This is a genomic window from Pedobacter sp., from assembly GCF_040513095.1.
In the GTDB taxonomy this organism is placed as follows: domain Bacteria; phylum Bacteroidota; class Bacteroidia; order Sphingobacteriales; family Sphingobacteriaceae; genus Pedobacter.
Genome location: NZ_JBEVDX010000014.1, coordinates 1 through 57,671, shown reverse-complemented (window position 1 = coordinate 57,671; position 57,671 = coordinate 1). Strand labels below are relative to the sequence as shown.

Genomic DNA, 57,671 nt, shown 5'->3' with positions numbered 1-57,671 from the left:
AAAAATAGTACAAAATTTTGTGAGATTTTCTGGACTGATCAGATAAACTTTTGAGAATTATGTTGCAATTGTATGTATTTGTATCTGAAACTCCAAGTAAAATTTAAAAATGTTAGAAATATTTTACTTAAGTTTTGTTAAACCAGCTTTTAGAAAGCTGTCGAAATTTTGGCATATTTGCGCATAATCTCAGCCCAAATGAATAAAAAGCAACTATTTGAACAGATAAAATCTAAAAAATCATTTTTGTGTGTAGGTCTTGACCCGGTACTGGAAAATATTCCTCCACATCTTTTAGATCTTGAAGATCCTATTTTTGAGTTCAATAAACAAATTATCGATGCGACAGCTGACCTCTGTGTTGCCTATAAACCAAACACTGCTTTTTATGAATCGAGGGGTCTGAAGGGCTGGGAGAGTTTACTGAAAACCTGGGCGCATATCCCGAAGGAAATTTTCAGCATAGCAGATGCGAAGAGGGGAGATATAGGAAATACCTCAGCTATGTATGCAGATGCTTTTTTTAACCAGGAGAAGTCGGGCATGAGTTTCGACTCTATTACCGTGGCTCCTTATATGGGCAAAGATTCTGTCAGCCCCTTTTTAAAATATGAAGACAAATGGGTAATCCTGCTGGCAGCAACTTCAAATGAAGGCCATCACGACTTTCAGCTGCTCGAAACACCCGAAGGTAAACTTTATGAAGAAGTGATCAAAGTGTCTTCTGTCTGGGCGGACAGCGAACGCATGATGTATGTTGTTGGTGCCACAAGAGGATCTGAATTTGCAAATATCAGGCGTTTGGCACCGGATAGTTTCCTGCTTGTACCTGGTGTTGGTGCACAGGGTGGAAGTCTGGCCGATGTATGTGAATTTGGCTTGAATGACCATTGCGGATTACTTGTCAACTCCGCCAGGGGGATTATCTACGCCAGCAATGGAAAAGATTTTGCAGAGAAAGCCAGGGAAGAAGCATTGAAATTACAAGTGGAGATGCAGCAGATACTGGAAAAGGCTAACCTGGTGTAAAAAATTAATTAACAGGAAATATTGTCTTAGAATTAAGTTTGCTTCATGCGGCTTAATGAAGACTTTTTACATTATATCTGGCAGTACCGGTTGCTGACCAGGCTCGATCTGTATTGCACTGATGGGGCAAAGCTGGAAATTATTGATACCGGATCTCCCAATACCCATGCCGGGCCTGATTTCAGTTCAGCGCGGCTCAGGATTGCTGGAACGTTATGGGCAGGGAATGTAGAGATCCATGTGAAAGCCTCTGAATGGCTATTGCACCATCACCAGCAAGACCGTTTATATGATACTGTGATCCTCCATGTGGTTTATGAGGATGACGCTGTAATCTGCCGTACGGATGGCAGCCTGATTCCCGTACTTTTACTTAAAGACCTTATTCCGGATGATATGTTGCAGCGGTACCGTTCGCTGCTGGATGGCAGGAGTTTTTTTCCCTGCGCTGGTCAGATTAGTCAGGCAGATCCTGCGATCATCAGGAAAGTCCTTGATACCATGGCTGCTGAGAGACTGGCGGAGAAATCGGCTGAACTGGAAGTACTGATGGTAAAGAACAAGTACAACTGGAATGAAACCTTTCATCAGCTGCTCATCAGGAACTTTGGCTTTAAGGTAAACACTATTCCCTTTGAGCTGCTGGCTGCGGAATTACCAGCTACGCTTTTGGGCAGGCACAGGAATCAGGCGCTGCAGATCGAAGCCCTTTTGTTTGGACAGGCAGGTTTTCTGGAGGGTGATTTTGTAGACAGCTATCCGCGCCAGCTACAGGCTGAGTATGTTTTCCTCAGAAAAAAGTATCAGCTTGTGCCTCTGGATCCATCGCTGTGGAAATTTCTCAGAATGCATCCGCAGAATTTCCCTGTCCTGAGGATTGCACAGCTGGCGGGCATGTTAACAGGAAATACCCCGGCCATCCCGGATATTCTTGCTGCCGGAAAGCTCCCTTCCCTGATCAGTTTATTTACACCGGTTTCCGTTCATCCCTACTGGAAAGACCATTCTCACTTTGATAAAATTTGTAAGCCAATGGAGCTGCGGCTGGGCAGGAAATCGGTCGACATCTTGATTATCAATGTTGTATGCGTGATTTTATATCATTACGGCGGATATTTCGGTATTCCGGAGATCCGGCAGCGGTCGGTCAGTTTTCTGAAAAGTATACCAGCTGAGGACAATGGCGTGGTCAGGAAATATAAAGCCGCGGGGCTAAAATTAAAAAGTGCGAGTGATTCACAGGCTATCCTGCAACTGCATAAAAACTATTGCGCAACTAAGAAGTGTTTGAATTGTGCTGTTGGAATAGATATTGTTACTAAACGGGATAGTATTTAGGGAATGGTTTTTGCTTTTATATAATATAATCTCTAAATTGATCAATAATTGATACCCCTGAAAAATATAAAGACAAACATCATGTTCCAGAGCATCGTCACCTATTTTGAGAAACAGAGTTTTGGGGTATGTACTTATATCGCAGAGCGTTTTAATATGTCGATCAGCAAGATCAGGCTTTTCTTTATCTATTCTTCTTTCCTGGCAGTCGGTTTTCCAATTGTGTTTTATGTGATGGCGGCGCTTATTCTGGATGTGCGGCATTATATCAAAAGGATCAGACTCCGGATTTGGGATATGTAAATACAAATACTGCTGCTTTCAGGATATATTCTTCCTCTGCTTTTAGAATAACGTGACACATACAACTATATATTTTATATTTGTTGTTTAATACTAGTTTATACAAAATGTCGGTAAGGGGAAACCAATTTAAATCTAATTCATTCAAAAACGAATACGGAGACAAGCCAGGTTCAAGAGCATCGGCAAAACCACAAAGAGAGCTGTTTGACAGAATGCCTTCACTGAACTTTCAGAATGAGCGCGTCCTCAAGATAGCGGGTTTGTTTTTTCTGATCCTTTCGATCTACTTTCTGGTGGCCTTTACTTCCTACCTGTTTACCTGGCAGGAAGATTACAGCTATGTTATTGATGCCAACGGCGGATGGGGCAACCTCTTTAAGACTATTGAGGAACTGCAGCAGCACAATATCCCTATCGTGGTGCAGAACTGGCTGGGTAAGTTTGGTGCCTTGCTGTCTCACCAGTTTATTTATGAATGGTTTGGGGTATCTTCTTTTGTTTTTGTATTTATCTTTTTTGTCATCGGCTACCGCCTGCTGTTTAAGGTCAAAATCTTCGCCCTGGAAAAAACCCTGGGCTACAGCTTATTTTTCCTGCTCTTTTTATCCCTGACGTTTGGATTTTTCCATTCGTTCTTTTCTGATGCGCCGCATTACCTGGAAGGTGAAGTGGGCTATTGGAGCAACAGGCTTTTGGTTGCCCAGATTGGGATCACCGGAGTAGGGGGGCTGCTCGCCTTTTTAGGGCTGACTATTTTAATTATTGCCTATAACATTGATTTTAAATTTCCTGAACGTAAACAGCGCCAGGAAGATGATGAAGAACTGGATGTTGCCGAGGTTGGTAACCACTTCCCTGCCGCGGCCGAAGCTGTTGCAGAACGCTTTGCTGAACAACGTGCCGAAAGGGAAGATGAGAGCGCAATAGCGAATAACGTAGTGAGGGGCCATTCTGCCTTAGCTGAAAATGTACAGCTGGAAAAAAATCCCGGAGAAGTAGAATTTACGCTGAACGACCGTCTGGCTGGGCAGCGTAAAAAGACACAGCAGAATATCGTGTTAACGCCGAGCCGTTTTGAAAATGCGCCTCTCGAAGAGGAAGATGTGGTACCGCCAGCTCCACCAGTGTTGAACATCATGAACAATGCGCCGATCATCCTTTCGCCGGTTGTTGAACCGCTTTCGGAGATTATCTATGAAGATGTGAAGCCTGAGCCACAACTCACCATCGAGAAAACTGATGAGGAGAAGAAATCTGAAGAACTGGTAGAGCAGTTTGGCAATTATGATCCTACACTGGATCTGGCCAGTTATAAATATCCGACCATCGACCTGCTTGAAGATCATGGTTCCAATAAGATCTCTGTCAATGCAGACGAACTGGAAGCCAATAAAAATAAGATCGTTGAAACGCTCAACCATTACAATATTGAGATTGATAAGATCAAGGCAACAATTGGTCCTACAGTAACGCTCTACGAGATCATTCCTGCCCCGGGCGTAAGGATCTCGAAGATCAAGAACCTGGAAGATGATATCGCTCTGAGCTTAGCGGCCCTTGGGATCCGGATTATTGCGCCGATGCCGGGAAAAGGTACCATCGGTATCGAGGTGCCAAATATGCATCCGGAAATGGTTTCTATGCGCAGCATCCTGGCTACAGAGAAATTCCAGAAAACGGATATGGACCTCCCGATTGCTTTAGGTAAGACCATCTCTAACGAGGTTTACATTGCCGACCTGGCTAAGATGCCCCATTTACTTGTTGCCGGTGCAACCGGACAGGGTAAGTCAGTTGGTATCAACGCAATCCTGGTATCACTGCTGTACAAGAAACATCCTTCACAACTCAAGTTTGTGCTGGTAGACCCAAAAAAGGTAGAGCTTACACTTTTCAACAAAATTGAACGTCATTTCCTGGCAAAACTGCCGGGAGAGGCCGATGCGATTATTACAGATACCAAGAAAGTAATTCATACCCTGAATTCGCTCTGTATCGAGATGGATCAGCGTTATGATCTTTTGAAGGATGCACAGGTAAGGAACCTGAGAGAATACAACGAAAAGTTTATCAAAAGGAAACTGAACCCGAATAATTCACACCGCTTCCTGCCTTATATTGTGTTAGTAGTGGATGAGTTTGCCGATCTGATGATGACCGCCGGTAAAGAAGTAGAAACTCCGATCGCCCGCCTTGCCCAGCTGGCACGTGCGGTAGGTATCCATCTTGTGCTGGCAACTCAGCGTCCTTCAGTAAATATTATTACAGGTACGATCAAGGCCAACTTCCCGGCCCGGCTTGCCTTCAGGGTATTGTCTAAGATCGATTCCAGGACGATTCTCGACAGTGGCGGTGCAGACCAGTTAATTGGTCGCGGGGATATGTTATTGTCTACAGGCAACGATCTGATCAGGTTACAGTGTGCTTTTGTGGATACACCCGAAGTTGACCGTATCTCTGAGTTCATTGGTAACCAGCGCGGTTATCCGGAAGCTTACCAGTTACCGGAATACCTTGATGAAGCTGCTGAATCTGCCAAGGCTGATTTCGATCCTGATGACAGGGACTCTATGTTTGAAGATGCTGCACGCCTGATCGTTATGCACCAGCAGGGATCTACATCCCTCATCCAGCGTAAGCTGAAATTAGGATATAACAGGGCAGGAAGGATCATTGACCAGCTTGAAGCTGCTGGTGTAGTTGGACCGTTTGAAGGCAGTAAGGCCAGAGAAGTATTGCTGCCTGATGATTATGCTTTGGAACAATTCTTGACTAATCTGAAGAAATAACAGCCAAATGAAGAAGATCTTATTGTTGCTGCTCTTATCCGGAACGTATATTTCCGGCTATAGCCAGACCGATGCAAAAGCAAAAACTATATTAGCTGAAGCCAGTAAAAAGTATAAAGCTTATGACGTAGTAAAGGCAACGTTTGTCTTTACGATGGAAAATCCTCAGAACAAACAAAAGGATACCCAACAGGGCACTTTGACCGTGCAGTCTGCTGCCAACAAGTATAAGGTAGTAATGACCGATCAGGATATGATCAGTGACGGGAAAAGCCAGTGGACCTATCTTAAGAAGGATAAGGAAGTACAGGTTTCTGCGGTTGATAACAGTGGTGATGCACTGAACCCTGCGGGCATATTTACCTTGTATGAAAAAGGCTTCAAATACCTTTATACCGGGGAGAAAAAGGATGGTGCAAAGACTTATCAGATGATAGATCTTTCTCCTGTAGATTCGAAGAAATCTTATTTTAAGATCAGGCTGGGAATTGACAAATCTGCCCATCAGATTGCCAATGTGGTGATCTTTGATAAAAACGGCAACAAGTATACCTATATAGTAAAGAGTTTTGTGCCCAATGTAAAGGTTCCGGCAGGTACCTTTGGCTTTGATGCCAAGAAATACCCTGGGGTTGAAGTAGTTGATCTGCGCTGATAAAATTATTATTTATAAAAAAGGGTTGAGGCAAATTGTCTTAACCCTTTTTTTGTTAATTTTGGAATTATGACCTTAACTTTCGCATTTTGAAAATCACATTTCTGGGTACCGGTACATCACAGGGGATTCCTGTGATCACCTGCGGATGTGAAGTTTGCCAGTCGGACGATGCCAGAGATAAGCGCCTGCGAGTTTCTGTTTTACTTGAAACTGCCGACAAGACTATTGTGATTGACAGTGGCCCTGATTTCAGGTACCAGATGCTAAGGGCAAAGGTGAAGGATCTGGATGCGATTGTTTACACACATGAACATAAGGACCATGTAGCAGGGCTGGATGACATCAGGCCTTTCAACTATTTACTTAAGAAAAATATTGATATCTATGCTACTTTGCGTGTGCAGGAAGCATTAAAAAAGGAGTTCTCCTATATTTTTGCTGAGAAGGTTTATCCGGGTGTTCCGCAGATCAACATGCATACGGTTACAGGTGAACCTTTCTCTATCGGCAATACTGAGTTCATCCCGCTTGATATTATGCATTACAAGCTGCCTATTCTGGGTTACAGGATCAATGATTTTACTTATATCACTGATGCCAAGACTATCACTCAGGCTTCGGTTGATAAGATCAGGGGCACAAAGATTTTGGTAGTGAATGCTTTGCAGAAGGAAGAACACATCTCTCATTTTACTTTGGAGGAAGCGATTTCCTTTGCTGAAGATATCGGAGCAGAAATGACTTATTTTACGCATATGAGCCATAATCTGGGCAAACATGCTGATATCGAGGTAGAACTGCCTTCAAATATCAGGCTTGCTTATGACGGCTTACAAATTGAGTTGTAGTTTTTTCAAATTAGTGGTAAAACTATTGTGAATAAATATATATTTGCAGCACAGAATCATACCCGGGTGGCGAAATTGGTAGACGCGCCAGCTTGAGGGGCTGGTGCTGGCAACGGCGTGGCAGTTCGAATCTGCTCTCGGGTACTGAGTTAAAAGTAAGCCCTGTAAGTTAAAACCTTACAGGGTTTTATTTTTGTCTGAATATGTTCTTACATATACTTAATCACTCATTGAAAATACTCTAAATTTTTACGTTGGTCAGTAGTTAAAAATTGTGGCGGGTGGAGGCTTTGGGTACCGCTTGCTTACAATTCATATGCTGAGGTTAGGGATGTTCTGAGGTGAGGATCGATGATATTATACTGGAATATGATTTTTAAACATATGTTAAAGCAATGGCATCAGAAATTAAATTGTTACTAGATGCCATAGTTCGCTTGGTGGCAGCTTCCGGTCTTCAAGAATGTAGCACTGCAGATTGTTATTAATTTCCTCGCGCGCTCTTTTATCAGCATATACTAAATTATGATAAAGCAACTTGTAGCATTTATTAAGGTGTACATCCGATGTGATGCGGCCGAATTGAAGTTCGCTGTTGAACTCTCGTGGTGGGAAGTAGCTGCCATATTGGTGATTATTGGTCTCGTAATCTATTTGATATGCAGGTAGAGGGAACGCGTATGGCCTTGGAGACGCTAATAAGGGAGCGGGGTGTGTATAAGCGTTTGGGAGTTGAGAGAAGTACTGTTGCTACGTGGAAGATCTATCTCCGGGAAGGGAAAAGCATATCACTGGACAAATAGAGGAAATGTTGGTCAAGGCCGGGGCAACTGTTTCTCAGGAAAAGGTATGGGATATTGTTAAACCGAAACAATTATATTTGGCTATGGATCAAAATGAAGAAAAGCCTCATTATCGTGTTGGCAATCCATTAAGCTATAAAGTGGCGAGTTGCAGTTGCCATAGATCTTTAAATGCCTGGTGGATCATTAATTTTTGCGGGAGCGACCCTATAACTTTGTTCTTATAGTAAAACCGATCTTCATAAAGTTTGAAATGCTTCAAATGAAAAAGATTGCGCTGCTTTAATTCCTTAATCATAACTTTTCGTTAAAAATGTTCATACCTCAGTTTTTGTGTAAATAAGCATGTCGAATTTTAAAATAACAAAAATGGTAATGTAACAAGACCTTTATTTTATGAAAAAATCAAGCAGGTCCTTTTGAACTTGCGGTGTGTTCTCCTGCACTATCCAATGTCCGGAATCTTTGATTACCGATTCCTCTACATGATCAGCCACTAATCTTGTATGCGTTGCCAGAAATGGCCCAGCAAAATGATCTGAGCCCATTGCCAATACCGGCATAGGTAGTTTATGTTTGGCAAATTCAACATTGTCCTTTGCATCTTCATCAAAATAACCAAACCAGTGAAACGCGCCGGTAGTGGCTTCAGGTACGGAGTATGCGCGGATAAATTCTGCGGTCTCTGCTTTAGTAAAGGCATTTTTCTGAAATCCTACCGTTGGCCAGAAATCAGTGAAGAATAAACCCACTTTGCCGGAAACGAGATCTCCCGAATGGGGCTGTGCGAAAAAGCCAAACCACCAGGCCTGTGCCTTAACCTGACTCCATACGGGCTCAATTCCTGGTAGCAAAGCATCCATTAAGGCTAATTTCTTTACGTCGCCAGGAAATTGCGCAGCATAGCAATAAGCTACCATTAAGCCGATATCATGACCGGCGAGGTTAACATGGCTGTAGCCTAACTTTTTCATCAGTTCATGCATATCCACAGCCATATTTTTTTTATCATAGCCATCCTTAGTCTTTCCTGATTCACCAACTCCGCGCATATCTGGTGCGATGACAGTAAAATGCTTGGATAGCTCAGGTAGCAACCTGTTCCACATGTACCAGTTTTGGCCAAATCCATGTACCAGTAGCAATGGCTCCCCCTTTCCCCCGATGACATAATGGATTTTTACACCATTTACAATGGCATATTGATGTTTAAAATTCGATGGGGGATTGGCGGGAACTGCTGCCATTGCAGAATCAGTGAATATTAAAAGCAGATAAATAATAATCAGCGGTTTAATCTTTGAGATTGTTTTCATGGTAATATAATTTAGATTGTATTTCCAGGTTATCATGGGTTGCAAAAGCCCATGTTTAGGCAACTAGTCAGTCGACGGCTCAAAATATTTTGTGCTCTGGCATCTAAAGAATAGGAGAGGGTATTGATAATAATGTAACAGATTGATTATTAGTGACTATGTAGCTAATTTACTAATCATATTATAACTTTACAATTTTTTTTTGGCTTATTAACCTCAATCTTTAAAAATGATTATTAAATGCGAGTTGATTCCTATTCTCCAAAAATAACCATATTTAGCGAATATATTCCCCAAATATAGCTATATTTGGGGAATAGGAATTCTTATGATAGGTAGGTCTCTTCAAAATATTCTGGAAAAAAAGGTAGATTATAAGAAAGCAATTGTTGTTTTAGGACCACGTCAGGTCGGTAAAACAACATTGATTACTAAGATCGCTGCTTCACTGAATGATGATTATTTATACATCAATGGTGATGATCCAGCTGTCCGGTTAGCCTGGAATAATCCCACACAAGCTTTTATCAATAATTATCTTGGAAACTATAAAGTAGTTGTATTTGATGAAGCACAACGTCTGGAAAATATTGGTCTTACAGCTAAAATGATCGTTGATGCCAAAAAGGATGTTCAGCTTTTCATCTCTGGATCATCCTCTCTGGAAATTGCCAGTAAAATTAATGAACCCCTGACCGGCCGCAAATGGGAGTACAGATTGTACCCGCTGTCCTGGAATGAACTTAAAGTGCAATTGTCCTTTGCCAAAGTTCATGACCGGCTTGAAGAATTTCTGATCACAGGAATGTATCCTGATGTAATTAATAATCCTGAGAATGCTATAGAAACACTCAATAATCTTGCAGGTAGTTATCTGTATAAAGATATATTGGAAACTGGAAATATCCGGCGCCCGGACGCATTATTAAAATTGCTGCAGGCACTTGCATGGCAGGTAGGGCATGAGGTTTCTTATAATGAATTATCAAAGACCGTGGGGGTAGATAAGGCAACAATCAGCACTTACATTGATTTACTTGAAAAATCCTTCGTTATCTTCCGTTTGAATCCCTTTGCAAGAAATCTGAGAAACGAGATCAGCTCATCCCGTAAAATTTTTTTTTACGACAATGGGATCAGGAATAGTGTAATCAATAATTTCGCTCCTCTATCCCAGCGAAACGATATTGGTGCCCTGTGGGAAAACTTTATCATAAGCGAGCGCAAAAAGAATCTTGCCTATACAGGTTTTTATGGTAACACCTATTTTTGGCGCAACGTAAGCAAAGCAGAAATTGACTATCTGGAGGAACAGGACAATGAGATATCTGCGTTCGAGATCAAATGGAATGCAAAAGTTAAAGTGAAATTTCCGGATAACTTTATTCAAACCTATGCACCGCGCTCTGCTCAGGTTATAAATAGTGATAATTACTGGGAGTTCCTGAGTTGATAAATCAAACACTGCTTTTATAAAAAATATTAAATCCCTTTTAATGACCAAAAATGTACCCTCTCAAAGGTCTGCTGCCCTTGACTACCTCAGATTCTTCGCTGTTGTATACGTCTTTTTTAACCACTATGCGGCAACATTTAATTTCGTTTATCACATTGTACCGGCAAATGACAAATACCTGTGGTTCTCAAAATATGGGAGTGTTGCTGTTGTAATTCTGTACATGGTAAGTGGTTACGTAGTTACGCTGACATCTGTAAACAGGGGTATAAAAGATTTTGTGATCAGCAGGATTGCAAGGCTTTATCCGTTGTTCTGGATCAGCTGTATTGTTGCTTATATAATGCCCCGTTTATTTTACACCAACCACAGCTATCTTGCAGAGGCTTCCCTTAAAACATTAGTTGTCAATTTTACTATGATTCCATACCTGCTGGGCTCGCCAATGATTAATCCGGTGTTCCATACACTGATGGTTGAAATTGTCTTTTACGCTTTAATAGGTGTCGTTATCGCTCTAAAACTATGGAACAGGATATTAACTCTGTTATTCTTTGTTATTTTATTATGCCTCTACGGAGTATTTCAGCCCGGAATGCAGCCATATCTGGTTTTTCTACCCCTGTCGGCAGGTATGTTGTTTTACATGATCAATGCAAATCACCCGGGTAAAATAAAAGTATACGCGCTTCTGGCATTAAACTTCTTTTGTGCAATAATGACTTCAAAAGCCCAGACTGATGACTTGAATACCATTTACAAGGGTGCTTCGATTTCAGCCCCATATGTGTATCCACTAATCATTACTGCCGTATACGCTGTTTTTTTATTGATCAGCACGGGGCTGATACATATTGCTGCAAAACGGTTTTCTCTGATGCTGGCTACGCTCACTTACCCACTTTATCTTTTTCACATTTATTTTATGTGTTTTTACTGGTATTTCAGAAATAATATTCAACCAGATGTGCTATTGTTTGGAATATTAATGATCAGTCTTCTATCCTCATGGCTAATAAATATCGTAGTTGAAAAACCATTGTCTACACTGGCAAATCAAGTGCTGTACACGCTTTCCGGGTTATTTAAACGAAATAGAGCGAATCCGGCAATTTAAACGGAAAAGCCCGTTATAAGCACAGAAAATACTACTTTTGTTCCCTCATACTACCATATGATCAAATCGTTTGCCCATAAAGTTCATAAATTCAGTACCAATCTAAACATTACAAGAATTATTAGTTTAATCTGGGATGCGTCCAAAGAATGGACCGTCATCTCCATATTTTTCATCATTCTGGAAAGTGGGCTGTTTTTTTCTTCACTATATCTACTCAAAGCACTGATAGATACCATTTCAAAACATGGTATTCAGGATCTTAAAAATGAGCCTGAAGTGATCAGGTTTGTCATTTTTGCCACCTTATCCGCTGTATGTTATGCCTCGGTAAAATCCTTATCTGCCTACATCATCGAAAAACAGTCGGGCAAAGTGTCTGAATATATGGATGATAAAATTCACAGGAGTGCAATTGCTCTTGATCTTTCATTTTATGAGAGCCCTGAATACTTTGATATCCTGAAAAGGGCCAGGGACATGGGAAGCGACAGGCCCAATCTGATAGTATTTACGATGGTAGATATTGCCAAAAATGTATTAAGCCTGATTCTTATTGCTTCTATGCTGGTAGCAATTGACTGGCGCCTGTTCCCAATCCTTGCTCTTTTTGTGATCCCTACCCTGTGGGTCCGTATCAGCTTTGCGGACAGCCAGAATGCATTGCGTCTTACCCAAACTGCCCTCGAAAGAAAATCTACCTACTTGAGTACTTTGCTTACCTCAGATATTCATGCCAAGGAAATAAGAAGTTTTGGCCTGGGTCATCACATTCGCGAGACCTATGTAGCAATCAGGTTAAGGCTGTTGGAAGGAAGATTAAAGCTCAGTAAGGAACGTACCTACAGAGAAGTGCTTACTGCTACTATTGCTACATTGGGATTCTTTTCCTGCATCGCATATATTGCTATAGGGAGCATCCATGGAATTACCAGTGTTGGTGATATCACCTTGTTCCTTGTGGCACTGCCTCAGGCTTTCAATATAATGCAAAGTCTTTCATCAGGAATTTCTACCCTGTACCAGAATAATATTTTTGTGAAAAGCGTCTTTGAACTTTTTGATCTGGAAAGCAGTCTCACTGAAATTCCTGAGCCGAAGCCAATTCCTCAGGATCAGCAAATCGATCTGGAACTTAAAAACGTAAGTTTCATTTATCCGCATGCCGAGAAAAATACCCTAACTGATATCAGTATTAAAATGCCGGCAGGTAAAATCATTGCAGTTGTAGGAAGTAACGGTGCGGGCAAATCAACGCTGATCAAACTGCTCTGCAGATTATATGACCCGACTTCCGGACAGATTACCCTCAACAACACTGATATCAGGACCTTCAGCAGTTTTGAATATCAGAAACAAATTTGTGCAGTTTTCCAGGACTTTGGGAAATACAATGTCAGTGTAGCCGATAACATCCGGTTTGGGGATATACACCAGCAACGCTCACATGCAGAAGTGATCGAAGCAGCAAAAAACTCCGGCGCCGATCTTTTTATCGACAATTTTCCTGAAGGCTACGACAGCATCATGGGCCGTATCTTTGAAGACGGACATGAGGTGAGCATCGGACAGTGGCAAAAACTTGCTATTGCCCGGGCCTTCTTTAGTAAATCCAGGTTTGTGGTTCTTGATGAAGCTACAAGTGCTTTGGATGCCACAGCTGAAAAGGAACTCTTTGACTCATTCAGGGAGAGAATTGGAAACCGTGCTGCGCTGATCATCAGTCACAGGCAGTCGGCTGTTAAACATGCAGACTATATCTACATGCTATCCTCCGGAAGAATATCAGAATCGGGAACACATGAGGAACTGCTCAGTTTACAGGGCGAGTATTACCATCTATTCAATAACAATTCAACAACAGAATAATCAATGCGTAAAATAGTTATCGTAAGTTCTTGTACCGAAGATTGGGGCGGCAGTGAAGAATTATGGGGCAGAAGTATTCCCCCATTGCAGGCAGCAGGCTTTAGCATTTCCGTTGTAAAATACTGGATCAACAGACAGCATCCGGAATTTGTAAAACTGGCAGCAAGAAATGTGGGTTTGATCGAGATCTTCCCTAAGCGGTCTATACCAAGACGGGTAGTCGGTAAAGTAAGCAAAATAGCAAATCAAACTGCGCTGGCACTAAAGCTAATTGAGCCACAGGGGGAGGATTTTAGTAACTATATCAAAATCATGAAGGGGGAAGCCCCGGAACTGGTCATCATTTCGCAGGGAATTAACTTCGATGGCCTGAAAATGGCTTATCAGTGTTTACTGTTGAAAATACCATATGTGGTTATCTCACAGAAGGCAGTGGATTTCTACTGGCCGCATAAAGATGACCGTGCCTTTATGCTTGAAGCCCTGCAAAAGGCAGAAAAAAATTACTTTGTTTCGCACCATAACCACAGGTTAACTGAAGAACAGTTTGGTAAAAAACTACCGAATGGCCAGGTGATCTTTAACCCGATGAAGCTCTCCGGCAATATCGTACCCTATCCCAAATCTACTGCAGTCTATAAAATAGCCTGTTTGGGAAGATTGTTTTTGCTGGATAAGGGACAGGACGTGCTGATCAGAATTCTGTCTGAACAGAAATGGCGTGATCGTCCGATCCTTATTTCATTCATTGGAAAAGGAACAGACGAGGCCGGACTAAAGGATATGGCTGCCTTATTAAATGTTACCAACGTTGAGTTCCGCGGCCAGATCGATGATATCGAGAATATGTGGAAAGACTATCATGCTTTGGTATTGCCTTCAAGAAGTGAAGGCTTGCCCTTATCGATGGTAGAAGCGATGTCTGCAGGCCGCCCCGTAATCATATCAAATGCTGGCGGCAATACAGAGCTGGTAGAAGAAGGCGTAACCGGATTTATTGGCTATCCCAATGAAGAGTCCTTTGCGGAGGCAATGGAAAGAGCCTGGGAACGCCGTGAAGAGTGGGAGCAACTTGGGAAGAACGCTGCGGCATTTGTCGCGGCTAACGTACCTGAGTCGCCCGAAACCGACTTTGCCAATCTGATTTTAGCCTTGATGAAAAGATAACCGGAAAATGAGCATTTTGGAGACAGCGATAGAACAAAGTATCTTAAGGGGGGTGAATTACCTTCACCAGCATCAGTTCCCGAACGGAGAATTTTGTTGTTACATCGGTCATGAAGACAGCATGAAGGATACTATTCCGGATGCAAATATTTTTCCAACATCGCTCATCAGCTATTCATTACTGAATCTGGCCCGGCTGCCCAAAGTAGATGCGATGTTGCAGCTTACAGGATCGTTTCTCCAGTATCAGTCCATGCGGGGGGGCGTATGGAACAATTTTACTATGGCTCACCAGTATTTCAAAATATGTCCCGCGTGCGTAGACAATACTGCATGTGCCTCCATTGTCCTTAAAGGAATCAACAGGGAATTTCAGCATAACAAAGAAATACTGCTTTTTAACCGCAACAGTAAAAAACTGTTCTATACCTGGTTTACATTCAGGCCCAATTCAGTGTGGAACAAAGACTACTGGCTCCTGTTGTTAAGGGAATTCAGGCATCCCCTGAGTACGTTACTTTTCTGGACACAGAACGAAGCAGACAAAAATGATATTGACGGAGCCGTAAATGCCAACGTCCTTTTTTACCTGGGACTGAACGACGAAACTTCTCCTATAGTTGATTTGATGATAAAAATTATTGCTGATCATCAGGAAGACAACTGTGACAAATGGTACCGGAATCCTTTTACAATTTATTACTTTTTCTCCCGTAATCTGCATGCCGGTATTGCAGCTCTTGAACCTATCAGAGCACCTATCATACAGCGCATCCTGGATAAAGTAAAGGACAACGGCTCAATAGGGGAAAGCATACTTGACACTGCATTAGCCATCATATCTTTAATTAAGCTTGATTACCGCTCAGCTGTGATTTCCAACGCCGTAAATTACCTCATCGGCGAACAGGCAGAATATGGGGAATGGGCAAGATGGGCATTATACTATGGGGGACCAAAAAAGCTGCAGTGTTACGGCTCTGAAGAAGTTACTACCGCCTTTTGTCTGGAAGCCCTGGCACTTTACCAAATACAAAGTCATGAAGGTATTTAATATCATAAGATCACAGGAATGGTGGGCCCACAAGCTGCCTCCGCTGCTGGCGATCGGTTATGCTACCGCGCTGATGTCAACCCAGCCACTGTATAAAGTGGCTTTGTGGCTGGTCTTTCTGTTAAGCTCACTGGTTGTAGGTGCAATTTATGTAAGTGTGATCAATGATATAACAGATCTTGAAGAAGATATTGCCAGCGGCAAATCAAACAGGATACAGCAGATACCTCCAAAATTCAGGTGGATAATACCTGCAGCATGCGTATTGCTGGGCATTGGCTTTGGATATTTCATCTATCCCGATCTGCTGTCATGCCTGTTATACCTGCTTTCCTGGATCGTATTCAGCCTCTATTCTATTGAACCGGTACGGTTAAAGAACAGGGGGATTCTGGGCGTTCTGGCAGATGGCTGCGGATCACATGTGTTCACCAGTTTGTTAATGGTATCCAGCGTAAGTTATGTTACAAAGCAGCCGATCAATTGGATCTGGTTCTGTTCCGCAGGGATCTGGGCATTATGTTATGGCCTCAGAGGTATCTTATGGCATCAGTTTGCAGACAGGGAAAATGATATTAAAGTAAACCTGAACACCTATGCAAGTAAAGTGGCACCACAGGATTTCAAAAATAAAGGGATTTTGCTGGTAGCATTAGAGATAATATCACTCACAGTAATGTTATACGAGATCGATCTGGCAGCGCCTGTAATTGCACTGGTACTTTATTTTATCCTTGTATACATCCGCTATGACAGGTATAAAAACCAGCTGATCATTGTCATGAAAACTGATGACAGGCCTTTTCAGATCCTGATGGCAGATTACTATCAAATGTTATTTCCTATATCATTATTAGTATTTGCTGTTTCGCTGAATACAGTGAATTTAATCATTCTTGCCATCCATGTTTTATTATTTCCGTATGTATTATGGCTGGCACTTTATGATTATGTGATTTATGCCGCAGCTATATTTTTTAAAAGATTCCGGATGTCCGGTAATAACAATAATAACAATAATATATAGTGGTATGAATCTTGATTACAAGCTTAGCCACCGATTTAATGTAATTTTAGAAGGCATCTGATGATGCTCTTTTACAATAAGAAAAAAAATTAATGGACGTCCAAAAATTAGTTACTATAATCATTCCAACTTTTAACAGAGCAACTAAACTTCCGGATGCAATAGAGAGTGCATTAAACCAGACCTATAAAAACATACAACTGATTGTTGTAGATGATGGGTCCGTTGATCACACCGCAGATCTGGTTAAACAATATCCTTCAGTAGAGTATCACTTCAAGAAAAATGGTGGACAGGCATCAGCCAGAAATGAAGGACTGAAACATGCGAAGGGAACAATCATAGCCTCATTGGATTCGGATGATGTATGGTATCCGGATTTTCTGAAGAACTCTGTAGAAAAACTGGAAAGTGACGAACTGGATTTTGTATTTGCCAACTGGGACCAGGACAGCAAAGGTGGTAAAACATGGGATTTCTTAAATAATGACCCCTTTCTTCAGCCTTATATGGCTAAGGAAAAAAACGGCTGGATTGATTTGACTTCAGCAGAAGTAAGACATCTTTATATCCGGTCATGCCCATCTCCATCTTCCTCTTTAGTGATCAGAAGATCATCTATCATAGATGGCTGGGATGAAGATATGAACATTGGTGACGACTGGTGCATGTATTTGCACACTATCCTGACCAAACCATGTAAAGTCTCTTTTACCCTGAACAAGCTTTGGCACAAAAGGCTCGATGATATCAATATTTTTGACGGACGTAAGTGGAGCGAGGTCATAGAATTTCTCTACATCGCAGATGCAAAAACCAAGCTGATTAAATTTAAAGACCTCTTAACCTTGGAGGAGCGAAAAATTCTGGAAGAGAGATATATGGCTGGCCTTGTTGAATCTGCAAAGCACAACCTGATCCGCGAATTCAGAATTGGAAATTCAGTAAAACTCCTGATGAGATCTTTTGCAGTCAATATTCCCTTCACCCTGAAAGAGATCCCAAAAGTATTCTTTAAGGGGCTTCAGGGTAAAATCATGACTCAGCAGGAAGTTTAGAAAAAATTAAAAGGCAGCTTTTCTTTTCTGCAAAGTTTTCATAAAACTTAGATAAGATCGTAGATGAATCACAGATACATATCCTGTATCTATGTTGATCCATAAACCAAATATTTTATCGCTGCCGATGAGGTTGTTTGTCCTGTTTCTTTTGTTCCTTGCCAGGGTTGTTCATACTGATGCGCAATCACTGAGAGCTGTTAGTTTAAGATGTGAACAGCAGCTCAATCCTGCAGGTATTGAAACCATCAGTCCCCGCCTAAGCTGGCAGTTGGTGTCTGATCGCCGCAGCACACTTCAAACCGCATACCGCATACTCGTTGCTGATGATCCGGAATTATTAAAAGCCAATACCGGGAACATCTGGGATTCTAAAAAGTTGAGTTCCTCAGCCTCTATACAAGTCGCCTATAAAGGAAAGACCCTGCTGGCTGCAAAAACCTATTACTGGAAAATCATGCTGTGGGATAACCATGCGAAGGCATCAGCCTGGAGTAATGTGCAGCAGTGGCAAATGGGTTTGCTTACAAGGGCCGACTGGAAAAAAGCAAGCTGGATTGGCTATCAGGTGATGCCCGACTCTGCGAGGATACTACCCTCGGATTTGGGAAAGCGGGATAAGCCCGGTGGAACAATGAATGACGTGCTGCCGCTGCTGAGGAAAGAAATTACTGTCAGTAAAAAGATTAAAAGTGCCACGCTGTTTATTTCCGGACTGGGCCATTTTGAACTCAGCATCAACGGTAAAAAGATCGGAGATCATTTTCTTGATCCCGGCTGGACTAATTATGAAAAACAGGCATTATATGTTCCATTTGATGTGACTTCCGCATTAAAAAATGGTAAAAATGCTATTGGAGTAATGCTGGGGAACGGGTTTTACTATATACCCAAACAGAAAAAGAGATATAAAAAACTCCTTGTACAATACGGATATCCTAAAATGATCTGCCGTTTGATAGTCAACTATACAGATGGCAGTTCTGAAGATATAGTAAGCGACGAAAAATGGAAAGCCACAGCAGGGCCTGTCAGCTTCTCAAGTATTTATGGAGGTGAAGATTATGATGCCGGTAAAGAGCAAAAAGACTGGGATAAACCATCGTTTAATGATGATCTCTGGATTAAATCTTCAAAAACCAGCGGGCCGGTAATGCTCAATGCCCAGAAAGCCGACCCGATAAAAATATTCGATAACTTTAAACCGAAGAAGATTACCAGAATAAATACCGCTAGCTGGCTATACGACCTCGGACAGAATGCTTCAGGAATAGTTAGGATCTCTGTTAAAGGTAAGAAAGGCGATACGCTGAGAATTACTCCTGCAGAACTGATCAATTCCGATGGTACAGCCAATCAGAAAGCTTCTGGAAAGCCATTTTACTTTACATATATCCTTAAAGGAGAAGGAACAGAAACCTGGCAGCCCCGGTTTAGCTATTACGGGTTCAGGTACCTCCAGATTGATGGTGCTGTTCCTGGCGAAGAGCCAGGCACATCTGCCCCTGCAGAAAATTTACCCATCCTTACTGAAGTAACAGGACTGCATATCAGAAATGCTGCAGAGGAAGCCGGTACGTTCAATAGTTCCAGTGAGCTTTTAAACCGCACAGCAAAGCTGATTGACTGGGGGGTAAAAAGTAATATGATGAGCGTGTTTACCGATTGCCCACACAGGGAGAAACTGGGCTGGCTGGAACAGCTGCATCTGATGGGCAGTTCCCTGCGCTATACTTATCAGGTACAGAACCTGCTGAATAAATCAGTGCAGGATATGGAATTGTCACAAACCAGCACCGGCCTGGTGCCCGAAATCTCGCCGGAATATACGGTGTTTACCTGGGGAGGGGATATGTTTAGAGATTCGCCTGAGTGGGGAAGCAGCAGCATCATCCTGCCCTGGTATTTATATGAATGGTACGGCGATCGGGAGGTACTGGCCAGGGCTTACCCGATGATGAAAAAATACGCCGCCTACCTGAAAACCAGGGCAAAGTACAATATTTTGAGTCAGGGTTTGGGCGACTGGTATGATCTGGGACCGAAACCGCCCGGAGTTTCACAGTTAACCACCATTGGGGTAACTGCTACAGCAATCTATTATTACGACCTGAATATTCTTAGTGAAACTGCCCTGATGCTGGGAAAAACAGCAGATGCAGCCGGATATAAAAAACTTGCTGAGGAGGTGAAGCTTGCCTTTAACCGGAGGTTTTTTAACAGCAAAACAAACAATTATGCAACAGGAAGCCAGACTGCCAACGCAATGGCTATTTACATGAAACTTGTATCGCCGGAACGTAAATCCGCAGTTCTTGCTAACATCATCTCTGACATCAGAAATAACAAAAATAACCTTACTTCGGGAGATATAGGGTACCGTTATTTGCTAAGGGTACTGGAAGACGAAGGCCGTTCTGATCTGATATATGAAATGAACAGCAATCCCGAAGTGCCGGGCTATGGATACCAGCTGGCACAGGGAGCAACCGCTTTAACCGAATCCTGGCAGGCACTGCCCTCAGTATCCAACAATCACCTGATGCTCGGGCATTTAATGGAATGGTTCTACAGCGGATTGGGTGGAATCAGGCAGGAGCAGAAATCGGTGGCCTTTAAAGAGATAAAGATACATCCTGAGATCATAAAAGGGCTTAGCCATGCAGAAACAAGTTACAATTCACCATATGGCCGCATTGCAACTTCCTGGAAAAAAGACGCTGATAAATTTGATCTTGAGGTGGAAATACCAGCGAATACCAGAGCTGTGATCTATATACCAGCTATCAAGGGACAGCAAATTACAGAAGGTGGCAAAGCTGTTCAGCCTGGCTCCGCCCGGTATGAAAAAGGACGAACATTGATCAGAACAGGATCAGGAAAATATCATTTTACCGTACAATAATTATTCGCACATGCCCATTTATAAAGCAATTCAAATATCGATCATCACTTTGTTTTATTATACAGCCATCCAGGCACAATCAGCTGTTATAAAGGAAAAACAACTGAGCCAGGAAAAAATGCAGCAGCTGTATGATGAAATTAAAACACCTTTTAAATACGGACTGGCAGTGGTTCCGGTAGCAGATGATAAGAAACTGGATTGCCCAAGTGTATTCCGCAAAGGGAATAAATGGTATATGAGCTACATTGTGTTTGATGGTAAAGGTTATGAAACCTGGCTGGCAGAAAGTGATGACCTGCTCAGCTGGAAAACCAAAGGAAAGCTACTATCTTTTTCCGCTGATACTATCCGCTGGGATGCAAACCAGAAAGCCGGATATATTGCTCTGCAGAATCCCGAATGGGGAGGCAGCTATGCCTGGGAAAAGTACCAGGGCAAATATTGGATGTCATATTTCGGCGGCAATACCAAAGGTTATGAGGCGGGAGATCTCTCAATCGGCATTGCAAATACGAAAAATGACCCGGCAACTCCGCATGAGTGGAACAGAATAGATCAACCCGTGCTGACTGCCAAAGACAAGGATGTAAGGTGGTGGGAAAACCGTAAACTATTTAAAAGCACTGTCATACGCGACCCAAAGAAATTAACAGGACATGAATTTGTGATGTACTACAATGCCAACGGCGATTCAGCAAAGAATAATATCAAAACACGCTGGTATGAAAGGATAGGTATGGCAGTATCAGATGATATGCTGAACTGGAAAAGGTTTCATACAGAACCTGTAGTTCATCATCCCGCAGGAATCACAGGGGATGCCGTTATTCAGAAAATGGGAGATACGTATGTAATGTTTTATTTCGGAGCCTTCTGGACGGACCGTAAAGGAGGTTTTAACAGGTTTGCGGCCTCGAAAGACCTGGTAAACTGGACAGACTGGAATGGAGAAAATCTGATTGAATCATCCAGACCCTACGACGAAGTTTTTGCACATAAATCATTTGTAGTTAAGTACAGGGGGATAGTTTATCATTACTATTGCGCAGTAAATAAAGCGGGACAAAGAGGAATTGCTTTGGCGACTTCTAAAGACCTGGGTGCAAGTGAGCTGAATTTTGTTACAGCAGAAAGGAAGAGCAATGCGCAATAAACTCATATGGCTGTTCATATTGGTGGCAGGCCTGCAGCTGAGATCTGGCGCGCAGGGGCCAAATGCCGATCAATATAATCAGAGGTTGGAAATGGATTTCAATCAGGGCTGGAAATTCTTTTTAGGCGATGCTGAGGGGGCGTCTGTTCCTTATTTTAAGGATAAGGACTGGGATAAAGTGAACCTGCCGCAGGATTGGAGCATTGAAGGGAATTTTAGTGCAGAACATCCTGCCGGAAATGACGGCGGGGCTTTGCCTGGAGGAACAGGCTGGTACCGCAAGACTTTTCATCTGTCAAAGAATCTGAAAAACCAGCAGATCTATATTGATTTTGGAGGGGTTTACCGGAATAGCCAGGTCTGGATAAACGGGCATCTGCTGGGTATAAGGCCAAATGGGTATATCTCGTTCAGATATGATCTGACGAAGTTTGTAAATTTTGGGAACAGGGCAAATGTGATCACTGTGAAAGCTGATAACTCCCGGCAGCCAAACTCAAGATGGTACTCAGGTTCGGGTATTTACCGTAATGTACGATTGGTCACTACTGGAGATATAGCCGTTGATCATTGGGGAACTTTTGTAACCACACCATCAGTAACTGCAGAACAGGCAACTGTCAGTCAGGTAACAATGATTAAAAATCAGACAGGCAAACTGAAGCAGGCAGAGATTGAGTTAACGCTGTATGATCAGTCAGGACAGCAGGTTGGAAAAGTTCGGTCTAAGCAAGCATTGAAAGATTCAGTCACCAAACTGGCGCAAAGTTTTAAGGTGCTACAGCCCCGGTTATGGTCTCCCGGAAAACCCTATTTGTATACGCTGGTCACCCGTATTTCTGAAGGAAAGAAACTGCTGGATGAATACCGTACTACTGTTGGTATCCGGTATTTCTCATTTGATAGCAAACTGGGTTTCTCTTTAAACGGGCAGCATATGAAGATACTGGGCGTATGTATGCATCACGATCTGGGTGCGCTGGGTGCGGCCATCAACCGCCGTGCAATGCAGAGGCAGCTGGAAATTCTGAAAGATATGGGCTGCAATGCCATTCGTTTTTCACACAATCCTCCGGCAGCAGAGTTACTGAACCTCTGTGATCAGATGGGTTTTCTGGTCATGGACGAAGCATTTGATATGTGGAAAAAGAAGAAGAGCAAGTATGATTATTCCCTGGATTTTGAGCAATGGCATAAAAAAGATCTGGAAGATATGCTGAAAAGGGACAGAAACCATCCCTCGGTAATCTTATGGAGTATAGGCAATGAGATAAGGGAACAATTTGACCCTTCAGGTACCCGAATCACGAAGGAACTTACCGCAATTGTAAAAGCGCTTGATCAAACCAGGCCTGTGATTTCGGCACTGACCGAAACTGACAGCAGCAAGAATTTTATAGCGAAAGCAAATTCCCTGGATGTACTGGGCTTCAATTATAAATTTGAAGATTATGACAAGCTTCCGCTAAACTTTCCGGGACAGAAATTTATCGCTTCAGAGACTACTTCTGCTTTGGAAAGCAGGGGAGTATACCAGTCGTCAGATACGCTGAGGTTCTGGCCTGCGAGCGGAAAACAAAAGTATGTGCTGAACGGGAATGCCGACTGGACTACATCAGCCTATGACAACACAGCGGCCTACTGGGGAACCAGTCATGAAAGGGCCTGGAAAGAAGTTAAAAAACGGGACTTTATAGCAGGTTTGTTTGTATGGACGGGCTTCGACTATCTCGGCGAACCGGTTCCCTATCCTTACCCGGCAAGGAGTTCCTATTTCGGGATTATAGATCTGGCGGGATTTCCAAAAGATGTGTACTACATGTACCAGAGCGAATGGACAGATAAACCAGTTCTGCACGTTTTTCCGCATTGGAACTGGCAGGCAGGTGCAACAGTAGATGTATGGGCATATTACAGCCAGGCAGATGAAGTGGAACTTTTCCTCAATGGCAGATCACTGGGCATAAGGAAAAAAGAAAACGATTTACATGTATCCTGGAAAGTAAAATATGAACCGGGAACATTGAAAGCGATATCCCGTAAAGCTGGGAAGGAAGTGCTCAGTTCAGAAATACATACTGCAGCTGAAGCAGCAAAAATTGTCATTGAAGCGGATAGAAGTTCGCTGAAAGCGGATGGAAAAGATCTGTCCTTTCTGACTGTAAAAGTCACCGATAAAGACGGGAATTTGGTTCCTGACGCTGATCAGCTGATCACGTTTACTGTAGAAGGCCAGGGGACGCTGGCTGGGCTGGATAATGGTTATCAGGCAAATTTATCTTCCTTTAAAGCAGCTCAGATAAAGGTTTTTAAGGGTAAATGTATGGCCGTACTGCAGTCTGCTGAGCATGCGGGATATATTTATGTAAAAGCAAGGGCAGCAGGACTTGCTGAAACCGTGTACAGACTAAGCTGCCGCTAAGAATCACAGAAAATGAGAAAATATAGGCATTCAGTATCTGCAATAATCCTGATCATCGTTTTGATCTGGATGCCGCTGTGCCTGTCTGCGCAGAAAGCCAATGCTCTGCAAACAGCAAAACCCTGGGTTTTCTGGTACTGGATGCAGGCAAGTGTATCAAAAGAAGGCATTCGGGCAGACCTGGAAGCGATGAAGGCTGCAGGTATCGGCGGAGCCTATCTCATGCCCATAAAAGGTGCAACCCAGCCCCCGGTGTATACGCCTGTTGTAGAACAGTTGACGCCGCTATGGTGGGAAATGATGAAATATGCTTTTCAGGAAGCTGCAAGGTTAGGATTAGAGATTGGCATGCATGTGAGCGATGGTTTTGCGCTGGCAGGTGGCCCCTGGATTACACCCCAGCTTTCCATGCAGAAGGTAGTCTCCAGCCAGATAACAGTCAGAGGGGCTGCAGGAAGTGCGGAAAGTATCCGGCTTCCACAGCCTGAAAGTAAAGCAAACTTCTATAAAGACATTGCAGTATACGCTTACCCGGCACAACCCGGGGCTGAGAATTTCAATAAAGCTATAGAACCAAAGGTCACAACCAGCCTGAAAGACAAAACCATGGAAGCTCAGGCGCTGCCGGGAGCAGTTGACAGGACTGATGCCCAAGCAGGCAAGGGTGCTGTTGCAGCATTCAAAACTGATCAGCCCTGCTGGATTTTATACGAATTTAAACAGCCATTTACCTGCAGAAGCATCATCGTCAGAACCGGTGGCAACAATTACCAGGCACACAGGTTAATTCTCGAAGTTAGTGATGATGGGAAGACCTTCAAATCAGTTACGCGCCTCCGCCCGCCCCGTCATGGCTGGCAGGATACAGATGCTGATGTAACGCATGCCATCGCTCCGGTAACAGCAAAATTCTTCAGGTTTAGCTATGATCCTGCAGGTTCGGAGCCGGGTGCTGAAGACCTTGATGCAGCCAAGTGGAAGCCTTCACTTAAATTAACCGGACTGGAACTTTCCCCGGAAGCAAAGATCAATCAATATGAAAGTAAGAACGGGGAAGTTTGGAGGATTAGCGAACGGAGTACTAACGATCAGCTGCCTGCCGAAGTTTGTGTTCCTACAGCACAAATTGTTGACCTCAGTAAAAAACTTAGTCCAGACGGTGTTTTAAAATGGAAAGTTCCTTCCGGCAAATGGACAATTATCAGAATGGGGCATACCACAACAGGGCATACAAATGCTACAGGTGGGGCTGGCGCAGGACTAGAAGTAGATAAATTCAATAAGGAAGCGATTAAATTGCAGTTTAACTCCTGGTACGGGGAAGCCATCAGGCAGGCCGGACCAGAACTGGCCGGACAGGTACTGCGCGTTTTTCATGTGGATAGCTGGGAATGCGGCAGCCAGAACTGGTCGGACATTATCCCTGCAGAATTCAAAAGACGCAGGGGATACGACCTGATGCCCTGGCTGCCCCTGATGGCAGGTATCCCACTGGAAAGTGCCGGAAAATCTGAAGCGGTGCTCTATGATATCAGAAAAACTATTGCAGAGCTGGTAACAGATACATTTTACCAGACCCTTGCTGATCTCGCTAAAGAAAAAGGTGTGTTATTTACCGCCGAAAGTGTTGCACCAACTATGGTTAGTGACGGCCTCAGCCACTTTAAGAAAGTTGATGTCCCGATGGGAGAGTTCTGGCTGAACAGTCCTACCCACGATAAACCAAACGATATGCTTGATGCAGTTTCAGGGGCACACATCTATGGCAAAAATATCATCCAGGCAGAAGCTTTTACAACAGTGAGAATGGCATGGAATGAACATCCGGGGATGTTAAAAACTTTGCAGGACAGGAATTACGCTCTTGGCATCAATAAACTGGTTTATCATGTGTTTACGCATAACCCCTGGATAGACCGCAAACCGGGAATGACGCTTGATGGAGTAGGACTTTACTTTCAGCGCGACCAAACCTGGTGGAAACCCGGAAGAGCCTGGGTAGACTACGCGACAAGAACCCAGCTCTGGCTGCAAAAGGGAACTCCGGTTACTGATATTGCTGTGTTTACAGGTGAAGAATACCCGAGAAGAGCCCTTTTACCCGAGCGGCTGGTAAAAACTTTACCAGGGCTAATCGGCCTGGAGGCAGTTAAAAAGGAGGAAAAGCGACTGGCAAATACAGGACAGCCTTTAACAGAATCACCCGCGGGCGTTCGTCATTCCGCAAATATCACTGATCCGCAGGATTGGACAGATCCGCTGAATGGTTATGCATATGACTCCTTCAATCCGGATGTGCTGATGGATGCTACCGTTAAAGAAGGGAGAGTTGTGTTCCCTTCAGGCGCAAATTATGGTTTGCTGGTGTTTCCTGCAGATAACCCTATGGACCCAAATGGGAAGAATTTGTCCAATGCGGTAAGGGCTAAGGTTGCAAGTCTGAAAAGAGCGGGTGCACATATTTACGTGGCGGCTGATGAAGGTGTTTTCAAAGACAGCTCTTTTGAAAAACTGGGTATCTCAGCAGATGTACTGGCGAAAGATTCTGCTGCCAATGCTGCCCGGAAGATTGCCTGGAACCACCGCAGAAGTGATGAGGAAGATATTTATTTCATCTCTAATCAGGAAGACCGGCAGCGAACCTTAAACCTGTCTTTCCGTGTGAAAGACAAAATCCCTTTTTTATACGATGCAGTTACTGACCGTACTATGGAAGTCAATGAAATGGTCAGCAGTGGAAACAGAACTGTTATTCCCTTGCGGCTTGAACCCAATGCTGCTGTTTTTGTGATATTTAGAAATATGCAGGACGGTTCTAACGATAAGTTAATGTCAAACAGAAAGAGGAACTGGCCTGAGTTTAGCACATTGAAGAACCTTAATGGCCCATGGAAAGTAACATTTGATCCTGCTTTTGGAGGCCCCGGAAAAGAAGTCAAATTTTTTGAGCTGACAGATTGGTCAAAAAATACAGATTCACTCATCCGTTACTACTCGGGTACAGCAGTTTACAGACAGACAATTCAGCTCTCTGATAAACCAGCTGCAAAGCTGTGGCTTAATCTGGGAAAGGTAGCAAACCTGGCAACTGTGAAAGTAAACGGAAAATCTGCCGGGACTTTATGGACGCCGCCTTTCAGGCTGGAAATCACTGACCTGCTCAAAAAAGGTAGTAATGTTATTGAAATTGAAGTCACTAATACCTGGGCCAACCGCTTAATCGGCGATCAGCGCCTGCCGGAAACTAAACGTATTACACAAACTACAGCACCGTATCGTCTTTCTGAAACACCTTTACAGGAATCTGGTTTGTTGGGGCCGCTGCAGTTGATGATTGAAAAATAGCTGAATTCCGCACAGCATTATTTGTGTCAAATTTTAGCTGAAATCCTCAAAAGAGACAAATAATTTACAATATTTTGAGAACACGTGCAATTGTATGATGTTATGACTGGTAACTAAAATTACTAAATATCAACATTATGGCAAATACAAATGCACCAGTCTGGTTCATTACCGGATGTTCAACCGGATTTGGCAGAGAGATCGCCAGATTAATTTTGGACAGAGGCTGGAATGCTGTGGTCACGGCAAGAAAATCAGACCAGATTAAGGATATAGCTGAGGGATATGAAGATACAGCATTGGTACTGTCCCTGGACGTAACCAAACAGGATCAGATCGCATCAGCAGTGAAAGCTGCTGAAGAAAAATTTGGAAAGATAGACGTGCTTGTAAATAATGCAGGTTACGGATATTTCAGCAGCATTGAGGAAGGCGAGCAGGATAAAATCAGGGCACAGTTTGAAACCAACTTCTTTGGACTGGTGAATGTGATCCAGGCTGTTCTGCCCGGCATGAGGGATAAAAAGCATGGTCATATCATCAATTTTTCCTCTATCGGAGGCATAAGGGCATTTACTTCAACAGGTTATTATCATGCCACCAAGTTCGCTGTCGAAGGATTGTCAGAATCATTGTCGCAGGAAGTTGGCCCGCTGGGGATCAAAGTGCTGCTGGTTGAACCAGGTCCCTTTAGAACAGATTGGGCTGGACGTTCAACCGCCCGTACAGAAACTCAGATTGCAGATTACGAACCAACTGTTGGCCTGAGAATGAACGCGAGTAAGAATTCCAGCGGTAAACAGCAGGGAGACCCTGTAAGGGGAGCAGAGGCAATCATCACAGCTGTGGAGTCAGAAAACCACCAGCTTCGCTTGTTGCTTGGTGAGCCCGCTTACAATATGGCTATGGAAAAAGTAAACATCCTGAAGGAGAATTTTGAGAGCCTGAAAGACCTTGCACTGAGTGCCGATTATCCATTGGCTGAAAGATAATACTTGACGAACTGACTGTTAAAGCGGGAGATTTAAGTATCTTCCGCTGTTTTGATTCTAAATCTATTGTTAATGCCCTCATTGCAGGAAATTCACTACGTCTTTGCGCCTGCTTTCCGGGATTACCTTTAAAACTTCCAATTTGCCATTGCGCAATACAGCCTCAATGGTGGTTTGATAAGGTGCCCGCAGTTTAAAATGGGTATCCCATTCTTTTGGCCAGGCCGGAAAAAGCATAATCTTTCTGCCCTCGGTTTGCATGAGCATTTCCTGCATGCCGATCATGCCGGATCCGCCCCAGTTGTGATCAGGTACCCAGTCGAAGCCCGGCCCCCAAAAGGACGGGAACCTTCGGCCGGAATCTTTCATCTTTAACAGAATGAGCCTTTTCGCTTCCTGCGTAAGGCCTAGGCGCGCTGCAAAAATATTATCCTGTTTCCAGCCGATATGACTTCTGAACTTGACTGCATCAGTATCATACAGATAAGTATTACGCGCAGTATCCAGGCCAGGTTTGCCTACTCCGTAAATCCCCCATGGAAATACGGGGTAAAGCTGAGGACTTTCTGTATTGTTCACTCTTTCCCAATGTACCGCAGGGGCGATAGTAGCATGTCCTGCAAAATCCCGAAAGGCCAAAGGAGGGATGCTGCGGAGCATGGCTGACCAACGCTTTTTCTTTTCGCCGTTCATTGCAGAGTCCGGTAATTCCAGTAATTGCGTAAGCACAGTTTTTAATCCTGCAACCGTAGAACTGGCATTGTAGGCCATTTTGTACGTCTCAGCACCAGAACCCGGATACAATACCAGATGGCCATCAGCATCTAAGAATTTGCTGCCCCTCTGCCGGGCAAGATACTGGTAGTGCGCGTCAAAAAAACCAAGGCAGTTTTCGATCAAAGGAAGGTAAGCTGCTATATCTTTATTTGCGTACCGCTGGGTTTCGAGGATCATCATACAAAATTCCAGCGCAGTATCCCATTCATATTCCAGCCAGGCATTATACTCCATGCCTTTGTCATATCCTTCCGGCCGCTTCCATCCATATTCCGCAGGATTGGGCAATCCAAAGTTTTCCATTTGCTCTGTAAATGCTGCGCCTTCATGCTTCCAGTAAAACCGCGTTCTGCGGCGGGCATTATTTAAAGTGTTCAGGTAAAAATCAAACTGTGCTTTCATTATATCAGTATCCCCGCTTTTGAGCATGGGCCAGTAAACCAGTCGCTGATTCTGTGCAGTGTGCGTGCCACCGCCCCAATTGCGAAAATCGGGCGTAAAATGATAACTGGAGTCGACTCCTAAAGGGTCATATGTAAATAAACCACCGTTGAATTTTGTAGGCAGCTTGCCATACGCATTGCAGCCCAGCATATACCGGAAAAGCTGGTAATTTCTGGCAATCTGCCATTCCGGAGAATTTGGTTTTGCATCAATGAAAATATAACTTCTGTTCCAGTAGTCGTTCCACCATCTGCTCGATTTCGCTGCAGCATTGGAAGAGAAAGAAAGCCTGCGGCCTTTCACCGGAATGCCGGTAAGCGACTTTTCTGCCGAATCCAACTGATCCCGCCATGCTTTTACCCTTGCGGTCTGAGCCGTATGTAAAACGATTTGCATAGCGAAGCTTTTGGCAGCGCGCACAGACTTCAAAGCCCATCCACGATAGCCAGTATTCAGGTACTTCCCATCATAGGTGCCAGATGGCATGAGTCCAGAACCTTGCATCAATCCCCCAAAAGTGAGATTCTTCAATGGATTGTCTAATGAATCTTTGATACTTTCCAGCCCCTGCTGTTTTACCGTAGCGTCAAATACAGTAGTTTCTTTATTTCGGTGATAGAACAGAATACTGTTTCCCTCGAAAGAGATCTCGTCCCTGAATGTTTTTACTTCGCCCTGCGGTGCCCATTTCCAGGAGTTACTGTTATTCTCTTTTCCGCTGATTGCCAGGTCAGAGCTTCGCCAGTTTTCATAAGCAAAAGTAGCATTGATGGCTTTGCTGCTTTGCAATTCTACCTGTATTACGGGCTGAAAGACATCTGCCCAGATTCTGATTTCAGCTGATAAATCTCCTTTTGCACCCTTGATGCTGATATAACCATCTTTTAAAATCAGTTCCTGTCTGAAAGTTTTTCCTTCAAAAGGATTGGGGCTTAAAGAAACCCTGACTCTCCCTAGTTTCAACAGGGCATTGTTCTCATCAAATGTGCCACTACGGGCAATGTAGAAAAGCAGTTCTCCTTTCTCTACCCAAACGTTTAAACCGATGTCGCCACCCCCGCAGGGCATCGACTCCGCGGAATTGCTGCTTTGAGACGTCCAGACCGGGTTATAATCACTGATGGTTTGTTTATCCGTTACCTGAGCAGTGGCCTTTGCCGATGACCCAACCTTCTGGCCCCTGGCTGTTAAACCAAAGGACAGCAAAAAGAATAAGATCCAGACTGAAATGCGCATTCCCGCTACCAGTTATCAGTTCTGAAAGAAGAAGCAGGCAAGCCTTCGGTATTATAAAGTGATCCCACTACAAAATCCCTGAACGCATACCGCACCGCTACCGGGTTCGCAACTCCAGCTGCAGAAACCACTACGCTTTCTGCTTTAATCAGCGCTTTAGCGGGATGGAAAACCTTATCTGCACCGGCAATTTCAAATTGGGTCAGTTCCTTTCCAAAGGTAGTCAGTCCGTTTTCTGCATGTGCAAATTTAACGGTAATGCTGGTGCCAGTGGTTTCGGCCGACTGATATGCGGGACTTTCTGATCCGAAGCCTTTCAGTCCATAAGTATTCGCCAGGGCGAGCAATGCAAGCCTCTTACCCCCGGCTTCCTTATTCATAGGGTGGATACTTTTCTCTTCTCCGATATCCATCAGGACAGCCATAGCCGATCCCGGAATTTGGGCAACAGAACGCCGCTGCACCTCCCGCAGGTAAGCAGAATTGTATTTTCCCCCTTCCAGATTGGGTGGCAGCTGTTTATAGTTGTACGGTGCAATCTGCGCATAGTAAAACGGGAAATCATTCTTCCACTCTGTGCGCCATTCCTTTACAAGTGCCGGAAACAGTTTCTCATACAGATCCGGATCTTCATAGTTGGATTCTCCCTGGTAAAAGATAGCTCCCCGTACACCATAGCCAACAACGGGATGGATCATACCATTGTATAACGTTGTGGGTGTCCTGCTGGCCAGCTTAATAGTATCCTTTTCGGCTGGTATTTTAATAGTTGGAAACTGCTCTTTAAGTGTGGCTGCGGACATCCAGGCCTGGGCGGATGAACCGCCATAACTGACATTGACCAATCCTACAGGGATATCGAGCATCTCCCGCAGGAGCTTCCCGAAGATATAACCGGTCGCACTGAAGGAGGCCACCGCCTCAGGCCCGGCAAGCTTCCAGGATGAAGGTTTACTGTTTTCCTGTTCTGTAGTGATGCTTGAACGGGGTACCGTGTACAAACGGATATATGGATCAGCAGATTTCAGGATCAGCTCGTTTGAACCTGTGATGGGCTGTCCCTTAAATCCTTTCAGGGGCATTTCCATATTGGACTGGCCTGTACAAAGCCATACTTCGCCGATCAGGATATTTTTTAAGACCAGGGTTTTACCATTGCTGACCGTAATTTCATAATTCTGTTTGGCAGCAGCAGGGGTGTTGATTTTAATGCTCCATTTTCCCTGCTGGCTGGTGATGCCTGTATAAGTTTTATGGTTCCATGAAGTGCCGATGGTTATTTTCTGCCCGGCTTTATCCCAGCCCCAGATATTTACCGTTTCCTTTTGCTGCAACAACATATTGTCTGTAAAGATGGACGCAAGTTTAGTCTGTGCTCCGGCACTACCGGTAAAGATTAACGAAAGAAGTATAATCGGGAAAATACGGATCTTCATCTTGTTCATGTGCGCTATTTATAATTGGTTGAATAATGTATGAATTTAACAAAGCTGTTATAGCATCCGAAGTTTTTGACAACATTGTATATGATTTTGTGAAAATACTATAAATGAATGGCTGATAATGACAGGATATTTGATTTCGCCTCCTTATGCCAGATATTGTATGAACAGATTACTCAGCCCGATCCTGCTATTTTTTATTTTATGCACTTCAGGTATAACTATTGGAGCGACAGATCCGTTAAAGAGCGTCTCAATTATTTATCCTGCTACCGCCCATCCCAGAATAAAATATGGAATCAATCAGCTGGTAACCGCCTTGCGAAGAACTAATTATACAGTCACATTACAAGCCGGTCCCTCTCAAAAGGCTGCGGCAATAAAAAATACTTCCCTAAGGGCAACAAAATCCCTCAGCATTATTATCGGTAAATCATCAGATGGTATAATCAAAGCAACTGATGCACCCGCAAATCTGCATAAAGAGGGATTTTCTATCACTGCAACCGGAGGAAAAATGATTATTTCAGGAATGGATGATTCCGGCGTATTATATGGCTGCCTTGAACTCGCATCGCAGGTAAAAGAAACCGGTAAATTACCAGAGCAAATTAATCTTAAAGATCAGCCTGAAATGGTTTTGAGGGGCACCGCGATCGGCCTCCAGAAATCCGATTACCTGCCGGGGCGGGATGTATATGAATATCCCTACACCGAAAGCACTTTCCCCTGGTTTTATGACAAAAAACTATGGCTGGAATACCTGGATATGCTGGCAGAAAACAGGTACAACTCTCTGTATCTCTGGAACGGCCATCCGTTTTCTTCGCTTGTAAGGCTAAAAGATTATCCCTATGCAGTAGAAGTTGATGATGCTACTTTCAAAAAGAATGAGGAGATGTACAGGTTTCTGACTGAAGAAGCCGACAAAAGGGGAATCTGGGTAATCCAGATGTTTTATAATATTATCATTCCCAAGCCTTTCGCAGAAAAGCATCATTTGAAAACACAGGACAGAAACCGGCCGATCATTCCCCTGATTGCCGATTATACACGGAAATCCATCGCTGCTTTCGTAGAAAAATATCCTAATGTAGGTTTGCTCGTTGCACTTGGCGAGGCAATGGAGGGAGTGGGACAGGATGATGTGGACTGGTTCACTCAAACGATCATTCCCGGTGTAAAGGATGGCTTGAAAGCATTGGGCAGGACTGATGAACCTCCGATTGTGCTGAGGGCACATGATACTGATGCCCCCAGAGTGATGAAAAGCGCGTTGCCATTGTATAAAAACCTGTATACCGAGGCCAAATTTAATGGCGAAGCACTTACTACCTATACTCCCCGCGGCAGCTGGGCAGAATTGCACCGTAAATTAAGCGCTATAGGCACTGTACATATTGAAAACGTACATATCCTGGCCAACCTTGAGCCTTTCCGTTATGGATCGGCCGACTTTATCCAGAAATCTGTACAGGCAATGCATAGTGTCTACCATGCAAACGGCCTGCATTTATATCCCCAGGCTTCGTACTGGGACTGGCCATATGCTGCTGATAGAAACAAAGACCGCCTGCTGGAGATGGAGCGCGACTGGCTCTGGTACAAGGAATGGGCAAGGTACGCCTGGAAAGCCGACCGGAACAGGACAGAGGAAATCAACTACTGGAGCAGACAGATCGGCGATAAGTTCGGCATGCAGCCCGAACATGGAAAAGAAATGCTGAAAGCATACGAAGAGTCTGGTGAGATTTCTCCGAAACTCCTGAGAAGGTACGGGATTACAGACGGTAACAGGCAAACTCTTACACTGGGAATGCTGATGACACAACTGATCAATCCTTTCCGCTACGGCTTGTTTACACTGTTATATGAATCTGAAGCGCCAGAAGGCGAAATGATCATTGAATATGCAGAGAAGGACTGGAAAAAAGAAAAACATACAGGGGAGACACCCGTACAAGTGGCAACTGAGGTAGTAGAACACGGTAACCAGGCGGTAAAAGCCATTGAAATGGCGGCAGCCTTTGCTACGAAAGAGCAGGAAGAATTTGAGCGTGTACGCAACGACATGTACTGCTATAAAGAAATGGCAGAGTTTTACGCAGAGAAAGTGAAAGCTGCATTGCTGATTTTAAGGTATAAGTATTCAGGGCAAGTGAGCGACCTGGATCAGGCATTGCCTTTACTGGAAAGTAGTGTGAAACACTATGCAAAACTGACAGAGCTGACAAAAAACTCTTACCTGTATGCAAACAGCATGCAAACCAAACAACGCAAGATCCCAATGCGGGGAGTGGATAAGACCTTTATTCACTGGAAGGAGATGCTGCCGGTATATGAAAAAGAACTTGCCAGTTTCAAAAAACATATTGATTCGCTGCGTGCGCCCGGTAACCAGCAGATCGTAGCAGCAAGGCCGTTTAAAAATGCAGAGGTAAAAATACTAAACCCAGTTGGCGGTACTTATGTTATTCAAAATGGAAGTACTGTTTTTGCAGATACTGCTGCAACAATTACAGCCTATGCTCCGGAATTAAAAGGTTTAAAAGGAGTAATGCTCAATAAGGCAGATCAGCTGCAAAAAGGTACCGTATTGCAATTTAAAACTTCGGCTCCGGTAAAGGTGCTGGTTGCTTTTTTTAATCAGAAAGGTGCTGCTTATCTTGCTCCGCCCGAACTGGAAACAGATGCCTCGGCCAATAATTACGGGCAGGCAGAAGCAAAGTTGTCCAACGCTTTACTGGTTAAGGGATTCCCGATTGCCAGTATCCATACCTATTCTTTCCCGGCAGGAACGCAATCGCTGACTTTAGCTAAAGGTGCATGTATGGTACTCGGATTTATTGACGAGCAGGAGCAGATTCATATTTACAATGCCGGACTGGACGGAAAAAGTAAGGATATAGACTGGTTGTTTGAAGAATAATGATATCAAAGGATAAAGATATCAATAGTATAAATGTATATGATGATCAATCGAATTAAAACTATAGTATTTTGTCTGCTGGCTTTGTCCGGTTTGGGGAAAGATGTCCAGGCGCAGGACAGAAACCTTCTCGTCCTGAATCCGGAGATCATGAGAAAGGAAGTTTCCTATTTCAACTCGCTGGATTCCGAAGATGTGAAAAACTATATCAGCAATGCAGACACTTATCAGTGGTTATCTGCACAGATTCCACTTTTTGAATGTCCTGACAGTGCAATCCAAAAGATCTACTATTACAGGTGGTGGACATTGCGCAAGCAATTGAAGCAAACCCCAAATGGTTACGTATTCAATGAGTTTATTACACCAATGAAACATGGTGGTAAATACAATGCAATCAGCAGTGCATTAGGCCATCAGATCTATGAATCGCGGTGGCTGCACGACAAAGCATTCGCCGAAAAATATGTGACGTTCTGGCTGGAAGAAGACAAGGCAGATAAAAAGCCCCATTTACACAATTTCAGCAGCTGGATAGATGATGCGGTTTATCAGCTTTTTTTGGTGAATAACGATAAACACTTCCTTGAGAAAAGCCTGCCTGCCCTCCACCTGGACTATCAGCTATGGGAAACTGAACGCCGCCTGCCGGACCATTCCTTCTGGCAGTATGATGTGAAAGACGCAATGGAAGAGTCCATCAGCGGATCGAGAAAGGAAAAAAATGTGAGGCCTACCATTAACAGTTATATGTATGGCAATGCCGATGCCTTATCAAAAATGGCGCGGATTACGGGAGTTGATAGTTTACGAAAGAAATATCGTGCAAAAGCGCAGGAATTGAAAAAGATAGTAACGGAACAATTGTGGGATAAGGACGCGTCATTTTTCAAGGTGAAAAAACAGAAAGGCGGCTTTGCTGATGCAAGAGAAGCCATCGGGCTGATTCCATGGTATTTCAAACTGCCTCCCGACCGGCCAGCTTATGCAAAGGCCTGGGAACAATTGACAGATACAACAGGTTTTTCTGCGCCATGGGGACTGACCACCGCTGAAAGAAGACACCCGCTGTTCCGTACTCATGGTTCCGGCCATGGTTGTGAATGGGACGGACCAGTATGGCCCTTCGCCACTACGCAGAGTCTGAAGGCTTTGTCCAACCTGCTGACCAGCTATAAATCGCATGCTAACATGTCGCCCGCTGTATTTTACAATGAATTTCATAAATACGCAATGTCGCATGTGATGAACGGGAAAACCTATATCGGGGAATACCAGGATGAAAAAACCGGGGAATGGCTCAAGGGCGATAACCCCAGAAGCCGCTTTTATAACCATTCCGGCTTTACAGATCTGGTGATCAGCGATCTGATTGGATTGAAACCCAGGGAAGATCAGACAGTTGAAATATATCCTTTAATACCGGAAAATACCTGGGACTGGTTTTGCCTGGACAATGTATTGTATCACGGCCGCCATTTGACAATTTTATGGGACAAGGACGGCAGTAAATATGGCAAGGGCCAGGGCCTGCGGATTTATGCTGATGGTAAACAAATCGGTTATGCGAAAAAACTGACACATTTGAAGGCCGGAATAATTTAGAGAAGTGTAAACACTATATGAGCAATGACAAAATTTAACTATACGGGAATGAGGGTTTTAACAATTGCGGCTGTACTACTGTTAACCTGTTCTGCTTCGCTTGTTTCAGCACAGGATTATTTCAATGTACTGAAATACGGAGCAAAAAGAGACAGCAGCAAACTGGCAACGGCAGCAATTGCAAAGGCGATAGACGCGGCGGCAAAAACCGGAGGGGGTACCATTTACTTTCCTGCCGGCAAATACCTGACAGGCCCTATCCACCTGAAGAGCAATATCACTATCCTGCTCGATGCAGGTGCAGAACTGCATTTTAGTGACAATTTTGATGATTACCTGCCGATGGTGCGCAGCCGCTGGGAAGGTACGGATGTAATGAATTTTTCTCCCTTATTTTATGGGGAATACCTTGAAAATATCACCATTACAGGCAGAGGAACCATCAATGGCCATGGAAAAAAATGGTGGGACTATGCAGAAAATGAAGTAAAAAAGTCGCCCGGGTCAAAATGGCAGGATGAATTTAAGCGGTTAAATAAGGATGTAATTGCCCCTGATCTGCCCGGATGGATAGAGCGGGGTTTCCTAAGGCCTCCCTTCATCCAGTTCATGAACTGTAAAAATCTGCTGATAGAGGGAATTACCATTTGCAACTCCCCATTCTGGACAGTAAACCCCGAGTTCTGTGAAAATGTAACGGTAAAAGGAGTAACGATCAATAACCCTATATCTCCAAATACAGACGGGATCAATCCTGAATCCTGTAAGTATGTGCACATCTCAGACTGCCATATCAGTGTAGGGGACGACTGCATAACTATTAAATCAGGAAAGGACAGAGCAGGCAGAAAGATGGCCGTTCCGGCCGAAAACTATACGATCACCAACTGTACCATGCTCTCCGGACACGGGGGCGTAGTGATCGGCAGTGAGATGTCTGGTGGCGTCAGAAAGATCGCGATCTCCAATTGTATTTTTGATGGGACTGACCGTGGGATCCGAATCAAAACGGCAAGAGGAAGGGGAGGCATTGTCGAAGATATCAGGGTTGATAATATCATTATGAAAAATATCGGGCAGCAGGCAATTGTGATGGATATGCAGTATGCAAAAACCAAAAAAGAGCCTGTATCAGAACGTACGCCCAGATTCAGAAACATCCATCTCAGCAACATTACGGCAGAAGCAAACGCTGCAGGATACCTCAACGGACTTGAAGAAATGCCGATAGAGAATATTACGTTCAACAATATCAACATTGATGCTAAGACCGGTTTTGTAATTAAGGAAGTTAATCAGGTCTCCTTTCACCAGGTACAGATTAACACAACAACCGGCCCGCCAATCACTGCTAAAAGTGTAAGAAAGCTGAATATTGACGGCCTGATCAAGGATTATTAAACTATATAGCTTCCTATGAAATCCCTGCTGCGCCTGTTATTTCTGTTCATGCTGTACAATGTTTTACCGACCACAGCAAATGCACAGCGGCCAGCGGCCGTGATGCCGCATCCTGCACGCGTCGCAGCTTCGGAGACAACCCTGAAATTGAAAAAAGCTGCAGCGCCTGAAGACAATCGCTTATGGTATAAACAACCCGCTGTTAAATGGACTGATGCTATGCCCTTAGGGAATGGCAGACTGGGCGCTATGGTTTTTGGAGGTACAGATGCCGACAGGATCCAGTTCAACGAAGAAACATTGTGGACAGGAACACCAAGGGATTACAATCATCCCGGGGCAGCCGCCTATCTACCTGAAATCCGCAGGCTCCTGGCAGAGAATAAACAAGCCGAAGCCGAGAAACTGGCAGATGAGAAATTTATGGGACTGCAAAGTCCGGCTGGTAATAGAAAAATATGGGTGGATGCCATGTTGGCACTGAAAGGAATGGATGGCAATCCCGCTTTACCTGAGTATGATGATACGAAATGGAAAACCATACATGTACCCTCCTTTGATGGATGGGAAGCAGCAGGTCTTGAAGGACTGGATGGAGCAGTGTGGTTCAGAACAACGTTTGAATTGCCTGCAGCTCTTATCGGGCAGGACATGGTCCTTGACCTGAACAAAATCCGTGATCAGGATTTTACTTATATCAATGGAAAACTTGCAGGAACTACTGATGGGAATACCGCAAGCCGCAAGTACGTGATTCCTGCCAGTATGCTTAAACCGGGGACAAACGTGTTGTCTGTTCAGGTCTTAAACTTCTTCGACAAAGGTGGCATTGCCGGTTATAAAGACACCAGCAACTTCATTTCAATCCATCCGGCTACAGGCAACACCGGCCAGAAAATCCATTTCAGCAAAAAATGGAAATACCGGATACAGGACCAGGAACCGCCCGCAGTTCCCCATTTCCAGGCAGATTATCAGCCATTTGGCGACCTCAGATTGGACTTTGCAGCGCAGGGTAAAGTCAGTACAGGAATTAAAAACTACAGACGGGAACTCAATCTGAGCAATGCGGTATCTACCACGACATATACACAAAACGGGATTACCTATACAAGAACATACTTTGTAAGTGAACCCGATCAGGTGATTGTAGTACATCTCAGCGCAAATAAACCTGGAAGCATTAGTTTCAGGGCTTCACTGAGCAGTCCTCATCAGCATAAGCGGATCAGGAAGGTAGATGGCAATACTATTGGTATGTCGGTTAAGGTGAGAGATGGGGCTTTGAAAGGGGATAGTTATTTGCAGGCAGTGCTAAAAAAAGGATCGTTAACCTTCAGTAACCCGAATGAGGCTGAGAGCAAAAGGAAAAATACCGCGAATGATAATGTACAGATGTACATCAGCAACGCTGATGAAGTTACGCTGTATCTGACTGCAGGAACCAATTTTGTGAATTACAAAGATGTTTCTGGTAATCCTGAGCAAATTTGTAAAAAGACGATCAGGGCGTTGAAAGGAAAAACATATGCAGCAGTTAAAAAAGCCCACGTTAAAGAATACCAGCAGTATTATAAGAGTTTTTCAATTGATCTTGGTCATAACGCAAATCAACTGCTGCCCACCGACATCAGGTTGTCCCGCTTCAGCTTTGCTAAAGATCCCGCTTTTGCAGCATTATATCTTCAGTATGGCAGATATCTGTTGATCTCCGGTTCAAGACCAGGAACACAGCCCGCTAACCTGCAGGGTATATGGAACGATTTGCTCTCACCGCCATGGGGCAGTAAATACACCACCAATATCAATGCAGAGATGAATTACTGGCCTGCCGAAGTACTGAACTTATCGCCCATGCATGAACCGATGTTCAATATGATCACTGAGCTTTCAGTAACCGGAGCGGAAACGGCCAAAGTTCATTACAATGCCCCTGGCTGGGTGGTACACCACAATACCGATATCTGGCGGGGTACAGCACCGATCAATTCTGCGACGCATGGAATCTGGGTAACAGGAGCCGCATGGCTGAGCATGGATCTTTGGGAACATTTTTTGTTTACACAGGACAAAGTATTTTTGGCCGTCCGGGCATATCCGCTCATGAAATCTGCTGCACAGTTCTTTATCAGTTTTCTGCAGCAGGATCCAAAAACAGGCTGGCTAATCAGCACACCTTCCAATTCACCGGAAAATGGCGGACTGGTAGCCGGGCCTTCCATGGATCACCAGATCATAAGAACGCTTTTTAAAAATTGCATCGCTGCTGCTGAAGTTTTACATACGGATACGGCTTTCAGCAAAATACTGCAGGAAAAATATAAGCAGATTGCTCCCGGACAGATTGGCCGGTACGGACAACTGCAGGAATGGCTGGAGGATAAAGACGATCCTAAAAATAAACACAGGCATGTATCCCATCTATGGGGAGTACATCCTGGAAATGATATGACCTGGGATCAAAATCCTGAGCTGATGAAAGCGGCAAGGCAATCCCTGATCTACAGGGGAGATGAAGGAACAGGATGGAGCCTGGCCTGGAAGATCAATTTCTGGGCACGTTTCAAGGAAGGGGACCACGCAATGAAAATGCTGAAGATGCTGATCAGTCCGGTTGAAACGGGTGGGGGAGCCTACCTGAATCTGTTCGATGCACACCCGCCTTTCCAGATTGACGGCAACTTTGGCGGAGCGGCAGGAATTGCAGAAATGCTCATCCAGAGCCATACACAGTATATCGATCTGCTGCCGGCGCTGCCGGAGGATTTCCCTTACGGCGAGGTAAAAGGAATTTGTGCAAGGGGTGGCTTCGTGCTGAACCTCAAATGGAACAACCACGTTCTGCAGCAGGTTGAGATCTTGTCAAAAGCCGGAAAGGATTGTCTGTTGAGATACAAAGGCAAGGTTGTTAGCATCTCGACGCGTGCAGGCCAGCGTTATAGTTTTAATGGCCAGCTAAACGAAATCAGGACTGCTGGTACAGAGGGCAGATCTGCAAGGATCGTGATCCCTATGAATGAAAACTGGAAAAGCGTAGCAGCGGATAAGAATATTCATGCTTATGACGGGTTTGAACAACCTGCTTATAATGACCAGCAATGGAAGAAAGTAAGCGTGCCACATTCCTGGGATAAATACGAAGGATACCGAAGGTTGTTAGCCGGTAACCGCCATGGTTATGCATGGTACCGTAAAACCTTCAGGACAAATATCCGGCCGGCAGGTAAAAGGTTCTTCCTCTACTTTGAAGGGGTAGGATCTTACGCTACAGTTTTTTTAAACGGCAAGCTGGTGGGGAAACATGCGGGAGGAAGAACTACGTTTACGCTCGACGTGACAAATGCAATTCTGCTGAACAACAAGCCAAACGTACTGAGCGTCCGCGCAGATCATCCTGCCGGGATCCAGGATTTACCCTGGGTAGATGGAGGCAGCTCTCCGGAACGCGGCTTTTCTGAAGGATCCCAGCCTATGGGGATATTCAGACCCCTGCAGCTGATTGTAACTGATGAAGTACGGATTGAACCCTTTGGAGTTCATATCTGGAACGATACTTCAGTATCTACCGGTTCTGCGGCATTAAAAATGACTACCGAGCTCAAAAACTATGGTAAAAGTACGCGGCAAATAACTTTATATACTAAGATGCTGGATTCAACGGGGAAAAAAGTGGGTTCCGCTAAGAATACAGTTAAATTAAATCCGGGAACAACTATTCTTGTCCCACAGGAGATCATCATGGACAAACCCACACTGTGGTCGCCTTCACACCCATATCTGTATACCATCAGAACCTCGGTGTATTCCGGTGACATTTCGAATAGTGATGATGATCATGCAACCGATGAACTTGCAACTCCGTACGGGATACGCAGTATCAGCTGGCCCATCGGAGAAAGCAGGGATAACAAACGTTTCCTGATCAACGGCCAACCCTTTTTTATCAATGGAATTGCAGAATATGAACACCTGATCGGCAATAGCCATGCATTTACTTCAGAACAGATCTATTCAAGGGTAATGCAGATCAAAGCTGCGGGCTTCAATGCTTTCAGGGATGCCCATCAGCCCCATAACCTGCGCTACTTGAAGTACTGGGACAAGCTGGGCATTTTATGCTGGACACAGATGGCGGCCCATGTCTGGTACGATACACCCGTCTTCAGGCAGAACTTTAAGACATTGCTGAAAGAATGGGTTAAAGAACGCAGGAACAGTCCTTCGATAGTGTTATGGGGACTGGAAAATGAAAGTACCCTGCCAGAAGATTTTGCCAAAGAATGCACTGAAATTATCCGGGAGATGGATCCTACAGCTTCTGCCCAGCGCAAAGTAACCACCTGCAACGGCGGTAAAGGAACAGACTGGGATGTACCCCAGAACTGGACGGGAACCTATGGCGGAGATCCCCTGGATTATGGAAAAGACCTGGAAAGGCAGGTGCTTATTGGTGAATATGGTGCATGGAGAACTTTGGATATGCACACAGAAGGGCCATTTGTACAAAACGGGGCTTACAGCGAAGACCGCATGGCACAGCTGATGGAAACCAAGATCAGGCTGGCCGATAAAGCCAGGGATAAAACCGCAGGTCATTTCTTCTGGCTGTTCAATTCCCATGACAATCCGGGCAGGGTACAGGGAGGTGAGGGACTGAGGGAGCTGGACAGGGTTGGCCCGGTGAATTATAAGGGCCTGCTTACTCCCTGGGAAGAACCGCTGGATGTGTACTATTTGTACAGGGCCAACTACGCGCCAAAACAGACATCGCCTATGGTATATATCCTATCCCATACCTGGCCGGACAGGTGGCTGAGTCCCGGCATCAAAGACAGTATTTCTGTATATTCCAATTGCGATGAAGTAGAACTGTTCAATGATGTAAACGCGGTTTCTCTGGGAAGAAAAAAGAACAGGGGCATTGGCACACACTTTCAGTGGGACCAGGTGAAAATTGATTACAACGTACTGTATGCCGTAGGTTATGTAAACGGTAAAGCAGTAGCCAAAGATTATATTGTATTGAGTCACTTACCTGCTGCGCCACATTATAGTGATTTTGATAAGGGTGCCGTAGATCTCGGGCCCGAACGAGCTTATCATTATCTATACAGAATGAATGCCGGGGGACCGGATTATACGGATCATCGGGGGAATGTCTGGATGGCCGACCGGCAGCGGGACAGCCGCTCTCACTGGGGATCAACTTCATGGACAGCTGATTTTCCTGGAATACCTGCTTTTTTTGCCAGTCAGCGGAGGACCTTTGATCCGGTCAGGGGTACAAGCGATGATAAGTTATTCCAGGATTTTCGTTACGGGCGTGATCAGCTGAAGTTTGAATTCCCGGTTCCGGATGGAGAATACAGGGTAGAGCTCTATTTCACTGAACCATGGCTGGGAACGGGTGGTGGGGTAGATTGCACAGGATGGAGGTTGTTCGATGTTGCTGTCAACGGTAAAGTTGTGCTGAAAGATCTGGATATCTGGAAAGAGTCAGGCCACGACGGGGCATTGAAAAAGGTTGTCAATGTAAAAGTAACCGGAGGGCAACTGGCAGTCTCTTTCCCAAACGTTAAAGCTGGTCAGGCGCTGATATCAGCAATAGCTATCGCTACAAAAAAAACTTCTGTAGTTCCAGCACCACCATCTGCTGCGGTTGCGGACAGCCTGTATATTGATGGAAGAACACGGAGATTCACAAGCTGGATGGATACAGGAGATCAGTTCGCAGCTCTGCCACCCAGCCTGTTCGGAGCAGAATGGGCAAACGCAGATCAGGGGAGTAAGATCAACTTTCAGGTTAAAGCTGATGCAGATGTTTATATTGCTGCTAAAACAACAGCTCCTGCAGATAAAACAGAAACTGCTCAGCACGCATTGCCTGCAGGATTAACCGGTTATGAAAATACCGGCACCTTCCTGAAGAACAATAAAGGCCAGCAATTTGCAGTTTATAAAAAAAGGTACCAAAAAGGAAGCAGGCCAGACCTTCAGGGGATCAATCAACCGCTAACCATCGCAATCAACCCGGTCAGCAGCCTTGCACCCGCATTTGATCTGAAAACCGCTGTTAACTATCCGGCAGTTGCCACATTGCCTGCATCAAAAGGAGTAGTAAAAGAAGCACTAATGGGAAAAGACAGGATAAAATTTGTGGAGAACGAAGGCGGGGTCATTGAGTTTAACATTTCAGTGGGTGTGGCCGATACATACTCACTGACGCTGAAGTACCACAATCCTTCCGGTAAAGAACAGATGGCTCAGATTGAAGTCCTGGCAATGGATGGCACCATCATGAAAAAACCTGCAGTCCTCAAATTAGCCCAAACTAAAGCAGGAAAATGGAGTTATATCACTACTGACACAGGAACAATGATCAATGCCGGGCAGTATAAAGTTCGTATATTGTCAGTCGATGCAAGGGAAACCAGCATTGATGCACTGGAAGTTCAGTAAAAATAAAGTCATAAACAATTAGTTTGTAACCCGTTAAAAGCCTGTCTGCCGTATTTGACAATACGCTGATAGAGTTATTGACGAAGTAGTTATACATTTGTTTAACACTGTTAGATTATTTAATACAGGGGAATATTACCATGGGTAGTAAAGAAAGAATTCAAAGGGTAAAGGAAGAGACGAGAGCAAATATTCTCGAAGCTGCATTGGAAATTGTAAAAGAGGATGGATGGCAGTCGCTCAGTATGCGTAAAATTGCGGATAAAATTGAATACACTGCTCCGATTATTTATGAATACTTTGCAAATAAGGAAGGTATTCTGCTTGAACTGACCCGCTTGGGAAACGGCCTGCTGCTTAAAGATTTTAAAATCGCACAGTCAAAGTTCGAAACACCTGAAAAACAGCTGGAGGCCATGTGGATCGCCTACTGGGATTTCGCATTCAGCCATAAAGAACTTTACCAGTTAATGTACGGTGTAGATATGATGTGTTGCGAACTCACAAAGAGTCTGCCAGAGGCAGAAGCAGCAAGAAAAATGCTTTTTGAAACCATCGCAAAAATTATGACCGAATCCGAACCAACCGAAGAAATCATTTGCAGAAAGTACTATACCTTCTGGTCTATTATACACGGACTGATCTCAATTAACCTGGTAGGAAAAGGTAACACTCCTGATATGAATCAGCATATTTTAAGAGATGCGATACAGGGAATTATAAAAGCAATAAACGACTAAAATATATTTTTTTATGGAATACTTAACGCTGTTAGATTATTTATACGTTGTAACGTTCAACTCAAGGAGAAGAGCAGCAAAATCAATTTCCCTTTTTTTGTCCAGACATCTAACGGTGTTAAATAAGTTACATATGTTAAAACATCTATCTACTCAAACCCAATATCCTGCACTACACAAACCCACCCATATTTTTATGCAATCACTTAACACTGTTAAACAATTGACGAACGTTATGAAAACTACACTTTCAATTTTTATCCTAGCCATATTAATCGCGGGCTGCTCAGGCGGCCAGCCGGCGGTACCGCCACCTGCGCCACAGGCTTTGCAGGTAATGTCCCTTCAGGGCAATTTACAAACCACCTACACAGAATATCCTGCTTCCATTCAGGGAGCGATTGATCTGGAGATCCGTCCGCAGGTATCGGGTATCCTTGATAAGATCCTGGTAAGCGAAGGCGCTGCGGTAACAAAGGGACAACCGCTCTTCAAAATAGACGAGCGTCCGTTCAAAGAAGCATTAAATACTGCAAAGGCCCAGCTGCACGCTGCACAGGCGTCGGTAACAAATGCTCAGATCGAAGTAGACAAGCTTACACCGCTGGTTAAAAACAAGGTGGTGTCCGACTACCAGCTTAAAACCGCAACTTCAAGTTACCAGTCAGCACTTGCAAATGTTGAACAGGCAAAAGCAGGCGTAGCTGCAGCAAATATCAATCTTGGATACACGCTGATTAAAGCGCCGGTATCTGGTTATGTAGGCCGCCTGCCTAAAAAACAGGGCAGCATTGTTTCTCCAACAGATCCTATAGCTTTAACTCAACTGTCTGACGCACATGAAGTGCATGTTTACTTCGCTCTTGGTGAAGACGATTTTAATGCTTTCAATGCGAAATACCCTGGAAACACGGTAAATGAGAGACTGAAAAAATTACCCGGTGTTTCTCTTCTGTTAGCGGATAACACCGTTTACGGAAAGGAAGGCAAGATTGATATGGTAGACGGACAGTTTGATAAACAAACAGGTTCGATATCCTTAAGGGCTACGTTCCCGAATCAGCAGGGTCTTTTACGTTCAGGCAATACAGGCAAGATCAGGTTAAAACTTGATCACGATAATGCGATTACAATCCCGCAATCATCGACTGTTGAAGTACAGGACAAGATCTTCGTATTTGTAGTTGACGGGTCGAATAAAGTAACCAGAACACCAATAACTATTTCGGGCACCACCGGCACCAATTACCTGGTTCAGGAAGGATTAAAGTCAGGCGACAGGATAGTATTTGACGGCATCGACAAATTAAAAGACGGAGATACGATCAAACCTGAAAAATTAAAAGAAGAACCTATTACAACTGCATCAAGATAATAAACAGCAATCATGTTAAAGCAATTTATAGAAAGGCCTGTATTAGCAACAGTAATTTCCATTCTGTTGGTAATATTAGGTATACTGGGACTAACCAGGTTACCCCTACAACAATTCCCTGAGATTGCGCCGCCGGCCGTTCAGGTGACCGCACTGTATCCCGGTGCAAATGCCGAAACCGTACTGCGTTCGGTAGCTCCTTCACTGGAAGAGCAGATCAATGGGGTAGAAAATATGAGTTACATGCAGTCTACCGCCAGTAATGATGGTTCCCTGGTAATCTCAGTATATTTTAAACTGGGCACTGACCCGGATCTTGCAGCAGTAAACGTACAAAACCGGGTTGCTCAGGCAACAAGTCAGCTTCCTGCTGAGGTTGTACAGGCTGGGGTAACGACTGCAAAACAGCAGAATAGTTTGATTATGGTACTGACCATGTCTTCAGACGATCCTAAACATTACGATCAGACGTTCATGTCCAATTATGCGCAGATCAATTTAATTCCAGAGATCAAAAGGATCCAGGGTGTTGGTGCGGCAGTTATTTTTGGTGGAAGTAAGGACTATTCGATGCGTGTATGGCTGAACCCGGCACAGATGGCTACTTACGGCCTGACACCTAATGAGGTCATGGCTTCCATTAAAGATAAAAACCTTGAAGCTGCACCAGGTATGTTTGGTGAAGGCAGCAGTGCTCCTTTTGAGTATGTACTGAAATATAAAGGTAAACTGACAAAACCCGCAGAATACGAAAATATTATTATCCGCTCTAATGCTGATGGTTCGTTCCTGAGATTGAAAGATGTTGCCAGGGTAGAACTGGGCTCGTATACCTATGGTAGCCATAGCTTTGTAGAAAGCAGTGGTAAACCTGCACTGAACATTGCTATCCAGCAATTAAGTGGTTCCAATGCGAATGAAATTCAGATTGCCATTTCCAAATTTATGGAAAAAGCAAAAAAAGACTTTCCAAAAGGGATCTCTTATGTAAATCTTTACAATACCAAAGTGTCACTGGACCAGTCTATTGACCAGGTTGTCCATACACTGGTTGAAGCATTTATCCTGGTATTTATCGTTGTGTTTATATTCCTTCAGGATTTCCGTTCAACACTGATCCCGGCAATTGCGGTTCCGGTTGCGATTGTAGGAACGTTCCTGTTCATGAAAGTATTTGGTTTCTCAATTAACCTGTTGACACTCTTTGCACTGGTGCTTGCGATTGGTATCGTAGTGGATGATGCGATCGTAGTCGTCGAGGCCGTCCATGCCAAGATGGAGCATAACAAGCTCGGACCAAAAGAGGCCACTACAGAAGCCATGCACGAGATTACGGGTGCGATTATTTCCATTACACTGGTCATGAGTGCAGTGTTCCTTCCCGTTGGTTTTATGGAAGGTTCAACAGGATTGTTCTACAGGCAGTTTGCATTTACACTGGCTATTGCGATTGTGATCTCCGCTATCAACGCGTTAACACTAAGCCCGGCATTATGTGCGCTCTTCCTGAAAGAACTTGATCATGGTCATGACAATGAAGGCCATGCCACAAAAAGAACTTTTAAACAACGTTTCTTTTTGGGCTTTAACAGTGGTTTTGAAAACCTGACCCACAGGTATGTGAACAGTATTAAATTCCTGATCAAAACAAAATGGATCGCTTTGGCTGGACTTCTAGTAGTTGTGCTGGCTACCGCCTGGATGATAAAAAGAACGCCTACAGGATTTATTCCATCAGAAGATCAGGGTTTTATTGCGATCTCAACCTCACTACCTGCCGGTGCATCATTGGAAAGAACTACTCAGGTTGAGCACGAAGCATCAAAAAAACTGAGTAATCTTGAATTTACAAAAGTGTTCAACTATTTATCAGGATTTAACCTCCTTACTTCATCCAACAGTCCTTCTGCTGGTGCGATGTTCCTGTTATTAAAACCTACAAAAGAAAGAGGACAAGTTCAGGATATCAATGAGATCATGAATATTGTACGCGGAAAGCTCGCCGAAATTAAAGGCGCCAACTTCTTCGTATTTACTTTCCCTACGGTTCCGGGTTTCAATAACGTGGATGGGCTAGACTTTTTCTTACAGGACAGGACAGGCTCCGGAGACCTGCTGAAGTTTAGCGGTATCGCCAATAAATTTATCGGCAAACTGATGCAGCGTCCTGAAATTGCTTTCGCCTTTACTTCCTTCAAAGCCGATTATCCACAGTTACAGATGGAACTTGACGAAGCTAAAATTGAACAGCTCGGAGTCTCTACCCAGGCTTTGCTGTCAACAATGCAAGCCTATTTTGGTAGTGCACAGGCTTCAGATTTTAACAGATTTGGTAAGTACTATAGAGTAATGGTACAGGCAGATATTGCGGACCGTGCAGATCCATCTGCAATGGATGGTGTATACGTGAAGAACAGAAATGGAGAGAATGTACCGGTGAGTACACTGATCAAGCTGAAACGTGTTTACGGTACAGAGACAGCCTCCCGATACAACCTGTTTAATGCGATTGAGATCAATGCAATACCGAAACCGGGATACAGTACCGGAGATGCAATCAGGGCGGTGGATGAAGTAGCAGCTGCTGAGCTGGCTACAGGATTCTCTGTTGAATACACAGGTTTAACTAAAGAAGAAATCGTATCTGGCGGACAGTCTGTTGTGATTTTTAGCTTATGTCTGGTTTTCGTATACTTCCTGTTATCGGCTCAGTACGAAAGTTATATCCTGCCTCTGGCCGTGATCCTGTCTATTCCAACCGGTATATTCGGTGTGTTTGCTGCTATCGGTTTAACCGGAATTTCAAATAATATCTATGTGCAGGTTGCATTGGTCATGCTGATTGGTCTCCTCGCGAAGAACGCTATTCTGATCGTCGAATTCGCCGTCCAGCGAAGACGGGCAGGAATGAGCCTTGTAGAGGCAGCGATTCATGCTGCACAACTCAGGTTGCGTCCGATTATCATGACTTCCCTTGCCTTTATCGTTGGTATGGTGCCGATGATGAGAGCGGTTGGGCCTTCTGCACTGGGTAACCATTCAATCAGTATCGCTGCTGCCGGGGGTATGCTTACCGGAGTAATCCTGGGATTATTCATAGTTCCGGTGCTGTTCGTCATCTTCCAGTATTTACAGGAAAAACTAACAGGAGCACCACAACCAGTACTTACACCAGAAACCAAATTACAATTCGAAAATGAAATTGCATAATAATATATATATCGCCCTTTTGCTCGTGCTTGTTGCAAGTGCCTGTAAAGTATCTAAAGATATAGCCACGCCAACAAATGCTGCTCCTGAACAATTCAGGAACAGCGTGGCAACGGCTGATACCTTAAGTATCGCGAGCCTTCCTTACAAAGAGTTCTTTAAAGAGGATGCGATCAGGGAGCTGATCGATACCGCTGTAAAAAATAACTACGATATGCAGATCGCTTTGAAAAATATCGAAGCAGCAAATCTTTTATACAGACAGTCTAAACTGGGAAACATCCCAACATTGAACCTGAATATTACATCACAGCTGAACCGCCCTTCAGACAACAGTCTGAACGGTCTTCAACTGGGTCAGTTTGCTAATGCAACACATGTAGAAGACTATACTGTATCAGCAGGTTTGGGATGGGAAGCTGACATCTGGCGCAAAATTGCAAACCAGAAAAGAGCTGCCGGTGCAGCTTACCTGCAATCCGCAGAAGCAAGAAAAGCAATACAAACCCGTCTGGTATCCAATGTAGCACAAAGCTTCTACAGGCTGATCATGCTGGATACACAGCTGGATATTGCAAAGAAAAATCTTGCCCTGAATGACAGCACACTGAGAATCATTAAAATGCAGTTTGATGCCGGCCAGGTAACTTCCCTTGCCATTCAGCAGGCCGAAGCACAGCAATTGGTAGCAGCAGGTCTGGTTCCACAGCTCGAGCAAAGGATCAACCTGGAAGAGAATGCCCTGAGCATACTTACAGGTGCTTTTCCTAAAGCAATTGCAAGAGCAGGCTTCCTGAATAACATGAAGATCCAGGACCAGGTAGGTACAGGTATTCCATCGGTGATGGTTAGCCTTCGCCCTGATGTGAGGAGTGCAGAACTCGATTTGTTACGCGCAAATGCTAATGTAGGCGTGACCAAAGCGAGTATGTATCCAACGCTATCAATTACCGCATCGGGTGGTCTGAACAGTTTTAAAGCCGACAACTGGTTCAAGATCCCCGGATCTCTGTTCGGTCTTGTTGGTGGTGGAATTGCACAGCCCATCTTCCAGCGCAGACAACTGCGCACGCAATATGATATTGCCATGGTGAACCGCGAAAAAAGCGTTTTACAATTCAGGCAATCAGTTTTAACTGCAGTAGGTGAGGTGTCTGATCAGCTGATCAAAATTGAAAAATTAAAACAACAATATACCATTGCCGAAAACAGGGTTAAGGTAGTGCAGAGCTCATTGCAAAATGCAAATCTGCTGTTTACCAGCGGACTGGCCAATTACCTTGAAGTAATTACTGCACAGGGTAATGCCCTGCAAAGTCAGCTCGACCTTGCTACCGTTAAAACTGACCAGCTGAATGCATCTGTAGAATTGTACAGGGCTTTAGGTGGCGGATGGAAATAATGAAACCTGCAGGAGCTGATGCGCTGATGAAAGGTATCAGCTTCTGCAAATCATCTCTGAGGAGATGAACAACAATAAAAACATGAAGAATCAAACCGCACTCAATCCTACATTCTGGTCTGGAGTGATCAATTATGTAAGGGCCGCCGCTCAACCTGCAGAAGCATTAACTCCCTGGGATTTCAGGGAAGAGGTGGAAGCAAAAACTGTCCTGGTTTTCAGGACATCCATTGCAGGTATCACTGAGCAGTTACTGATTACCTCCAGCCTTAATACTCTGGTAGGCGAAAAAAACTGGACAATCGATCTCGAGGATGTTGACAAGGTTTTACGGGTAGTTTGCCCCAAAAGTGCTGAGCGTAAAATCATCAGTGTCTTTAAGGAGCAGGGAGAGTACTGTGAAATAATGTCATGACCGGTTTCAGTCCTGTCAAATAATTCTTTTGCTTTTTTTTGGAACAATTGTTATATCTTAATAGTTGTTAAAAGAAAATCAAATGGCAAATTCCAGCAGTAGTACCAATACCGCACCAGCAAAATCAAAAAGCAAGATTGGCTTAATCATCAGCCTCGCAGTTGTATTGATCCTGGCCGGATTTATTTATTACCGGTACTACTTTGTTTTTGGCGAAGGTGTAAAGGCAGGTCAGCTCAACTATTTCGTTAAAAAAGGCTACGTTTTCAAAACCAGTGAAGGCAGACTGATTCAAAGTGGTATCCGTTCACAGGCACCGGGAAATGTAGCTTCCAATGAATTTATATTTTCGGTACAGGACCAGAAAGTAGCAGACAAACTCAACCAGAGCTCGGGGGCTATGGTAGAATTGCACTACAAGGAATATCTCCACACGCTGCCCTGGAGGGGATTCAGCGTCTTTGTAGTTGATAGTGTGATGAGCAGCACACCTGCTGTGAAACTGCTGAATCAGTAATTTAACCAGCAGATGAAGCATGTTGCTGATGTGCAGAAATGTCAGTAGCCTGCATCCAATTTCTCTTTGTAATTGCTTAATTTAGCATCGACAATGAGAATCCTTCACACGGCCGACTGGCACCTTGGTAAAAGACTTGAATCAAATGAGCGTACTGATGAGCATCAGGCTTTTCTGAACTGGCTGATACAAACTTTACAAACCGAACACGTTGATGTTTTAATCGTGGCAGGGGATATCTTCGATACAGGAAGTCCTTCAAACAGCGCTTTTGAACAATATTACGGCTTTCTTCGTCAGGTAAAAAATACCTGCTGCCGCGAAGTGGTCATCATCGGGGGTAACCACGATTCCATCAGCACGCTCAATGCTCCGCAATCTTTACTGAAGTATTTTAATGTACATATTATCGGCGGCGTTCCCGAGGTATTTACCGATCAGATCATTGAGATTAAAGATGCGGAAGGACGCCTGGAACTGGTGGTTTGTGCAGTGCCGTTTCTGCGCGACCGTGACATCAGACTCTCCATAGCAGGGGAGACAATGGACGAACGTGAAGCACGTCTGAAACAAGGGATCTCTGATCATTACCATAATTTCTTAATCCATATTGCTGACTATAAATTAAACCAGATTCCGGTAATTGCCACCGGGCATCTTTTTGCGGCGGGCGCTGCAACATCAGACAGTGAAAAGGAAATCCACGTGGGCAATCTCGGCCAGATCGGTGGCGACCAGTTTCCCTCAGCGTTCGACTACGTGGCCCTGGGCCATATCCACCGCCCGCAACTCATCAATAAAATGAACCATATCCGGTATTCAGGTTCTCCTATTCCGCTGAGTTTCTCTGAAACCGGTGATAAAAAACAGGTAATAGTATTGGAATTTGATCAGGGACAGATGAGCAGCCTGAACGAGATCGAAGTGCCTTGTTACCGCAGGCTGATCAGGATCAAAGGGGATTTTGAAAAGGTAAAAACCAAACTGGTATTGCTGGAAGACCCTGAAACTTTGTATCCCGCCTGGGTAGAAGTGCAGGTTGATACTGAAACTTTTATATTCGACCTCGAAGAACAATTGAATACCCTGATTGCAGATAAACCCTTTATAGAACGGCTTTTTCCTAGGCAGTTCAGAATACGTGCAGCAAAGAACCTGAATGAGCAGACCGAAGAAGCTATGGCCCTTTCAGACCTTGAGCCAAGGGCAGTATTTCTAAAGAAATGTGCTGCTGAATATCCTGAGGACGATCAGCCGGATTTGTTGCTCAGCTTTAACCAGGTGCTGGAATATATGGCACAAAGGGAGGAAGGAGCATGAAAATCACAGGCATCAAATTTCTAAACCTCAATTCTTTAAAGGGACAGCATGAAATCCGTTTCGACCAGCCCCCTTTTACAGAAAGTGGAATTTTTGCGATAACAGGGCCCACGGGTGCCGGAAAAACAACACTGCTGGATGCAATCACTGCAGCACTTTACGGCCGCGTACACCGCCACAGTAAGGATGTCTTTGAGATCATGACCAGGCATACTGCCGAGTCTTTTGCAGAAGTGGAATTTGAAGTTGGCGAAAAATCCTACCGTGCCAAATGGTCTATACGGCGTGCCAGGGGTAAAGCAGATGGCCAGTTGCAGTCGCAAAAGATGGAACTTGCGGATGTATTGACAGGCAAAATCATTATTGAACATCCGTTGAATGAAGTGCGGGAAGAGATTGTAAAGATTTGCGGACTGGACTACCACCAGTTTCTCCGCTCAGTGATCCTGTCACAGGGTGATTTTACGCGCTTTTTGAAGGCCGATGAAAATGAAAGAAGTGAACTGCTGGAAAAGATCACAGACACCGGAATTTACTCCGAGATCTCCGTTGCAGCCTATGAAAAGGCGAGGGAGGAAAGGCTCAGGCTTGAGCAATTGCGCAGTAAACTGGAAAATGTAGTGCTGCTGTCAGCAGAAGAAAGGAGGGCATATTTAACCGATCTCCAGGAACTGTCGGCGCAGGAAAAATCAACGAAAGAAGAAGAGTCTGCACTGAGGGCCAAGCTCAACTGGTTACTGCAGCTGGAAAAGCTCAGTGATAAAAAACAGCAACTCTTACAGTCTTTAGCCGAAGCCGAACTGCAGGATGCAGCTCATCAGCCCAGATTTGTAAAATTGCAGAATCACCTGCGTGCACTCGTGCACCGCCCTGCCCTGGCAGAACTGAATACTATAGGACTCCAGCGTCAGCAGATCGAAACAGACCTTGAAGCCGCTGAGCTGCAACAACCCAAAGTGCTAAAAGAAGAAAAAATCACCAGGGAAGAACTGATTGCTGCTAAACAGCAGGCTGAGCTAAAAGAGAAAACCCTGAATGAAATGGGGCCGGTATTTGATGCCGTAAGCAAAAAAGATATCCTGATAGAGCAGGCAGGAAGTCAGCTGGGAACTGTACTCAGCACTTTTGAAGCAGCTGTGCTGAACATGCAGCAAACAGAAGCTTCAAAGCTGAACTTCGTTGAGCGGCTAAAAACTATCCGTGAAAGGATGTCGGTACTTTCGGATTGGTTAAAAGTACATAAAGCTGATGCCGCGCTTGATAAACAGGTGGTTGTATTACAGCAACTCCTCAAACAACTTTCTGCCCTGAAGCTGAAAAACGCTGCTATCACTGATGAGCAATCGGGTTATACCAAACGGCAGCAACAGGGCAAGGTTTCTCTGCTGGAAACATCACAACATATCAAGTTAGCAGAACAATCCTTAACAGATACCCAACAGGCTGTTCAGCAGCATCTGCAATCATTGAATGCAGTGCTGGCAGGTAGAAATACCGAACAGCTGGAACAGGAACTCAGCGGGTTTCCGGTGTTAATCCATACCGCTGAGCAGCAATTCAAGTTAGCCGGTTCTTACGCAGCACTCGCGCAGGAACAAACCGCACAGGAGAAAAGGCTTATGGAATTGCAGGCAGAGAAGAAGGAAGCCCAGGCACTATCGGGCCATCTTCAGCTTGAAACTGAAAAGGAAACTGAGCTGCTCAGCCACCTTCAGCAGATCTATGAACTGGAAGTAAAGGTGCAGAAATATGATGCCGACCGGCTGCAGCTGCAGGAAGAACAACCCTGCCCGCTGTGTGGTGCGATCCATCACCCATTTGTGGAAGGGAAATATGTATCCCGTATGAGCGAAGCCGAAGAACGGCGCAACCAGCAGCGTGTAAAACTCCAGCTGCTGAAAACCCAGCTGGATGCCCAGCTGATCATCATAAATACCCTGAGCCACCAGTCGGAAACAGGAAGTAAAAACCTGGTGCTTTCAACAACTGCTCTTGCCCAGACTGTTACAGAGTTTGAACAGAATAATGCACAATTACCCAAACCTCTTGATATCACCAAACCTGGGATCATTGCCGCAGTTATCGAAAGAAAAAAAGTCCAGCAGGCTGCGCTCAGAGAACAATCAGATCAGGCCAAACACCTGCAGAAGCAGATCACCGGACTGGAAACTCGGATTGTCCAGCAGAGAGAAGCCCTGGCACAACTGATCAGCAAAGCCGAACAGGCAGGCTTGGAAATTACGTTTGCAGAGCAACAGCTGAAACTGAATTTACAGCAGCTCAGCAGTGTCGGACAGGAAATTAAAACACTTGAAGAGCAGGCAGGAGTTGTACTGCAACCTTTTGGGATTCTTTTTGATGCAAGCCTCGCAGAACAGGTGCTGCCCGAGATGAATAACCGTTACCTGCGTTACCGGGAGTCCGAACAGGAATTAAAACGCCTGGAACTCGACCTCCGTGAGCAGGAAACGGAAGAGAAAAACCTGGAAAAAGCGATCAGCGAAAAGAAAGCCAATGTAGAAGTGCTTGCTCTGCAGCTCCAGGAAAACAAAATAAAATTACAGCAGCTACAGCAGGAGCGGCAGGAAATGTTCGGCATAAAAGATCCCTTAAAGGAGCGTTCTGATATGAGCAACGAACTAAGGAAATACAGAGTCCGCACTGAAGAACTGCAGCGGGACCTGCAGCAGAAACAGGAGCGCCTGAAGATTATCGAAGACCGTCAGCTGCACCTGAACACCTCATACCTTACAACTAAAAACCTGTTTGCAGCGCAACTGGAAAAATTAACAGCAAAGCTCAGCACGGAGGGTATAACTTCTGTTGAAGAACTGAATGAAGTGTTCCTGCCTGACGAAGAAGCAAATACGGTTGCCGCACTACAACAGGAATCCGCACAGCGAATCGCAACAGGCAAAAGCCTGCTTTCAGCAACCGAAAAAGAGCTGGAAGCTGAAGTTGAGAAGGCCCTGACAGAAGAACCAAAAGATCTACTGGCACCCCGCCTCGAAGAGCAGGGACAGGCACTGTCGCTCCTTCAGCAGCAAAAAGGCAGATTGAACCAGGTGATCTCCGATGATGACCTGCTCAAACTCAAACATATTGAAGTAGCACAGCAAATCGAGAAACAACGTCAGGAGTCAGACCGTTTCCAAAAGCTCTCTGCCCTGATCGGATCAGCAGACGGCAAGAAATTCAGCCGGTTTGCCCAGGGCCTCACCCTGGCGAGATTAACAGAACTGGCCAACCGTCATTTACTGCGCCTTAGTGACCGCTACAGCATCCTGAAAAGCCCCGGGAAAGATCTGGACCTTCAGATCATCGACGCCTACCAGGCCGACGTAATAAGGCCGATGTCAACCCTCTCCGGCGGCGAAAGCTTCCTCGTGAGCCTTGCCCTCGCCCTTGGATTATCAGATCTGGCAAGCCGTAAGGTACAAATCAACTCCTTGTTCATCGATGAGGGATTTGGAACCCTCGATGCAGAAACCCTGGACGTAGCCATCACTGCCCTCGAAAACCTGCAGGCCAGCGGTAAAAACATTGGTATCATCTCCCATGTAGAAGCCCTCAAAGAGAGAATTGGTACCCAGATCCAGCTGAGCAGAGAACCCGGCGGAACCAGCAAAATAGCCCTGTACAGTTATGGCAACCAAGTACTGTAAAATATGCTTTTAACATCCGCTTTTCGCAAAGTGGGTTTACCCCGATAGATTCTATAACAATGGGTTTTTACATCGGCGG

Annotated in this window: 33 protein-coding genes and 1 tRNA gene; 31 read left to right on the top strand and 3 right to left on the bottom strand. The window is 44.4% G+C overall.

Annotated elements, in window-relative coordinates:
• Positions 1–198 precede the first annotated feature (198 nt).
• From pyrF to ABWY16_RS02270, 7 genes are all read left to right on the top strand, one after another.
• Entirely contained in the window at positions 199–1,029 is an 831-nt protein-coding gene (pyrF, locus tag ABWY16_RS02300) for an orotidine-5'-phosphate decarboxylase (RefSeq protein ID WP_353903034.1), read from the top strand.
• A 45-nt stretch (positions 1,030–1,074) separates the two neighbouring features.
• Complete coding sequence (locus ABWY16_RS02295) at positions 1,075–2,367, top strand: DUF2851 family protein (RefSeq protein WP_353903033.1); 1,293 nt, start codon at positions 1,075–1,077, stop codon at positions 2,365–2,367.
• A gap of 81 nt (positions 2,368–2,448) precedes the next feature.
• Positions 2,449–2,670, top strand: a complete 222-nt coding sequence (locus ABWY16_RS02290; RefSeq protein WP_353903032.1) for a PspC domain-containing protein — start codon at positions 2,449–2,451, stop codon at positions 2,668–2,670.
• Positions 2,671–2,777: 107 nt separating this feature from the next.
• Positions 2,778–5,462, top strand: coding sequence for a DNA translocase FtsK (locus tag ABWY16_RS02285; protein WP_353903031.1), 2,685 nt, complete (start codon positions 2,778–2,780; stop codon positions 5,460–5,462).
• Positions 5,463–5,469: 7 nt separating this feature from the next.
• Positions 5,470–6,117 (top strand): outer membrane lipoprotein periplasmic chaperone LolA1, encoded by a 648-nt coding sequence (gene lolA1 / locus ABWY16_RS02280; protein WP_353903030.1) that lies wholly within the window; start codon positions 5,470–5,472, stop codon positions 6,115–6,117.
• Between the two features lie 89 nt (positions 6,118–6,206).
• A complete protein-coding gene (locus tag ABWY16_RS02275) occupies positions 6,207–6,968 on the top strand; it encodes an MBL fold metallo-hydrolase (protein WP_353903029.1) in 762 nt (253 codons plus the stop codon).
• A gap of 60 nt (positions 6,969–7,028) precedes the next feature.
• Positions 7,029–7,112, top strand: a tRNA-Leu gene (locus ABWY16_RS02270).
• Positions 7,113–8,160: 1,048 nt separating this feature from the next.
• On the opposite strand, the gene ABWY16_RS02265 is transcribed toward ABWY16_RS02270, so the two are convergent.
• Positions 8,161–9,087: an alpha/beta fold hydrolase gene (locus ABWY16_RS02265; protein WP_353903028.1), complete on the bottom strand. Its 927-nt coding sequence runs from the start codon at positions 9,085–9,087 to the stop codon at positions 8,161–8,163.
• Positions 9,088–9,415: 328 nt separating this feature from the next.
• On the opposite strand from ABWY16_RS02265, the gene ABWY16_RS02260 reads away from it, so the two are divergent.
• The 12 genes from ABWY16_RS02260 to ABWY16_RS02205 all read left to right on the top strand — a co-directional run bounded on the left by ABWY16_RS02260 (position 9,416) and on the right by ABWY16_RS02205 (position 28,655).
• Positions 9,416–10,540 carry an ATP-binding protein gene (locus ABWY16_RS02260; RefSeq protein ID WP_353903027.1) on the top strand — a complete coding sequence of 375 codons (1,125 nt, stop codon included), beginning with the start codon at positions 9,416–9,418 and terminating at the stop codon, positions 10,538–10,540.
• 43 nt (positions 10,541–10,583) lie between these two features.
• A complete protein-coding gene (locus tag ABWY16_RS02255; protein WP_353903026.1) occupies positions 10,584–11,660 on the top strand; it encodes an acyltransferase family protein in 1,077 nt (358 codons plus the stop codon).
• A 57-nt stretch (positions 11,661–11,717) separates the two neighbouring features.
• Complete coding sequence (locus tag ABWY16_RS02250) at positions 11,718–13,529, top strand: ABC transporter ATP-binding protein (RefSeq protein ID WP_353903025.1); 1,812 nt, start codon at positions 11,718–11,720, stop codon at positions 13,527–13,529.
• A gap of 3 nt (positions 13,530–13,532) precedes the next feature.
• Positions 13,533–14,696: a glycosyltransferase gene (locus tag ABWY16_RS02245; protein WP_353903024.1), complete on the top strand. Its 1,164-nt coding sequence runs from the start codon at positions 13,533–13,535 to the stop codon at positions 14,694–14,696.
• Between the two features lie 7 nt (positions 14,697–14,703).
• On the top strand, positions 14,704–15,750 hold the full coding sequence (locus ABWY16_RS02240; RefSeq protein ID WP_353903023.1) for a prenyltransferase/squalene oxidase repeat-containing protein: 1,047 nt from the start codon (positions 14,704–14,706) through the stop codon (positions 15,748–15,750).
• Positions 15,737–16,777 (top strand): UbiA family prenyltransferase, encoded by a 1,041-nt coding sequence (locus ABWY16_RS02235; protein ID WP_353903022.1) that lies wholly within the window; start codon positions 15,737–15,739, stop codon positions 16,775–16,777. The genes ABWY16_RS02240 and ABWY16_RS02235 overlap by 14 nt, the downstream gene beginning before the upstream one ends.
• A gap of 92 nt (positions 16,778–16,869) precedes the next feature.
• A complete protein-coding gene (locus ABWY16_RS02230) occupies positions 16,870–17,835 on the top strand; it encodes a glycosyltransferase family 2 protein (protein WP_353903021.1) in 966 nt (321 codons plus the stop codon).
• Positions 17,836–17,926: 91 nt separating this feature from the next.
• Positions 17,927–20,740 carry a family 78 glycoside hydrolase catalytic domain gene (locus ABWY16_RS02225; protein WP_353903020.1) on the top strand — a complete coding sequence of 938 codons (2,814 nt, stop codon included), beginning with the start codon at positions 17,927–17,929 and terminating at the stop codon, positions 20,738–20,740.
• Positions 20,741–20,750: 10 nt separating this feature from the next.
• Entirely contained in the window at positions 20,751–21,896 is a 1,146-nt protein-coding gene (locus ABWY16_RS02220) for a glycoside hydrolase family protein (RefSeq protein ID WP_353903019.1), read from the top strand.
• Entirely contained in the window at positions 21,886–24,318 is a 2,433-nt protein-coding gene (locus ABWY16_RS02215; protein WP_353903018.1) for a glycoside hydrolase family 2 TIM barrel-domain containing protein, read from the top strand. Before ABWY16_RS02220 ends, ABWY16_RS02215 begins: the two co-directional genes overlap by 11 nt.
• A 12-nt stretch (positions 24,319–24,330) precedes the next feature.
• Positions 24,331–27,663: a glycosyl hydrolase gene (locus ABWY16_RS02210; RefSeq protein WP_353903017.1), complete on the top strand. Its 3,333-nt coding sequence runs from the start codon at positions 24,331–24,333 to the stop codon at positions 27,661–27,663.
• Between the two features lie 137 nt (positions 27,664–27,800).
• Positions 27,801–28,655, top strand: a complete 855-nt coding sequence (locus ABWY16_RS02205) for an oxidoreductase (protein WP_353903016.1) — start codon at positions 27,801–27,803, stop codon at positions 28,653–28,655.
• Between the two features lie 78 nt (positions 28,656–28,733).
• On the opposite strand, the gene ABWY16_RS02200 is transcribed toward ABWY16_RS02205, so the two are convergent.
• A complete protein-coding gene (locus ABWY16_RS02200; protein WP_353903015.1) occupies positions 28,734–31,112 on the bottom strand; it encodes a DUF5703 domain-containing protein in 2,379 nt (792 codons plus the stop codon).
• A gap of 5 nt (positions 31,113–31,117) precedes the next feature.
• On the bottom strand, positions 31,118–32,557 hold the full coding sequence (locus ABWY16_RS02195) for a sialate O-acetylesterase (RefSeq protein WP_353903014.1): 1,440 nt from the start codon (positions 32,555–32,557) through the stop codon (positions 31,118–31,120).
• Between the two features lie 160 nt (positions 32,558–32,717).
• Between ABWY16_RS02195 and ABWY16_RS02190 the strand changes: the two genes are divergently transcribed.
• From ABWY16_RS02190 to ABWY16_RS02135, 12 genes are all read left to right on the top strand, one after another.
• Positions 32,718–35,483 carry an alpha-d-galacturonidase gene (locus ABWY16_RS02190; protein WP_353903013.1) on the top strand — a complete coding sequence of 922 codons (2,766 nt, stop codon included), beginning with the start codon at positions 32,718–32,720 and terminating at the stop codon, positions 35,481–35,483.
• A 39-nt stretch (positions 35,484–35,522) separates the two neighbouring features.
• Positions 35,523–37,088 (top strand): MGH1-like glycoside hydrolase domain-containing protein, encoded by a 1,566-nt coding sequence (locus ABWY16_RS02185; protein ID WP_353903012.1) that lies wholly within the window; start codon positions 35,523–35,525, stop codon positions 37,086–37,088.
• Between the two features lie 24 nt (positions 37,089–37,112).
• A complete protein-coding gene (locus tag ABWY16_RS02180) occupies positions 37,113–38,489 on the top strand; it encodes a glycoside hydrolase family 28 protein (RefSeq protein WP_353903011.1) in 1,377 nt (458 codons plus the stop codon).
• Between the two features lie 15 nt (positions 38,490–38,504).
• On the top strand, positions 38,505–44,948 hold the full coding sequence (locus ABWY16_RS02175; RefSeq protein ID WP_353903010.1) for a glycosyl hydrolase family 95 catalytic domain-containing protein: 6,444 nt from the start codon (positions 38,505–38,507) through the stop codon (positions 44,946–44,948).
• Positions 44,949–45,088: 140 nt separating this feature from the next.
• Entirely contained in the window at positions 45,089–45,688 is a 600-nt protein-coding gene (locus ABWY16_RS02170; protein ID WP_353903009.1) for a TetR/AcrR family transcriptional regulator, read from the top strand.
• 235 nt (positions 45,689–45,923) lie between these two features.
• A complete protein-coding gene (locus tag ABWY16_RS02165; RefSeq protein ID WP_353903008.1) occupies positions 45,924–47,063 on the top strand; it encodes an efflux RND transporter periplasmic adaptor subunit in 1,140 nt (379 codons plus the stop codon).
• Positions 47,064–47,075: 12 nt separating this feature from the next.
• A complete protein-coding gene (locus tag ABWY16_RS02160) occupies positions 47,076–50,273 on the top strand; it encodes an efflux RND transporter permease subunit (RefSeq protein ID WP_353903007.1) in 3,198 nt (1,065 codons plus the stop codon).
• Positions 50,260–51,675 carry a TolC family protein gene (locus tag ABWY16_RS02155; RefSeq protein ID WP_353903006.1) on the top strand — a complete coding sequence of 472 codons (1,416 nt, stop codon included), beginning with the start codon at positions 50,260–50,262 and terminating at the stop codon, positions 51,673–51,675. The genes ABWY16_RS02160 and ABWY16_RS02155 overlap by 14 nt, the downstream gene beginning before the upstream one ends.
• Positions 51,676–51,757: 82 nt before the next feature.
• The gene (locus tag ABWY16_RS02150; RefSeq protein ID WP_353903005.1) at positions 51,758–52,090 is read left to right on the top strand and encodes a hypothetical protein; all 333 of its coding nucleotides are present in this window, start codon (positions 51,758–51,760) and stop codon (positions 52,088–52,090) included.
• Between the two features lie 82 nt (positions 52,091–52,172).
• Positions 52,173–52,607 carry a hypothetical protein gene (locus ABWY16_RS02145; RefSeq protein ID WP_353903004.1) on the top strand — a complete coding sequence of 145 codons (435 nt, stop codon included), beginning with the start codon at positions 52,173–52,175 and terminating at the stop codon, positions 52,605–52,607.
• Between the two features lie 93 nt (positions 52,608–52,700).
• Entirely contained in the window at positions 52,701–53,927 is a 1,227-nt protein-coding gene (locus tag ABWY16_RS02140; RefSeq protein ID WP_353903003.1) for an exonuclease SbcCD subunit D C-terminal domain-containing protein, read from the top strand.
• Positions 53,924–57,592, top strand: coding sequence for an SbcC/MukB-like Walker B domain-containing protein (locus ABWY16_RS02135; protein ID WP_353903002.1), 3,669 nt, complete (start codon positions 53,924–53,926; stop codon positions 57,590–57,592). Before ABWY16_RS02140 ends, ABWY16_RS02135 begins: the two co-directional genes overlap by 4 nt.
• Positions 57,593–57,671: the final 79 nt, after the last annotated feature.

What these genes read in the sequence shown, in the direction of transcription:
- ABWY16_RS02245 (WP_353903024.1), top strand. Translation starts at nt 13,533, where the DNA reads ATGCGTAAAATAGTTATCGTAAGTTCTTGTACCGAAGATTGGGGCGGC.
- ABWY16_RS02135 (WP_353903002.1), top strand. Translation starts at nt 53,924, where the DNA reads ATGAAAATCACAGGCATCAAATTTCTAAACCTCAATTCTTTAAAGGGA.
- ABWY16_RS02230 (WP_353903021.1), top strand. Translation starts at nt 16,870, where the DNA reads ATGGACGTCCAAAAATTAGTTACTATAATCATTCCAACTTTTAACAGA.
- ABWY16_RS02215 (WP_353903018.1), top strand. Translation starts at nt 21,886, where the DNA reads ATGCGCAATAAACTCATATGGCTGTTCATATTGGTGGCAGGCCTGCAG.
- ABWY16_RS02205 (WP_353903016.1), top strand. Translation starts at nt 27,801, where the DNA reads ATGGCAAATACAAATGCACCAGTCTGGTTCATTACCGGATGTTCAACC.
- ABWY16_RS02190 (WP_353903013.1), top strand. Translation starts at nt 32,718, where the DNA reads ATGAACAGATTACTCAGCCCGATCCTGCTATTTTTTATTTTATGCACT.
- ABWY16_RS02195 (WP_353903014.1), bottom strand. Translation starts at nt 32,557, where the DNA reads ATGAACAAGATGAAGATCCGTATTTTCCCGATTATACTTCTTTCGTTA.
- ABWY16_RS02150 (WP_353903005.1), top strand. Translation starts at nt 51,758, where the DNA reads ATGAAGAATCAAACCGCACTCAATCCTACATTCTGGTCTGGAGTGATC.
- ABWY16_RS02295 (WP_353903033.1), top strand. Translation starts at nt 1,075, where the DNA reads ATGCGGCTTAATGAAGACTTTTTACATTATATCTGGCAGTACCGGTTG.
- ABWY16_RS02185 (WP_353903012.1), top strand. Translation starts at nt 35,523, where the DNA reads ATGATGATCAATCGAATTAAAACTATAGTATTTTGTCTGCTGGCTTTG.
- ABWY16_RS02210 (WP_353903017.1), top strand. Translation starts at nt 24,331, where the DNA reads ATGAGAAAATATAGGCATTCAGTATCTGCAATAATCCTGATCATCGTT.
- ABWY16_RS02250 (WP_353903025.1), top strand. Translation starts at nt 11,718, where the DNA reads ATGATCAAATCGTTTGCCCATAAAGTTCATAAATTCAGTACCAATCTA.
- ABWY16_RS02240 (WP_353903023.1), top strand. Translation starts at nt 14,704, where the DNA reads ATGAGCATTTTGGAGACAGCGATAGAACAAAGTATCTTAAGGGGGGTG.
- ABWY16_RS02260 (WP_353903027.1), top strand. Translation starts at nt 9,416, where the DNA reads ATGATAGGTAGGTCTCTTCAAAATATTCTGGAAAAAAAGGTAGATTAT.
- ABWY16_RS02155 (WP_353903006.1), top strand. Translation starts at nt 50,260, where the DNA reads ATGAAATTGCATAATAATATATATATCGCCCTTTTGCTCGTGCTTGTT.
- ABWY16_RS02225 (WP_353903020.1), top strand. Translation starts at nt 17,927, where the DNA reads ATGTTGATCCATAAACCAAATATTTTATCGCTGCCGATGAGGTTGTTT.
- ABWY16_RS02140 (WP_353903003.1), top strand. Translation starts at nt 52,701, where the DNA reads ATGAGAATCCTTCACACGGCCGACTGGCACCTTGGTAAAAGACTTGAA.
- ABWY16_RS02160 (WP_353903007.1), top strand. Translation starts at nt 47,076, where the DNA reads ATGTTAAAGCAATTTATAGAAAGGCCTGTATTAGCAACAGTAATTTCC.
- ABWY16_RS02220 (WP_353903019.1), top strand. Translation starts at nt 20,751, where the DNA reads ATGCCCATTTATAAAGCAATTCAAATATCGATCATCACTTTGTTTTAT.
- ABWY16_RS02285 (WP_353903031.1), top strand. Translation starts at nt 2,778, where the DNA reads ATGTCGGTAAGGGGAAACCAATTTAAATCTAATTCATTCAAAAACGAA.
- ABWY16_RS02265 (WP_353903028.1), bottom strand. Translation starts at nt 9,087, where the DNA reads ATGAAAACAATCTCAAAGATTAAACCGCTGATTATTATTTATCTGCTT.
- ABWY16_RS02175 (WP_353903010.1), top strand. Translation starts at nt 38,505, where the DNA reads ATGAAATCCCTGCTGCGCCTGTTATTTCTGTTCATGCTGTACAATGTT.
- ABWY16_RS02290 (WP_353903032.1), top strand. Translation starts at nt 2,449, where the DNA reads ATGTTCCAGAGCATCGTCACCTATTTTGAGAAACAGAGTTTTGGGGTA.
- ABWY16_RS02200 (WP_353903015.1), bottom strand. Translation starts at nt 31,112, where the DNA reads ATGCGCATTTCAGTCTGGATCTTATTCTTTTTGCTGTCCTTTGGTTTA.
- ABWY16_RS02165 (WP_353903008.1), top strand. Translation starts at nt 45,924, where the DNA reads ATGAAAACTACACTTTCAATTTTTATCCTAGCCATATTAATCGCGGGC.
- ABWY16_RS02180 (WP_353903011.1), top strand. Translation starts at nt 37,113, where the DNA reads ATGACAAAATTTAACTATACGGGAATGAGGGTTTTAACAATTGCGGCT.
- ABWY16_RS02255 (WP_353903026.1), top strand. Translation starts at nt 10,584, where the DNA reads ATGACCAAAAATGTACCCTCTCAAAGGTCTGCTGCCCTTGACTACCTC.
- lolA1 (WP_353903030.1), top strand. Translation starts at nt 5,470, where the DNA reads ATGAAGAAGATCTTATTGTTGCTGCTCTTATCCGGAACGTATATTTCC.
- ABWY16_RS02235 (WP_353903022.1), top strand. Translation starts at nt 15,737, where the DNA reads ATGAAGGTATTTAATATCATAAGATCACAGGAATGGTGGGCCCACAAG.
- ABWY16_RS02145 (WP_353903004.1), top strand. Translation starts at nt 52,173, where the DNA reads ATGGCAAATTCCAGCAGTAGTACCAATACCGCACCAGCAAAATCAAAA.
- ABWY16_RS02170 (WP_353903009.1), top strand. Translation starts at nt 45,089, where the DNA reads ATGGGTAGTAAAGAAAGAATTCAAAGGGTAAAGGAAGAGACGAGAGCA.
- pyrF (WP_353903034.1), top strand. Translation starts at nt 199, where the DNA reads ATGAATAAAAAGCAACTATTTGAACAGATAAAATCTAAAAAATCATTT.